This window comes from Kribbella sp. WER1 (assembly GCF_054189145.1).
Map to the genome: position 1 here is coordinate 6672044 of NZ_CM135186.1, position 52037 is coordinate 6724080.

General features: G+C 65.2%; 77 protein-coding genes and 2 tRNA genes (2 of these 79 running past the window's edge). 6 read left to right on the forward strand and 73 right to left on the reverse strand.

What is annotated here, in order from left to right:
- Both ACXJJ3_RS32595 and ACXJJ3_RS32600 read right to left on the reverse strand, forming a co-directional pair.
- Window positions 1-210: the 5' portion of a DUF222 domain-containing protein gene (locus ACXJJ3_RS32595; protein WP_458165698.1), read on the reverse strand. The gene continues 1623 nt to the left of window position 1, outside the view; only the first 210 of its 1833 coding nucleotides appear in the window; it begins with the start codon at window positions 208-210; its stop codon lies off the left edge, out of view.
- 95 nt (window positions 211-305) lie between these two features.
- Window positions 306-860 carry a CGNR zinc finger domain-containing protein gene (locus ACXJJ3_RS32600; RefSeq protein ID WP_458165699.1) on the reverse strand — a complete coding sequence of 185 codons (555 nt, stop codon included), beginning with the start codon at window positions 858-860 and terminating at the stop codon, window positions 306-308.
- A gap of 80 nt (window positions 861-940) precedes the next feature.
- On the opposite strand from ACXJJ3_RS32600, the gene ACXJJ3_RS32605 reads away from it, so the two are divergent.
- A complete protein-coding gene (locus ACXJJ3_RS32605; protein ID WP_458165700.1) occupies window positions 941-2095 on the forward strand; it encodes an epoxide hydrolase family protein in 1155 nt (384 codons plus the stop codon).
- Here ACXJJ3_RS32605 and ACXJJ3_RS32610 read toward each other — a convergent pair.
- A complete protein-coding gene (locus ACXJJ3_RS32610; protein WP_458165701.1) occupies window positions 2078-2731 on the reverse strand; it encodes a hypothetical protein in 654 nt (217 codons plus the stop codon). The two genes, ACXJJ3_RS32605 and ACXJJ3_RS32610, sit on opposite strands and share 18 nt — an antisense overlap.
- Entirely contained in the window at window positions 2728-3252 is a 525-nt protein-coding gene (locus ACXJJ3_RS32615; protein WP_458165702.1) for a hypothetical protein, read from the reverse strand. The genes ACXJJ3_RS32610 and ACXJJ3_RS32615 overlap by 4 nt, the downstream gene beginning before the upstream one ends.
- A gap of 123 nt (window positions 3253-3375) precedes the next feature.
- Between ACXJJ3_RS32615 and ACXJJ3_RS32620 the strand changes: the two genes are divergently transcribed.
- Window positions 3376-3888, forward strand: coding sequence for a hypothetical protein (locus tag ACXJJ3_RS32620; RefSeq protein ID WP_458165703.1), 513 nt, complete (start codon window positions 3376-3378; stop codon window positions 3886-3888).
- Between the two features lie 54 nt (window positions 3889-3942).
- Here ACXJJ3_RS32620 and ACXJJ3_RS32625 read toward each other — a convergent pair whose 3' ends face one another.
- From ACXJJ3_RS32625 to ACXJJ3_RS32945, 65 genes are all read right to left on the reverse strand, one after another.
- Window positions 3943-4068 (reverse strand): hypothetical protein, encoded by a 126-nt coding sequence (locus ACXJJ3_RS32625; RefSeq protein WP_458165704.1) that lies wholly within the window; start codon window positions 4066-4068, stop codon window positions 3943-3945.
- A 12-nt stretch (window positions 4069-4080) separates the two neighbouring features.
- On the reverse strand, window positions 4081-4332 hold the full coding sequence (locus tag ACXJJ3_RS32630) for a DUF7455 domain-containing protein (RefSeq protein ID WP_458165705.1): 252 nt from the start codon (window positions 4330-4332) through the stop codon (window positions 4081-4083).
- Window positions 4281-4673, reverse strand: a complete 393-nt coding sequence (locus tag ACXJJ3_RS32635; protein WP_458165706.1) for a hypothetical protein — start codon at window positions 4671-4673, stop codon at window positions 4281-4283. The genes ACXJJ3_RS32630 and ACXJJ3_RS32635 overlap by 52 nt, the downstream gene beginning before the upstream one ends.
- A gap of 3 nt (window positions 4674-4676) precedes the next feature.
- On the reverse strand, window positions 4677-4982 hold the full coding sequence (locus ACXJJ3_RS32640) for a hypothetical protein (protein ID WP_458165707.1): 306 nt from the start codon (window positions 4980-4982) through the stop codon (window positions 4677-4679).
- 111 nt (window positions 4983-5093) lie between these two features.
- Entirely contained in the window at window positions 5094-5906 is an 813-nt protein-coding gene (locus ACXJJ3_RS32645; protein ID WP_458165708.1) for a hypothetical protein, read from the reverse strand.
- Between the two features lie 184 nt (window positions 5907-6090).
- A complete protein-coding gene (locus ACXJJ3_RS32650) occupies window positions 6091-6444 on the reverse strand; it encodes a DUF4406 domain-containing protein (protein WP_458165709.1) in 354 nt (117 codons plus the stop codon).
- A complete protein-coding gene (locus ACXJJ3_RS32655; RefSeq protein ID WP_458165710.1) occupies window positions 6441-6809 on the reverse strand; it encodes a DUF7169 domain-containing protein in 369 nt (122 codons plus the stop codon). The genes ACXJJ3_RS32650 and ACXJJ3_RS32655 overlap by 4 nt, the downstream gene beginning before the upstream one ends.
- Window positions 6810-6891: 82 nt before the next feature.
- Entirely contained in the window at window positions 6892-8745 is a 1854-nt protein-coding gene (locus ACXJJ3_RS32660) for a DNA polymerase (protein ID WP_458165711.1), read from the reverse strand.
- A gap of 76 nt (window positions 8746-8821) precedes the next feature.
- Entirely contained in the window at window positions 8822-9001 is a 180-nt protein-coding gene (locus tag ACXJJ3_RS32665; RefSeq protein ID WP_458165712.1) for a hypothetical protein, read from the reverse strand.
- An 8-nt stretch (window positions 9002-9009) separates the two neighbouring features.
- Window positions 9010-11508, reverse strand: coding sequence for a phage/plasmid primase, P4 family (locus ACXJJ3_RS32670; RefSeq protein ID WP_458165713.1), 2499 nt, complete (start codon window positions 11506-11508; stop codon window positions 9010-9012).
- A gap of 63 nt (window positions 11509-11571) precedes the next feature.
- Window positions 11572-11916 (reverse strand): hypothetical protein, encoded by a 345-nt coding sequence (locus ACXJJ3_RS32675; RefSeq protein ID WP_458165714.1) that lies wholly within the window; start codon window positions 11914-11916, stop codon window positions 11572-11574.
- 210 nt (window positions 11917-12126) lie between these two features.
- Window positions 12127-12351 (reverse strand): hypothetical protein, encoded by a 225-nt coding sequence (locus tag ACXJJ3_RS32680; RefSeq protein ID WP_458165715.1) that lies wholly within the window; start codon window positions 12349-12351, stop codon window positions 12127-12129.
- Entirely contained in the window at window positions 12344-12550 is a 207-nt protein-coding gene (locus tag ACXJJ3_RS32685; RefSeq protein WP_458165716.1) for a hypothetical protein, read from the reverse strand. The genes ACXJJ3_RS32680 and ACXJJ3_RS32685 overlap by 8 nt, the downstream gene beginning before the upstream one ends.
- 205 nt (window positions 12551-12755) lie before the next feature.
- A complete protein-coding gene (locus tag ACXJJ3_RS32690) occupies window positions 12756-13466 on the reverse strand; it encodes a recombination directionality factor (protein WP_458165717.1) in 711 nt (236 codons plus the stop codon).
- A gap of 112 nt (window positions 13467-13578) precedes the next feature.
- Entirely contained in the window at window positions 13579-13971 is a 393-nt protein-coding gene (locus ACXJJ3_RS32695) for a hypothetical protein (RefSeq protein WP_458165718.1), read from the reverse strand.
- Between the two features lie 2 nt (window positions 13972-13973).
- Entirely contained in the window at window positions 13974-14270 is a 297-nt protein-coding gene (locus ACXJJ3_RS32700) for a DUF7574 domain-containing protein (protein WP_458165719.1), read from the reverse strand.
- Entirely contained in the window at window positions 14267-15085 is an 819-nt protein-coding gene (locus ACXJJ3_RS32705) for a hypothetical protein (RefSeq protein ID WP_458165720.1), read from the reverse strand. The genes ACXJJ3_RS32700 and ACXJJ3_RS32705 overlap by 4 nt, the downstream gene beginning before the upstream one ends.
- A 218-nt stretch (window positions 15086-15303) precedes the next feature.
- On the reverse strand, window positions 15304-15891 hold the full coding sequence (locus ACXJJ3_RS32710) for a hypothetical protein (protein WP_458165721.1): 588 nt from the start codon (window positions 15889-15891) through the stop codon (window positions 15304-15306).
- Window positions 15892-16004: 113 nt separating this feature from the next.
- Window positions 16005-16604 carry a deoxynucleotide monophosphate kinase family protein gene (locus ACXJJ3_RS32715; protein WP_458165722.1) on the reverse strand — a complete coding sequence of 200 codons (600 nt, stop codon included), beginning with the start codon at window positions 16602-16604 and terminating at the stop codon, window positions 16005-16007.
- Complete coding sequence (locus ACXJJ3_RS32720; protein WP_458165723.1) at window positions 16604-16978, reverse strand: hypothetical protein; 375 nt, start codon at window positions 16976-16978, stop codon at window positions 16604-16606. The genes ACXJJ3_RS32715 and ACXJJ3_RS32720 overlap by 1 nt, the downstream gene beginning before the upstream one ends.
- Complete coding sequence (locus tag ACXJJ3_RS32725; protein ID WP_458165724.1) at window positions 16975-17157, reverse strand: hypothetical protein; 183 nt, start codon at window positions 17155-17157, stop codon at window positions 16975-16977. Before ACXJJ3_RS32725 ends, ACXJJ3_RS32720 begins: the two co-directional genes overlap by 4 nt.
- Complete coding sequence (locus ACXJJ3_RS32730; RefSeq protein ID WP_458165725.1) at window positions 17154-17276, reverse strand: hypothetical protein; 123 nt, start codon at window positions 17274-17276, stop codon at window positions 17154-17156. Before ACXJJ3_RS32730 ends, ACXJJ3_RS32725 begins: the two co-directional genes overlap by 4 nt.
- Before the next feature lie 119 nt (window positions 17277-17395).
- Entirely contained in the window at window positions 17396-17728 is a 333-nt protein-coding gene (locus ACXJJ3_RS32735) for a hypothetical protein (RefSeq protein WP_458165726.1), read from the reverse strand.
- Window positions 17725-17970 carry a phage holin gene (locus tag ACXJJ3_RS32740; protein WP_458165727.1) on the reverse strand — a complete coding sequence of 82 codons (246 nt, stop codon included), beginning with the start codon at window positions 17968-17970 and terminating at the stop codon, window positions 17725-17727. Before ACXJJ3_RS32740 ends, ACXJJ3_RS32735 begins: the two co-directional genes overlap by 4 nt.
- A 22-nt stretch (window positions 17971-17992) precedes the next feature.
- Window positions 17993-18781 (reverse strand): hypothetical protein, encoded by a 789-nt coding sequence (locus ACXJJ3_RS32745; RefSeq protein WP_458165728.1) that lies wholly within the window; start codon window positions 18779-18781, stop codon window positions 17993-17995.
- 30 nt (window positions 18782-18811) lie between these two features.
- A complete protein-coding gene (locus ACXJJ3_RS32750; RefSeq protein ID WP_458165729.1) occupies window positions 18812-19597 on the reverse strand; it encodes a hypothetical protein in 786 nt (261 codons plus the stop codon).
- Window positions 19594-20742 carry a hypothetical protein gene (locus ACXJJ3_RS32755; RefSeq protein WP_458165730.1) on the reverse strand — a complete coding sequence of 383 codons (1149 nt, stop codon included), beginning with the start codon at window positions 20740-20742 and terminating at the stop codon, window positions 19594-19596. The genes ACXJJ3_RS32750 and ACXJJ3_RS32755 overlap by 4 nt, the downstream gene beginning before the upstream one ends.
- A 25-nt stretch (window positions 20743-20767) precedes the next feature.
- Window positions 20768-22048, reverse strand: coding sequence for a glycine-rich domain-containing protein (locus ACXJJ3_RS32760; protein WP_458165731.1), 1281 nt, complete (start codon window positions 22046-22048; stop codon window positions 20768-20770).
- Between the two features lie 4 nt (window positions 22049-22052).
- The gene (locus ACXJJ3_RS32765) at window positions 22053-22892 is read right to left on the reverse strand and encodes a phage distal tail protein (RefSeq protein WP_458165732.1); all 840 of its coding nucleotides are present in this window, start codon (window positions 22890-22892) and stop codon (window positions 22053-22055) included.
- On the reverse strand, window positions 22892-26353 hold the full coding sequence (locus tag ACXJJ3_RS32770; protein ID WP_458165733.1) for a phage tail protein: 3462 nt from the start codon (window positions 26351-26353) through the stop codon (window positions 22892-22894). The genes ACXJJ3_RS32765 and ACXJJ3_RS32770 overlap by 1 nt, the downstream gene beginning before the upstream one ends.
- 340 nt (window positions 26354-26693) lie before the next feature.
- Window positions 26694-26960, reverse strand: a complete 267-nt coding sequence (locus ACXJJ3_RS32775; protein ID WP_458165734.1) for a hypothetical protein — start codon at window positions 26958-26960, stop codon at window positions 26694-26696.
- A gap of 102 nt (window positions 26961-27062) precedes the next feature.
- Entirely contained in the window at window positions 27063-27617 is a 555-nt protein-coding gene (locus ACXJJ3_RS32780; protein ID WP_458165735.1) for a phage tail tube protein, read from the reverse strand.
- Between the two features lie 26 nt (window positions 27618-27643).
- Window positions 27644-28042 (reverse strand): hypothetical protein, encoded by a 399-nt coding sequence (locus ACXJJ3_RS32785; protein WP_458165736.1) that lies wholly within the window; start codon window positions 28040-28042, stop codon window positions 27644-27646.
- Window positions 28039-28311, reverse strand: a complete 273-nt coding sequence (locus ACXJJ3_RS32790; RefSeq protein ID WP_458165737.1) for a hypothetical protein — start codon at window positions 28309-28311, stop codon at window positions 28039-28041. Before ACXJJ3_RS32790 ends, ACXJJ3_RS32785 begins: the two co-directional genes overlap by 4 nt.
- Window positions 28311-28517 carry a hypothetical protein gene (locus ACXJJ3_RS32795; protein WP_458165738.1) on the reverse strand — a complete coding sequence of 69 codons (207 nt, stop codon included), beginning with the start codon at window positions 28515-28517 and terminating at the stop codon, window positions 28311-28313. The genes ACXJJ3_RS32790 and ACXJJ3_RS32795 overlap by 1 nt, the downstream gene beginning before the upstream one ends.
- Window positions 28518-28636: 119 nt before the next feature.
- The gene (locus tag ACXJJ3_RS32800) at window positions 28637-29125 is read right to left on the reverse strand and encodes a Gp19/Gp15/Gp42 family protein (protein WP_458165739.1); all 489 of its coding nucleotides are present in this window, start codon (window positions 29123-29125) and stop codon (window positions 28637-28639) included.
- A 54-nt stretch (window positions 29126-29179) separates the two neighbouring features.
- The gene (locus ACXJJ3_RS32805) at window positions 29180-30076 is read right to left on the reverse strand and encodes a phage major capsid protein (RefSeq protein ID WP_458165740.1); all 897 of its coding nucleotides are present in this window, start codon (window positions 30074-30076) and stop codon (window positions 29180-29182) included.
- A gap of 53 nt (window positions 30077-30129) precedes the next feature.
- On the reverse strand, window positions 30130-30642 hold the full coding sequence (locus ACXJJ3_RS32810; protein WP_458165741.1) for a hypothetical protein: 513 nt from the start codon (window positions 30640-30642) through the stop codon (window positions 30130-30132).
- 55 nt (window positions 30643-30697) lie between these two features.
- Window positions 30698-31465, reverse strand: a complete 768-nt coding sequence (locus tag ACXJJ3_RS32815) for a VG15 protein (RefSeq protein WP_458165742.1) — start codon at window positions 31463-31465, stop codon at window positions 30698-30700.
- On the reverse strand, window positions 31437-32792 hold the full coding sequence (locus ACXJJ3_RS32820) for a phage portal protein (protein WP_458165743.1): 1356 nt from the start codon (window positions 32790-32792) through the stop codon (window positions 31437-31439). The genes ACXJJ3_RS32815 and ACXJJ3_RS32820 overlap by 29 nt, the downstream gene beginning before the upstream one ends.
- Entirely contained in the window at window positions 32783-34258 is a 1476-nt protein-coding gene (locus ACXJJ3_RS32825) for a hypothetical protein (protein WP_458165744.1), read from the reverse strand. The genes ACXJJ3_RS32820 and ACXJJ3_RS32825 overlap by 10 nt, the downstream gene beginning before the upstream one ends.
- A 131-nt stretch (window positions 34259-34389) precedes the next feature.
- The gene (locus ACXJJ3_RS32830; RefSeq protein WP_458165745.1) at window positions 34390-34824 is read right to left on the reverse strand and encodes a phage terminase small subunit; all 435 of its coding nucleotides are present in this window, start codon (window positions 34822-34824) and stop codon (window positions 34390-34392) included.
- Window positions 34825-34987: 163 nt separating this feature from the next.
- The gene (locus ACXJJ3_RS32835) at window positions 34988-35296 is read right to left on the reverse strand and encodes an HNH endonuclease (RefSeq protein ID WP_458165746.1); all 309 of its coding nucleotides are present in this window, start codon (window positions 35294-35296) and stop codon (window positions 34988-34990) included.
- Window positions 35297-35789: 493 nt separating this feature from the next.
- Window positions 35790-35862 (reverse strand) — tRNA-Asn (locus ACXJJ3_RS32840).
- 37 nt (window positions 35863-35899) lie between these two features.
- Window positions 35900-35969, reverse strand: a tRNA-Leu gene (locus ACXJJ3_RS32845).
- Window positions 35970-36537: 568 nt separating this feature from the next.
- On the reverse strand, window positions 36538-36789 hold the full coding sequence (locus ACXJJ3_RS32850) for a hypothetical protein (protein ID WP_458165748.1): 252 nt from the start codon (window positions 36787-36789) through the stop codon (window positions 36538-36540).
- Window positions 36786-37127, reverse strand: a complete 342-nt coding sequence (locus ACXJJ3_RS32855) for a DUF7239 family protein (protein WP_458165749.1) — start codon at window positions 37125-37127, stop codon at window positions 36786-36788. Before ACXJJ3_RS32855 ends, ACXJJ3_RS32850 begins: the two co-directional genes overlap by 4 nt.
- Window positions 37124-37408: a hypothetical protein gene (locus ACXJJ3_RS32860; protein ID WP_458165750.1), complete on the reverse strand. Its 285-nt coding sequence runs from the start codon at window positions 37406-37408 to the stop codon at window positions 37124-37126. The genes ACXJJ3_RS32855 and ACXJJ3_RS32860 overlap by 4 nt, the downstream gene beginning before the upstream one ends.
- Window positions 37405-37710, reverse strand: a complete 306-nt coding sequence (locus ACXJJ3_RS32865) for a hypothetical protein (RefSeq protein ID WP_458165751.1) — start codon at window positions 37708-37710, stop codon at window positions 37405-37407. The genes ACXJJ3_RS32860 and ACXJJ3_RS32865 overlap by 4 nt, the downstream gene beginning before the upstream one ends.
- Window positions 37703-37996, reverse strand: a complete 294-nt coding sequence (locus ACXJJ3_RS32870) for a hypothetical protein (RefSeq protein ID WP_458165752.1) — start codon at window positions 37994-37996, stop codon at window positions 37703-37705. The genes ACXJJ3_RS32865 and ACXJJ3_RS32870 overlap by 8 nt, the downstream gene beginning before the upstream one ends.
- Window positions 37993-38331: a hypothetical protein gene (locus ACXJJ3_RS32875; protein WP_458165753.1), complete on the reverse strand. Its 339-nt coding sequence runs from the start codon at window positions 38329-38331 to the stop codon at window positions 37993-37995. Before ACXJJ3_RS32875 ends, ACXJJ3_RS32870 begins: the two co-directional genes overlap by 4 nt.
- Complete coding sequence (locus ACXJJ3_RS32880; RefSeq protein ID WP_458165754.1) at window positions 38328-38651, reverse strand: hypothetical protein; 324 nt, start codon at window positions 38649-38651, stop codon at window positions 38328-38330. The genes ACXJJ3_RS32875 and ACXJJ3_RS32880 overlap by 4 nt, the downstream gene beginning before the upstream one ends.
- Window positions 38648-38887: a hypothetical protein gene (locus tag ACXJJ3_RS32885; RefSeq protein WP_458165755.1), complete on the reverse strand. Its 240-nt coding sequence runs from the start codon at window positions 38885-38887 to the stop codon at window positions 38648-38650. The genes ACXJJ3_RS32880 and ACXJJ3_RS32885 overlap by 4 nt, the downstream gene beginning before the upstream one ends.
- The gene (locus ACXJJ3_RS32890; RefSeq protein ID WP_458165756.1) at window positions 38884-39255 is read right to left on the reverse strand and encodes a hypothetical protein; all 372 of its coding nucleotides are present in this window, start codon (window positions 39253-39255) and stop codon (window positions 38884-38886) included. The genes ACXJJ3_RS32885 and ACXJJ3_RS32890 overlap by 4 nt, the downstream gene beginning before the upstream one ends.
- Window positions 39252-39590, reverse strand: a complete 339-nt coding sequence (locus ACXJJ3_RS32895; protein ID WP_458165757.1) for a hypothetical protein — start codon at window positions 39588-39590, stop codon at window positions 39252-39254. The genes ACXJJ3_RS32890 and ACXJJ3_RS32895 overlap by 4 nt, the downstream gene beginning before the upstream one ends.
- A complete protein-coding gene (locus ACXJJ3_RS32900; protein WP_458165758.1) occupies window positions 39587-39898 on the reverse strand; it encodes a DUF7296 family protein in 312 nt (103 codons plus the stop codon). Before ACXJJ3_RS32900 ends, ACXJJ3_RS32895 begins: the two co-directional genes overlap by 4 nt.
- Window positions 39895-40302: a hypothetical protein gene (locus tag ACXJJ3_RS32905; protein ID WP_458165759.1), complete on the reverse strand. Its 408-nt coding sequence runs from the start codon at window positions 40300-40302 to the stop codon at window positions 39895-39897. The genes ACXJJ3_RS32900 and ACXJJ3_RS32905 overlap by 4 nt, the downstream gene beginning before the upstream one ends.
- A 132-nt stretch (window positions 40303-40434) precedes the next feature.
- Entirely contained in the window at window positions 40435-40662 is a 228-nt protein-coding gene (locus ACXJJ3_RS32910) for a hypothetical protein (protein WP_458165760.1), read from the reverse strand.
- A gap of 109 nt (window positions 40663-40771) precedes the next feature.
- Entirely contained in the window at window positions 40772-41014 is a 243-nt protein-coding gene (locus ACXJJ3_RS32915; RefSeq protein ID WP_458165761.1) for a hypothetical protein, read from the reverse strand.
- 99 nt (window positions 41015-41113) lie between these two features.
- Window positions 41114-41446 carry a hypothetical protein gene (locus ACXJJ3_RS32920; RefSeq protein WP_458165762.1) on the reverse strand — a complete coding sequence of 111 codons (333 nt, stop codon included), beginning with the start codon at window positions 41444-41446 and terminating at the stop codon, window positions 41114-41116.
- A 116-nt stretch (window positions 41447-41562) separates the two neighbouring features.
- On the reverse strand, window positions 41563-41781 hold the full coding sequence (locus tag ACXJJ3_RS32925) for a hypothetical protein (RefSeq protein ID WP_458165763.1): 219 nt from the start codon (window positions 41779-41781) through the stop codon (window positions 41563-41565).
- Window positions 41782-41843: 62 nt separating this feature from the next.
- Window positions 41844-42131, reverse strand: a complete 288-nt coding sequence (locus tag ACXJJ3_RS32930; protein WP_458165764.1) for a hypothetical protein — start codon at window positions 42129-42131, stop codon at window positions 41844-41846.
- Window positions 42132-42470: 339 nt separating this feature from the next.
- Window positions 42471-42722 carry a hypothetical protein gene (locus ACXJJ3_RS32935; RefSeq protein WP_458165765.1) on the reverse strand — a complete coding sequence of 84 codons (252 nt, stop codon included), beginning with the start codon at window positions 42720-42722 and terminating at the stop codon, window positions 42471-42473.
- A gap of 191 nt (window positions 42723-42913) precedes the next feature.
- A complete protein-coding gene (locus tag ACXJJ3_RS32940) occupies window positions 42914-44383 on the reverse strand; it encodes a recombinase family protein (RefSeq protein ID WP_458165766.1) in 1470 nt (489 codons plus the stop codon).
- 25 nt (window positions 44384-44408) lie between these two features.
- Window positions 44409-45098 (reverse strand): MFS transporter, encoded by a 690-nt coding sequence (locus ACXJJ3_RS32945; RefSeq protein WP_458165767.1) that lies wholly within the window; start codon window positions 45096-45098, stop codon window positions 44409-44411.
- Between the two features lie 136 nt (window positions 45099-45234).
- Here ACXJJ3_RS32945 and ACXJJ3_RS32950 point away from each other — a divergent pair, with 136 nt between their 5' ends.
- The 3 genes from ACXJJ3_RS32950 to ACXJJ3_RS32960 all read left to right on the forward strand — a co-directional run bounded on the left by ACXJJ3_RS32950 (window position 45235) and on the right by ACXJJ3_RS32960 (window position 47848).
- Window positions 45235-46527 carry a sensor histidine kinase gene (locus ACXJJ3_RS32950; RefSeq protein WP_458165768.1) on the forward strand — a complete coding sequence of 431 codons (1293 nt, stop codon included), beginning with the start codon at window positions 45235-45237 and terminating at the stop codon, window positions 46525-46527.
- A complete protein-coding gene (locus ACXJJ3_RS32955) occupies window positions 46524-47168 on the forward strand; it encodes a response regulator (protein WP_458165769.1) in 645 nt (214 codons plus the stop codon). Before ACXJJ3_RS32950 ends, ACXJJ3_RS32955 begins: the two co-directional genes overlap by 4 nt.
- A 254-nt stretch (window positions 47169-47422) precedes the next feature.
- Window positions 47423-47848 (forward strand): CBS domain-containing protein, encoded by a 426-nt coding sequence (locus tag ACXJJ3_RS32960; protein ID WP_458165770.1) that lies wholly within the window; start codon window positions 47423-47425, stop codon window positions 47846-47848.
- On the opposite strand, the gene ACXJJ3_RS32965 is transcribed toward ACXJJ3_RS32960, so the two are convergent.
- The 4 genes from ACXJJ3_RS32965 to hisN are packed head-to-tail and all read right to left on the reverse strand — an operon-like array spanning window position 47849 to window position 51646.
- Window positions 47849-48172, reverse strand: coding sequence for a DUF4190 domain-containing protein (locus tag ACXJJ3_RS32965; RefSeq protein ID WP_458165772.1), 324 nt, complete (start codon window positions 48170-48172; stop codon window positions 47849-47851).
- A gap of 41 nt (window positions 48173-48213) precedes the next feature.
- The gene (locus ACXJJ3_RS32970; RefSeq protein WP_458165773.1) at window positions 48214-49563 is read right to left on the reverse strand and encodes a M16 family metallopeptidase; all 1350 of its coding nucleotides are present in this window, start codon (window positions 49561-49563) and stop codon (window positions 48214-48216) included.
- Complete coding sequence (locus ACXJJ3_RS32975) at window positions 49560-50843, reverse strand: M16 family metallopeptidase (RefSeq protein WP_458165774.1); 1284 nt, start codon at window positions 50841-50843, stop codon at window positions 49560-49562. The genes ACXJJ3_RS32970 and ACXJJ3_RS32975 overlap by 4 nt, the downstream gene beginning before the upstream one ends.
- A 23-nt stretch (window positions 50844-50866) precedes the next feature.
- Complete coding sequence (gene hisN, locus ACXJJ3_RS32980; RefSeq protein WP_458165775.1) at window positions 50867-51646, reverse strand: histidinol-phosphatase; 780 nt, start codon at window positions 51644-51646, stop codon at window positions 50867-50869.
- A 134-nt stretch (window positions 51647-51780) separates the two neighbouring features.
- On the opposite strand from hisN, the gene ACXJJ3_RS32985 reads away from it, so the two are divergent.
- Window positions 51781-52037 carry the 5' portion of a DUF2231 domain-containing protein gene (locus ACXJJ3_RS32985; protein WP_458165776.1) on the forward strand. The gene runs 223 nt beyond the window's last position, so only the first 257 of its 480 coding nucleotides appear in the window; its start codon is at window positions 51781-51783; its stop codon lies off the right edge, out of view.

Below are 52037 nucleotides of genomic sequence, written 5' to 3' on the forward strand. Positions count from 1 at the left end.
TTCGGGGCGGTTGCGGTGGTGGCGGAAGGTGAGGAGCTCGACCGTGTCTCGGGCGCCCAACTCCTGGGGGAGGCCGGACTCTTCGATGCGGGCGATGACTTGGAGGCGGAGGGATTCCAGGCGGAGGATCTCGGTGTTGAGGGCGTCGAGGGCGGGCAGGAGGTCGTGGTTGCCTAGGGCAATCACCTGCCTACCCTCGAGGATGTTCATGGGGAGAAGCTTAGGCAAGGCCTCCGACAGTTTCCAAGCTGGGATCGCCTTGTTTTTAAGGGGAATAGTTATCCACAGATTTTAGCCGGGTGCCGTCAGGTGTGGGGGTGGTGGGTGGCGTTGAAGCGGGCCTTTTTCTGGCGGTTGCCGCAGGTGTTCATGTCGCACCAGCGGCGGGTTCGGCTTTGGCTGGTGTCGAAGAAGGCGGCTTGGCAGGTGGGGGAGGCGCAGAGGGCGAGCTTGCCGTCGCGGTCGCCGGAGAGGATATGGATGGCGTCGGCGGCTATCACGCTGAGGGCGTCTTCGATGGAGGAGGTTGCGAGGTGCCAGGTGCGGTTGCCTTGGGGGGGCAGGACGGCGGCGGCTTGGCCTTGGAGGCTGCAGGTGTTGATGACTTCGACGGCGGCGGCAGGAGGTGTGGCTGCCAGGGCGGTCGCGGTGGCGGCGGCGTGGATTGATTCTCGGAGTTCTACGGCGTGGGCGAGTTGGGCGGGGGTGCAGGAGGTGACCTGCAGGCCGCTCACGGAAAGCCAGTCGAGCAGGCGTTCGGGGGTGGGGATGCGCTCCACGGGATCGCCGCTGCGTTCGGTCAGCGTGGCCGTGAAGCTGGTTGCCAGCACGGTGCCGAGGCGGAAGTCGGGGAAGCGCATGGAACCACCTTAGCCGGTTGCCGACGGGCCGGAGCGCGTGCTAGAACCGTCTTAGACGGTTCACCAAGAGGAGGCCCGGGATGGAAGCGTTCGAAGCACGTGCGTCCGACGCCGAGCTCGACGAGTTGCGGGCGCGGTTGGCTGCGGCGCGGTTGCCGGAGGCCGAGACGGTGTATCGCGCGGGGCCGGATCCGCGGCGGTGGGATCAGGGCGTTCCGCGCGCGGATCTTGTCGAGCTCGTGGAGTACTGGCGGACGGCGTACGACTGGCGGGTGTTCGAGGATCGGCTGAACGCCATCGGGCAGTACCGGACGAGCATCGACGGGCTGGGGATCCACTTCCTGCATCGGCGGTCGCCGCGGTCCGATGCCACGCCGTTGGTGCTGACGCACGGGTGGCCGGGCAGTGTGGCCGAGTTCGTCGATGTGGTGGACGAGTTGGCGGATCCGGCCGATGACGGCATGCCGGCGTTCCATGTGGTGGTGCCGTCGCTGCCGGGGTTCGGGTACAGCGACAAGCCGGCCGCGACCGGGTGGGGGACCGAGAGGATCGCGGCGGCGTGGGTGGAGTTGATGGGGCAGCTCGGGTACGGCGAGTTCGTCGCGCACGGCGGTGACTGGGGCGGGAACATCACGACGGTGCTCGGCGGGAGGTTTCCGGAGCACGTGCTGGGGATCCACTCGACGTTCGCGGAGGGGCTGCCGGGGTTGCCGACGGACGGGCTGACGGCGGACGAGCGGCGGTGGACGGAGGAGACGTACGACTTCTGGCATCACCGCGCGGCGTACGCGAAACAGCAGGCGACGCGGCCGCAGACGATCGGGTACTCGCTCGTGGACTCGCCGATCGGGTTGCTGGCTTGGCTGCTGGACAAGTTCGCGGAGTGGTCGGACACCGTGGACAGTCCGTTCGAGACGCTCTCCAGGGACCGGGTGCTGGACGACGTCACGCTGTACTGGTTGACGCGCAGCGGGGCGTCGGCGGCGCGGATCTACTACGAGAGCCACAACTCGCTGGATCCCGAACTGCGGGTCGACGTGCCGGCGGCGCTCACGGTGTACCCGCGCGACATCGAGAAGTATCCGCGTCCGTGGGCGCAGGAGCGGTACCGGCGGATCGTGCGCTGGGGGTCGCCGGAGCGCGGTGGGCACTTCCCGTCGCTGGAGGTCCCGGAGTACTTCGTCCGAGATCTGCAGGAAGGACTCGCGGCGGTGCTGTCAGCCGGCAAGAACTAGGGCCTCTTTCCAGGCGTTCAGCTTTTCGGGGAAGGGCTGGGACCACTGGGGGTCGGGGATCGCCTGGGTGTAGCGGGCGAGGGCCTGCGGGATGAGGGCGGCCGCGGTGGGGGTGGCCTCCAGGGCCACGGCGAGGCGGATGGTGAGGGTGGAGATCCGGGTGAGGCGGTCGTGGTCGGGAGTGGCCTCGAGGTCCTTCAGCTGGCCGCGGAGTTGTTTGAGGGTGCGTACGGCGGTGCGGTGGTCGCCGCGGCCGGAAGAGGTCTCGTCGGCCGGGATGCCGAGCAGCTCGGCGGCTTCGGCGGAGGGCTCGGGGAGCGGGGCCGGTTTGCCGAACAGTCGGGGTTTGCCGAGCTGATCGGTGAGCTGGGCGAGCAAAGCGTCGAGGGATGCGACGACGGCGGGGACGGCCCGGTCGGCGGTCTTGCGGCGGTTGGTGTCGAGGGCGGCGAGGCGGGCGTGCTCTGCTTCGATCGCCGCGCGGACGGGGTCGGGGAAGACGTCCAGGCCGGTGAGTTGCTCCTGGCGGGGCGCGGACGGGCTGAGGGCGCTCGCGTCCAGCGGCTTGGCGCCGGAGCGGGCCGCGGTGATTTCTTCCTCGAGTTTCTTCTTCGGTCCCGGGACGATTGAGCTCACGTGTCCAGCCTACGCAGGTTCCAGACCGACGGGACCACAAGTGTGATGACGGTGATCAGGGTGAAGAGCGCGGCGCCGTACAGTTCGACGGCTTTGGCGCTGGTGGCGACGGCGACGTAGCCGACGGTGAGTTGGCCGGCGGGGCCGGCGATGAACGAGCCGAGCATGTCGTACGACGAGACGCGGGACAGCTTGTCGATCGGGATGTGCTGGCCGAGCGCGGTCTCCCAGCTGATCCCGAAGATGTCGAAGCCGACGCCGAGGACGAACGCCGCGATCGCCATCGCCCACAGCTGCGGCAGTAGCGCCAAGCAGAGCATCACCGGGACCGTGAGCAGCATGCCGAGCATCCCGGTGCGCAGCGGCCGGCCGGGTTTGAGGCGGAGCATGATGATGCCGCTGGCAACGAGCCCGGCGCCGAAGCAGGCGCTCACCACACCCCAGCCGGCCCGGCCGAAAGTACGGTCCGCGATCACCGGGCCGAGGACCTGGAAGCAGGCGGTGTAGATCAGGTTCAGCAACGCGAACGCGAGCGCCTAGAGCCCAGCAAACGCACTACTAATCTGGAGCGCGCTAACGCTGTGTATCATCTTCTCTCAGGTTCGATTCCGGACCGTGCCAGTACAAGAAGCCGGGGGGCTTTCATGAGCATCCGCAAGACCGTCCTGCCGTTCGCCATCGCCGCCGTCCTCACGCTGTCAGCGTGCAGCAGCAAGGCTGAGTCCGACGGCGCACCCGCCACCTCGCCGAGGTCAACCGCTCCGGCCGCCGTGGTGAAGACAGCAGCGCAGATCACCGAGGGCATGACCAAGCCGGATGGCGCGAAGGTCACCGTGTGGACTGCCGAGACGGACCCAAACAAGAAGCTCGGGCGCCCGGACGGGTACACGTCGGCGGCGACGATCTGTGACCCGCGCGTGAAGACGGCGGACAGCGAGCCGGGGGCGTCGTGCGGACTGACTGTGGAGGTGTGGTCTTCGGAGGCGGACGCGAAGCAGCGAGCGGAGTTCATCGCGACGGCCCAGAAGAACGGTAACGGCGTGCTCGGTACGGAGTACCACACGATCCACGGCGGGGCGCTGCTGCGGGTGACTGGCGAGCTGACGCCGGATCAGGCGAAGGTGTACGCCGAATCGTTCGGCAAGGTCGCCAGCTAGCCCCAGAAACGCAGAAAGCCCCCGCCTCGCGATGAGGTCGGGGGCTTTGCTGTGTCATCCACCGATGAGCTTCCGGAGCGCTCCGGCGCGCTTCTCAGGGCTGCTCTGCTTCGAGATGCGGTCAAGCTTGCGGGCGTCGCTGTCTCGGGTCGGCTTTGGCTTCTTCGGCTTGTCAGCCACGGGTGAGGCTCCTTACGCGTCAGCGGACGGTGACGGGGCGGTGTTGATGAGGTGGCGCTCGTCCAGGATCGTGGCGCCAGCCTCCAGGAGAGCGACCTCATGCGCGGCGTAGTGGTGGGCGCAGAACAGCAGGTATCCGACCTCCAAGGACGCGCGTACGAACGCTTGGGCGCCGCACCTGTCGCACCGGTCATGAAGGCGCTGAAGGGCCGTCACGAGATCCCGCCAGAGATGAGCGCTGCGGTTGGTCGCGTCCGGCGCCACACGCGGGTCACGCCTTCAGGGTCGTAGATGACCTGGTGGCCACCCTCGATCACGTCCGCCTCGTTGACGTAGATGATCTTCAGGTCGAAGCCGTACTTTTCCAGCAGGCGGAGACTTTCGGCGTCGAACCACGCGCGGAGCTTGTCGAGAGAGGCGAAGGCGCAACGATGGATACCACGCCGGAAGCCTCGAATGCCATCATCGAACGGGTTCGGGTGGCTCTCGCTCCACTGCGTCTTGTCAAGCGCGGCGGCTAGGTCGGCGTGTTTGTAGTAGAGCCCAGCGTTGTACGGTCCACTCTTCGTCGCGTGGTGCTCGATGCGGTAGAGGCGTCGGCTCATCGCTCAGCCCTCCGCGTTCGGTGCGCCGTCGATGAACGAGAGCGGAACCGTGCCGTCGATCTCGTCCGCGATGTTCAGGAGCTGCGCGGCGATCTGCCGGAGCTGCGGGGCGGCGAAGTAGCAGACAGCAGCGCGGGGACCGGCGTGCATCATGAGCCCGCCGCGAGCCGCGAGACCGGAACCGGCTTTACCTACGCGCTTGGCGTGGAAGTGGTCGCCCTCGGTGTAGTTGCATTCGATCTCGAACTCTTCGCCCATGTAGCCGTAGCGCGCTGCCTCACCTAGGGCCTCGAACTGCTCCTCGGTCATTCGGTAGTCCACGGTGTTCCCTCCGTTCGGTTGCTGTGGTGATGGACAGGGCCATGGGCCGGAAAGCTGCTCAAAACTCGTGGCAACCTTCCGACCCGAAGCCGCGTCGTACTACGCGTGAGTCACACCAAGCGCCTTACGCATCTTCGCCAAAGCCTTAGCCCGCTTGCGCTGCACGGTCGGGCGGGTGAGGTCCATGCGGTGAGCGATCTCAGCGTCAGGCTGCGGGTCGTACTCGGTGAAGCCGTACGAGAGACGGCAGATGCGTTCTTCGTCGTCGTCCACGGCGCGGAACGCAACGTCAACGAGAATGGCGTCTTCGGCGTCAGAGATGGGCGAGGAGCTGAAGACAGGGGAAGCCGCACGCTCCTCGCCATCCCGCGAGTCTTCATCCTCACGCGCCGACAGGGACTCAGCGCCGATAGCCTCCAGGATGGACAGGAACGTTTCCTGAGCCAACGAGAACTCAGGCGCGCGGCGGTATGCCTCCCTCACGTCACCTTCGCACGCGCGGATGATGCCGAAGTACCGCGTGAGCGTGCGCTTCGGGATCTGGAAGGCGCTCTTCCCGTGGCTCTCGCGGACCACAGCATCCGTGATGTAGTCGCGGACGCGGCCAGAGATGCGCGGGGATGTGGAAACGTCATGTACCCGGATCAGGCCCAGGACGGCTTCGACGGCAGCCTGTTGCAGGTCATCTGGCGACACAGCCGATGCGCCGTAGTCACTGAACCGGCCAATAGCCCCCTCTCGGAGCCCGCCATTGACCTCAGCGACCACAGCGCGGAGGACCGGGCCATATGCGCGGAGAAGCAATTCCATCGCTGACTGGTCCCCAGCCTGCGCAGCCAGGATCGCGGCGGCTTCGGCGTCCTCGGTGAGCGAGTGGTCGGTATCGGTGTACTTGAAGAGTTCGGTGATCACGGTGGGTGTCTCCTTCGATTAGTTGCGCAAGGCGCCTTACGTATCGTTGCGTGAGGCATCTTACGCACGTTTGAAGCGTCGATTCAAGTACGCGCTTGAGAGCTGAGTCACATGGATGTGATTTCAGGCAACGGCAAAGCCCCCGGACCAGAGCGGTAACCGGGGGCTTTGCGGGTGAGGTGTGTCAGACGGCCTTGGGAAGGAACTCCACGGACATCAGTACGTCTGCGAGGCGGAACACCGGGTGCCCGAGGGCTTCGGCGTAGATGACTTCTACGGCGGCCCCGGGGGAGTCCTCCCAGCCGGGGAGCAGGACAACTGCATCAGTGTCCGCGACGGCTTGTACGTCGCGCTCCAGCGCCGCCTGGAGGTCGAAGTTGTCCAGGTCCATTCCCGCGTCAAGCTCATGCGGGGAGACCACGAGGAACCCGATCTGGCGTAGTGCGTACGCGGCGGCGTCGAACACGGGGAAGTTGAACTCAGGTAGTCCGGTCATTGGCCCGCTCAAGTACACCGAGTGGACCTCGGACAGGCTCACGGCAGCCCCCCGCCGTCGTACCGAGCGACAGCACGCGCCATCGCGACGCGCGACGCGCGCAAGGTGATTAGCGCGTCTCGCAGTGCGATTTCGGCGCTAGCCACCGTGCGCCGAACCGCGAGACGGCGCGGGTCGGCAACGATGTCGAACGTAGGGTCAGACTTCCCCCCGGAAGCACGCTGTTGCGTATCCTCGCGAGGCTTCGGGACCGGGCTTGCTGACCACTGTCGGTCAAGCGCGGCTGGAAGCTCGTTCATCAGCGAATCCGTCTCCTCTTTGATCAGGTCCGCGAGGCGGTGCATACCGGTTCCGTTGTCCGGTCCCCCTTGGAGATTATGATCACTCATCGTAGCGGCCTCCCGCATGTTACTTGAACGTTCGATAGAAACGGCTGTATGGGAAGCGTCACAGCAACTTGCCTGTAACGCTCGGCATCTGTAGTGCGCTTCATGCCGCGTGGTCTAGTTCGGCAGGTACGCCGTACCCGCTGCCCCACGAGTTCCCGTAGACCTCAGCGTCACTCTTGATCGGCACGCCGAAGAAGTCCTCTGTCTCCATGAGCCGACCAATCTCCCGGATGACTTCCTCGGCCTCGCGCTGCGGTGCTTGTGCGATCAGCTCGTCATGGACAGGCAGTAGGAGGTAGTCGCCCATCCCGGCATCGAAGATGTCCACGATTGCCTGAGCCAACAAATCGCGCGCCGTGCTCTGAACCATGTAGTTAGTGCCCGAGTACAGGCGGTCACGGTCTAGCGGGAGGTGCCTGCCGGAGGGTGTGACAACCTCCTTCTTGCCGTACTGCGCCCGCGACTGGAGTTTCTTGCCGTATCTCTTGATCCCGGGGAAGCCCTGTTGGAACAGCGCCTTTGCCTCGCGTGCGACATCCACAGTCACACCAGCCTGCCGTGCGAGCGTCGGCGCCCCACCGCCGAAGACCTCACCAAAGCCCGTGTTCTTCGCGAGCTTCCGCTGTCGCGGCGTGAAGTCCGGACCGAACATGCCGGTAGCAACGGCGTCATGGATGTCCATGCCGTCGCGAATAGCCTTGATCATCGCTGCGTCTTCGGACAGCGCCGCGAGCACGCGCATCTCAACCTGTGCGTAGTCGGCGGCAACGATCGTCATGCCGGGGTCAGAGATGAACGCGCGACGGATCTTCCAGTCAGACGACGGGAGCTGCTGAAGCGGGGGCTTGCTGACGCTCATGCGGGCCGTGCGTGCCTGTAGCCCGCCGATCATCGGGTGGATACGGTCGTCCCCGTCACGTAGGTCTAGGAACGCCTGAGCGTACGACTCAGCCCATTTCCCGGCCCGCTTGGCGTGTAGTACCGCGTCGGCTAGCGGGTTCGGCTCGCGGGCGTTGTTGCGCTCCCACTGGAGATCCAGGTCCGCGAGGGGGAGAAGCACGTTCTTGTCCACCTTCAGCGCGCCGGAATCCGTTGTCTCCGTGAGGTCTTCGCCCATGGCAACGAGCGCTGCGGAGACCTGCGCCGTGCTGTTGACGTTGGCAACGCCGAACGTAGCGGCAGCGCGCTTGTTGCGGTCCGCCTCTTCGCGAAGCTCGTCCTTCAGCTTGTGCACGTAGTCCACGTCAAGGCGCATGCCCTTGCGCTGCATGATCGCTAGGAGCATTGCGAAGTGGTGCTCAAACTGCGAGAGGTGGTTCAGCCCGAGATCGCGGATGAGCGGGGCAAGCTCCACGAAGAGGAGCTTCGAGAGGACCGGGTCCAGTCCGGCGTACCGCTCGTAAACCGGGTGGTCGATATCGATCAGCGCCCAGCCGGTCTCTTTGGTTGCCTTGTACTCCTTGCGGAAGACCTCGTTCAGTCCGTCTTGCGTGTCCGGCGCCGTGGGATCGATGTAGATCTCTGAGAGTTCCTTCAGCCGGAGTCCGGCTCCGCCCTCGGTGCGTTGGCGTGGATCCAGGAGGTGAGCGAAGATCCGGGTGTCGAAGCAGCGAGGGCCTAGCTCCTCGATCTTGACGCCTAGGGTTCGGTCGATCACCTGAAGGTCGTACGGCGCGTTGTGGAGCGTGAAGTGCCGATCCTGCTTGAGGGTCCGAACGATCACGTCCCGGAACTGGTCGGCTCGCAGTACCCATGCCTCGCGGGCGTTCCCGAGCTGAACGAGCCGTACGCCGAAGCCACGGGAGTACACGTCAAGGCCGGTCGTTTCGGTGTCTAGCCCTAGAACCCTGTCGCCCTGTGCGAGGAAGGATTCGAAGCCGGGGAGGTCCGCTCGGGACTCCGGTACGTTGATCAGGATTTCGCGGCCAGCGAGTGTGTGTTCGTACGTGCGCAAGTGGTGTCACCTCCTTACGTGGAAGAGCCCCCGCCCGACCGTGCGCTCAGGTCAGGCAGGGGCTCGCTTGGGTGGGCTAGAGCAGGTCCAGCTCGGCGCAACAGTCACGGCAGATGACGCGCGCTGATACGGGGACGAAGTACGCGAGATTGCAGCTCGGGCAAATCGCTTCCTTCTCGTCCAGCCCGAGGGGAGGCTCTTCCTGACGGAGTCGCAGCGTCGCCGCGTCCGCGAGGAACACGTCCCGTGTGTTCATGGCTCTCCTCAGAGGACATCGTCCAGAGACGCGCCTCTCGTTGGTGTAGTGGTTTCAGGAGAGGACAGGGCCAGCGGTTCGGTTTCTGCTCGCTCGGTTTCGTCCGGGCGCATGTCCGCTTGTCGTGCGCGGCGGATACCTTCGAAGACGACGCCCTGGTTCCCCTTGCGCTTCACGCACCCGCGCTCTTCGAGAGCCGCGAAGAACGTCTGCCGCGTCCAGCGCTCGCGCTGCGGGAGGTTCTCCTCATCGGCCCACTGGAGGTACGCCTCAAACAGAACCTTGCCCGTGACGCGGCCCGAACCCGTGTCCTTCACGAAGACGCCCGGCAGGAAGCCCGCGAGGGCATCGCTCGTCTCGCGGTACTCCGTCGTCGCCTTCATGATGATGTCCGGGTCCTGAAGCCCGCCACGGAACCACTCGACGGCGCCACGAACGGCCCACGCGAGGATTCCAGCACGCTCCGCTAGCAGCTTCTCCGACAGTGCGTGGTCGCGCTCCTCCGGGCGGAAGTATCGCTCCCAGGGGATGAGCTTGACCCGTCGCCAGAGTCCTTCGTCCTGACCCCGGAACTTCGGCTTGAAGTTCGTTGCGAGGAGCAACAGGAAGGTCGGTCGGAACTCGAAGAACTCCTTCCGCATGAACCGAGCCGAGATGAGATCCTTACCCGTGACCCGCTTGAGGACAGCTTCCGCCATCGGGCGCCCCTGGTCACCCTCCGCAGCCATGACCAGCCGTGCGCCCTTCAGCGCCGCGAGATCGTTGGGGATGCCACCCGACGCGCGCTCTTCGAAGGTGCTGAACGGGGTGGTCACCGTGAGGTCCCGGAAGATCTCGGTAAGGGTGTCGGTGAAGACGCTCTTCCCGTTGGCGCCCGTGCCCCACAGCACAGCGAACGCCTGCTCGTCCGTACGGCCCGTGATGCCGTAGCCCACGAGACGGCGCATGAACGCCGGTAGATCCGGGTGGCGTGGGAACACCTCATCCAAGAACGCTTCCCAGCGAGGAGCCCGCGCATCGCGGTCATAGTCGATCTCGATACGGCGGGTCAGCAGGAGCGCCGGATCATGTGGAGACAGCTCTCCCGTGCGAAGGTTGACAACTCCGTTGCTTACCGCAACCAAGTCGGTGTGCTGGTCGAAGTCGTTCACGTCCGCCGCGACCTCCGGCAGCGCCTGAAGCTCCTTCATTGCCGCGCTGATGCCGATGGATGACTGTGAGTGTCGCGCCCACTTCTCCCAACGCCGTGCGGTCTTGGAGGACGCGGAGCCGACAACGCCGTCAGCCTCCGCGCTTAGCCGGTCAGCAATCTGTGCGATGCGGTCGGCGGACTCTTGGATGTAGGCGCGCGTGCGGTCGAGCTTGTCTGTCTTCCACACGCCCCCACGGAGCAGGAAGAAGCCCGCCTCAGGGGAGAACTTCACGCCGGAGCCCTGCGCTTCGATGAAGTCACGAGCGAAGCGCGCGTTCCCAAGATCCGTCAACGGGTAGCGGTCTTCGTCGCGGTCGCGGAGGACGGCAGCGGTGGAGGTCTCCTCTCGGGTGTCCGCGATGGCGCGGACAACGTTCGTCAGGAACCGGTCGCCGTCGCGCTCTCGCCAGTCGGTGAGATCGAGCTTGTCCGGTACCGGGAGGATCTTCGCACGGCGGCCACGGGCTAGCAGCGCCTGAGCAAGCCGTGACGCGAAGGTGCTCCCGGACGGGTCGCCGTCGCCAGCGATCACCGCGAGACGGTCGCCTACCCACTCCGCAACCTGGTTCAATACGGACTCATTCGCCGCGAGCCCAGCGCCGCGAATCAAGATCGTGTCGTAGCCGATGGCAACTGATGTCATACCGTCGCCCGGACCCTCAGTGATCATCACCTCATCCCAGCCGGACGCACCCTCAAACCATGCGAGCTTGGCCCACGATGCCTTCTCGGGGGACGCCGGACCATACCAGCGGACGCGGGCGTCCTTCTGGAATGAGCGAGCCTGGTAGCCACGCGGTACGCCGTCCTTGTCCCGGAACGGCACCACGAGGCGCGGCCCGCCCGGGAGACCACCGTTGGTGATCTCGCCATCCTCGTTGTACTCCGCTGCGGGGGCGTAGCCCAGACCGAGACGCCGGAAGTCGTCTTCGGTGATCCCGAACCGCTCTTCGGCGTACGTGCGCGCCCGGTCTCCGTGAGGGTGGCGCGCTTCCTGCGCCCAGCGGTACAGGTCAGCTCCCAGCGCGGCAACGTCCTCCGCCGACGCCGGTACGTCCTGCGAGGTCGCGGGGTCGAAGGACAGCGACTCCGGAACCTCCATCGATGCCAGGTCTCGCATGGTCAGCTTGAGCGCCCGCATTACGTACGGGGTCTCGCAGCCCGCGCGGCACTTGAGCAGCACCTTCCCCGCGTCGCTCACGGTGATGCGAAGCGACGGCTTGCTGTCGCTGTGCGCGGGGCAGTGGACTACGTACCCGTCTCGTTCCTCGATCTGTTCGCCGTCGAAGCGCGAGAGGAAGTCAGTCAGGTTCACTGTGCTTGTTCCTCCTAGTCTGTTGTCGTCGGGTACGGACAGGGCCACTGCCCGGAAACGTGCTCAGTCGTTGCTAGCGGCAAGCGCACGGATGAGTTCTGGCAAGTCGGCTAGACGCATCACGAGATACGACTCTTCGACCGGCTTACGGGCTCGCTTGACGACGGCAGCGGCGAAGGGCTCTCCAGAGTTGACCTTCTGGACCTGCGCCCCAGCTACGCCCTCGCGGAGTGCGGAGGTCACGTCTCGCCAGTCCTTCGCCTGGAGGGTGAACGGAGACGCGATGATGTCTCCCTTGTCCAGGAAGCCCGCTTGGCGCGGCTTGTACGCCTTGATGCCGTTGTCCAGGAGGAACCGCTCTACGGCGGTCTCCCAGCGCGTGCCCTTCTCCTTGTTCGGGTTGCTCATACGGCAGCTCCGCAGGCAGGACAGGGAATCGGCATCCCATCTACGGACAGAGACTCCTCATCATGGAGACCGGAGCACTCAACCTGACCGGGGATCGCGGCGAGCTGTTCAGCGCGGATGTACTCGTTCAACCCCTGCGGGTTGAGCGCAGCGGCGAAGCCCTCAGCCATAGCCCGCCCCCACTCGGTCATGGCCCTCGACCACTTCCGACTAACCACGCTGCACCTGCGCAGGCTTGCTGTTGCGCGCCCGGACGACTACCTCAATGGCAACGCGGGCAAGTAGCTTGAGCGCCGTTGCGGGGCTCTTGTCGCTCTCGATCCTGAGATCGATGTAGACCGCGTCTAGTCCGTACTTCGACCCGGCGCGGATCACGCGGACCTGTCCGGGTTCGTACGGCTCGTCAGAGTAGATCTGTACCGATGGATCAGTCATCGTTCCTCCAATCGATCGTTCCGCCCATCGCGGCGAACACGCCTAGAGGTGTGGCCCAGCGACCAACCCACTCCACCGAGGGCGTTCCTGTGATGTGCAATGCGTCGTACTCGCGTGGGTCGTAAACCTTGCCCGCGATGTCTCCCGGACCGCTGACCTCCCGGAACCCACCCGATGTGCTGTGGCGGATGATGCGCATAGTTCTCCTTGCTGCAAAGGGAAAGCCCCCGCACCGACCGGAGTAGGGATCGATGCGGGGGCAAGCGGTCAATCGGACTGCGGAGCTGCTAGAGCCACGACGCCGCCCCAGACCATAGCCAGCAGAAAACTGATTGGTGAGGGCAGCAGGAAGCCCAGAATGAGCCCGCCAGCAGTGGCCATGAGGAGCCAGGCCGCGAGCCGCATCAGGCGGCGCGCTTGATCTTCAGAACCGGCTTCGTGTAGCTCACGGTCTGGCCAGCACGCGGGCCGTTCTTCGCGATGAAGGAGACCTCTTCGAGCGACAGGTGCGCGTGGACCTTGCCGTCGTCGGCGTCCGCGCTGAGGTCGTCCAGCTCGTCAGCAACGCCGTTGTACGCCAGGTCAGACGCCAGCGACCACGAGCCCGACTGGAACTTGAAGACACCGAGGTCCTCGTTGCCCGCGAGGCGGAAATACACCTCGATCTGAGGCTCAGCGCCGGTGCCGTTCCGGGCCTCTTCCTTGCGCTGAGCAAGGGACTGTCCCGCCTGCGGGTCCGGCGTACCGTCCGTGCAGGTCTCGCCGTCAGACTCGCGAATGACCTTGCCGTTCCGGCCCCACAGGATCATCCGCTGACGGAGAGCCTTCGGGCCGTCCAGGACGACATCAACGCCCTTGGAAGTCGTGAAGACCTCCAGGTTGTCTTCACCGGTAGCGTCCCACTCCTGCGCCTCGTCGCCACCCATGGCCTCACGGACTGCTTCGGCAACAGCCGGGTCACCAGTCGTGACGCGCCACTCTTGGAGTGCAACCGGCGTCATCTTCCGGCCCTGCTCCACCTGGTAGCCGGAGCGGAACCGCCCGACAACATCGTCGGAGAACTTCGTCTTCTTCGGGGCCTCGCCGTTCTCCCCGCCGAAAATCTTCAGAGACATGTGTGTTTGTTGGTCCTTCCTTGAAGGTGTGCGCTGTAGCGCGGTACAGGGAGGTACAGGGCCAGCGACGCCCCGCCTGCTCATGTGAGAGTCACGCGGGGCGTCTTACGCATTAGCGCAATGCGGGCGGGCGGCAGATCTGCGGACCGGGAGCAGAGAGCACCTTCGGGCGGGCCGGAGCCGGGGAGTACCCGAGCTGAGCCGTGCCGAGAATGGTGGCGATCTTGCCGGATCGACGCGAGCCCATGAACGGGAGAATCGCGCGCATGACGGCAACAGCCTTCTCTCCGCTGACCTCCGCGTGCCAGGTCGCCTGCGCCGGAGCAGACTTCAGCGAGAGGCGGACGTTTGCCCCGAGCAACGTTGCGGCACGTCCTACGACATCGCGGTCAGTCATGCCGACGCGGACGCGCGGGTACTTGCCCCGGTGCAGGTCGAACGTTCCTTCACCTTCGAGCAGACCAGCGAGCCAGATTACGTCGTCTCGGTCGTTCAGTTCGGTCACAGTTATACGTCCTCTCCCTGCTTGTACGAGCGCCGCATGTCGGCGCGGTTCACTGCCTTACGGAATCCGCCCTCTACGGTGCGAAGGGGGATGAGGTCCGCCGTGGTCAGGTTGTCGCCGAACGAGCTGCACGAACATCCGGAGTCACTGACGTAGAAGAGCGCACCGTCTGAGGTGCGCCTGATGATGGCTTCTTCCGACCAGTCCCAACCGCCCTCGCAGACGCGCGCCAGCACATCAAACACAACGTCGCGTACGCCGTCGCTGATCGCGATGGAACCAAGCGCACCCGTGCTCATCGGCGCCCCCGTCGCTTCGGCTCTTCTACGATCTCGATGGGGATCCCCTGACCGAGGACGGTCTTCTTGGTCTCCTTCTCGTACTGGAAGATCTGCATGAGTGGGAGGAAGACCTCAGTGAACAGCTCGTCGCTGATCAGCGCCGGTACGACCTGCCCGCCCTCGGGGCGCGCGTGGACAACCAAGCCCACGTCGATCTGAGGAATGTCGATCTGAGCGCCATCAGCGCCCACGATGTAGTCCGCGTTCGCGTACGCGGTGAGCTGGAGGGAGACCTCCTCGTGTACGCCGGACCGCGTCGTCTTCCAGTCGCCCATAGCGGTCAGCCGTTCGCCCGTCTTCGGGTCGGTGACCTTGGCGCACCAGTCGAAGGAGCCCGCGTAGCCGTGCTTGACAGACCAGACGGTCTGCTCCAGGAACAGGAACTCCGGATCGTACTGCTTCTCGAAGCCTCGGAAGATGCCGACGTACGGCTCCAGGTCCGGGTGGATCCGGCCCAACGTCTCACCCTTGGCAAGGCGCTCGAACATGTCGTGAACGTCCGTGCCGTTCTGCGCTGCCTGAGCTACGTCGCGGTCAGGTGCACGCTTGAGCATGTCAATTGCGGCCTGTCGGTCGCGAAGCGCGATGCCGACGACCTCTCCTAGGAGGTCAACCGCCTGAGTGGCGACGGCCTTTGCTGCCCAGAACTTGAGGAAGTCCTTCGGGAGCATGTTCAGGATGGACGTAACCCCGGGGACCTTCTGTCCATCGTCGGGGTGCACGTAGAGGCGTGCGCCTCCGCGCTTGATCGTGTTGACCTTGGGAGTCGTCACGCTTTGCGGTCCTCTCTGTCGTGTGTTCGGACAGAGAGGAACAGGGCCAGTGGTGCGAAGCCTGCTCAGATGAGGTGCGAGGAGACAGAAAAAGTGACGAAGTGACGATAGTGATGGTGTTCTGGTTTCCCTATATAGAAACTGCAAAATATATATAAGGGAACGAGAGGACCCGTCACTTTCGTCACTTCGTCACTTTGGACGCCTGAAACAGGGGCTCAGCCCCGCGTCTCCAGGCGTCGGCGCCACCTCCGCGCAGCGCTCTCTAGCGACTGCACCGCCCCTAGCGCCACGGGAACAGCCTCCGGGCTGAGGTCGTCCAGCTCGGTTACGTCCACACGCCGTAGGAGATCGTTCGCGGCGGTGAGCGCCAGGAGTGCACCTCCCGCCATGTCCCGGGAGGTGATCGCGCTGAGCACCGCTTCACGCTGCACGCGTCGATCGTGTGAGCGCTCACGTGCCGTCGCCTTGATGAGCCCGAGTTCGTCTAGCTCGTCTTCCGTCAGCCTCTCGCGGAGCGCAGCGCTGACGTGGTACCGGACCGCTGCTTGGAGCGACTTCAGCTCGTCGCCCGTGACTATGTCGGCGTATACCTCCCCAGCCCAGACGCGATACTGGTACGTCTTCCCGCGCCAGTCCGGCGTACCGTCGTCGGTGAGAAAATGTGAGCGACCCTCAACTAATAGTCCTGCAAGCTGCTTGAGCAGCGGTGTGCGCGCATGTTCTTCGGCTCGCTCGTACTGCCGTAGCAGCTTCCGAGCGTCCGCGCGGATGGTCTCTAGTTTCCGCGCCCCTGTGGTGGCCATAACAGGAGCGTAACAGCCGTGAGGCTCCTTGCGCATCCGGAGCTGAGTGTTTGCTCAGATTCGGGCAAACGACAAAAGCCCCCGCCCGGTATGTACCGGAACGGGGGCTGCTGTCATGCGTGGTGGTGGGTGACGATCCTGCTAGCCCAGGTGTCGAGATCTTCTAGAGATGTGTTCGTGACGTGAAAGTCGGTGTTGTGGTTGTCGAGCGCCGTCTCTGACTCGTGCGTGTCGTCGCTCACGAGACCGGGGCGGGTGATGCGTACGAGGATGCCACCGGCCTCCTTGACCCATTCGGCTTCGTTCTCGAATCGCACGTCTGTGATTACCACGTCTTTGCCCTCAGCGAAGCGGGCTTGATAGACCTTCGTCGCCGTGATGTTGAGCCAGAAATCGGGGTCCAGCTCCCGAATGCCGACGCCGAAGTTCTGCATTGCGCGGCGGACCTCACGGAGGTTCTTGGCGCCATCCCAGCCCATCGCGGAAACGAGATGGGAGAGCCGGAGCGTGAACGGAGCGCCGTACGGAAGACACCAGTTCTCGTCAAGGAACCAGCCGTACTCGTCTTGGTTGATGACGATGTTCGGGTCAAACCCCAGCAGAGCCTCACGCAGCGGGTCAGCGAACGCGAAGCGGTGTACGTCGTACTTCGCGAGTGCACGTGCGAAGGTGTCTTTGCCGGACTGCTTCTTGCCGATAAGGCCGATGAGCATTAGGCGCCGTAGATCCTCTCCATGTCGAATGGCTGACCGCCTGCCTGAAGCAAGGGCGTCACCAGACCGAGACGCCATGAGCGGTCGATCTCGGCGTCAGTCAGGCTCTTGCGCTCCCCCGGCCAGCCGTAGAGTCCGCGAACGTAGGTGTAGGAGCTGCCGCCTCGTACAAACTGAAGGCTGAGAACGTCTCCCGCCCGCCACTTCGGCGCCTCCGGGGGAAGCTCCTCTACCCGTACCTTCGTGCGGTCACTGATGGGGCCGAAGCGGACCGTTGCACCGCCGACACGTAGCGAGTAGTCGTTCTCTCCGACGCCCTCCACGAGCACGCGGTAGCGCCGTCCACGCTGGAACTTCTGAAACGGGGTGATCACTGGTCCTCCTCGTGACGTGCGCGGAGCTGTGCAGCTTGCTTGACCTTGCGCGTGGCCTCAGCCCGGAGCGCGTCGGCGGTGTCGTCGTACTGACAGAAGCGGGCGCGGTCGTATAGCTCTTCCGCCTCCGCGTGAAGCTTGTCGATGCGCTCCGACACGGAGCCGTCAAGATCGCTCACCGCGCACCGCCGATGACAGTCACGCGCCCGTCCGGGTAGCGCAGGACGTGGCCGCCGCTCTCGGTCCGCGTGACGGTCACGAGTTCGCCCGTGAGCGCGCGGAATGTGCTGGTCTTCATATCGGGGTGCCTCCTGGTTGTGGTTGTGCTTGCGAGGAGGTACAGGGCCAGATCTGGGAAACCTGCTCACCCGAAACACGAAAAAGCCCCCGACTCGATGTGAGCCGGGGGCTTCGGTGTTACTGCCCGTAGAGGCGGGCGAGCAGCGGGGATAGTGCGGCGATGACGCCGACAGCGGATACGAAGGCGCCCCACAGGGCCTTGGGTGCCACGCTCGGCCGCTGCTCCAGCGCCGTGACGCGGGCGGCAAGCTTCTCGTCTTCGGCCTCGAGCTTGGTCACGGCTTCCTTCCGCAGCTCGCGGAGATCGCGTAGCTCGCGGTCGTGCTGGTCTAGCTTCGCGCTGTGCTGCGCGAGGGCAACGTCTAGCTTCGCCTCGAACCGGGCAAGCATGACGCGGATCTCCGCACCGTCGCTCCCGAGCCCGCTGTCTGACTCAGGAGCCGGGCTCATGCGTCAGTCTCGCTCAGGTCGGCGTGCTCGTCTTCCTGCGCCTTGTCGTTGATGGCAGGGGACACCTTCGACCGCGCGGCTTCGACACCGAGAACGGCGGCGACCAGGGACAGGATGAACTGGTAGTCCGTGGCGTCGACGTAGCCGCGCGCCAGGAGGTACCCCGCCACCAGGACGACGACGGCGTACAGTCGAACACGAACCGGCTCGTCGCGGAGCTTGTCAAGGATCTTCTTCAGCATGTGGGTCTCTATTCCGGTTGCCTCAGGCAACCACGTTGTAGTTGTCGTGCTGCATGATGGAAGCCGTCTGCGGTCCGAACACGCCGTCTACGTGCAGGCGGTACCGGCGCTGGAGGTTCTTGATAATCCCCGTGAGCTGGAGACCAGCCGACCGCCAGTCGTTTTGACGGATGAACGTCTCCCAGACACGCATGTCCCGCTCGGATGCGACGCCGAGACGCCCGCACCAACGGACGAACAGGCGGCACTCATCAAGCGCGGTCTTCTGGCCGGTGTGGAAGTAGCCTCCATACGCGCCATACTGAATGTAGAAACGGTGGACAGTCGCGCCGCGCGGAGCCTGAGCAGAGTTGCCACCCTGCTTGGCGATCGACGCCTTGTAGGACTCCCAGGTGTTCCCCGCGTAGAGGCGCGGGCCGTCGTCCTTGCCGTTGTTCGCAAGGCCGTTGCGGTCGTTCTTGTAGGCAGTTACCTGCTTCTTCGCGCCCGCCGACAGCGACGGACAGCCGACAGCAATCATGTGGATGTGCTCAACCCACTTGCCCTGCGCGGGCGTTCGGTGCCAGGCGGCGAAGCCAACCTGCCGCGCGCGGAGAACGACCTCTCGAATCTGCGTATCGGTGAGGTTGCGGGCGCGGATGTCCAGTGCGCCGCCGCCGTCATGCGTGCCAGCAGACGCGGCAACGCCACCCTTGTTGAACCCGCCCTGCGTGAGGACGACGGGAGCCGTAGTGATCCGGCGAAGCTCAATGAGCATGTCTCGTGTACGGGCGTCCATGCGGAAGCCCTCGAAGGTGATGTAGTTAGCCATTCTTTGCGCTGGTCTCCTTACGTATGTTGGTTAGACGATCTGCTCAGAGCCTCGGCCGAGAACCCAGTTGTAGTTAGCCTGAATGCTGCCTGCGCCCGCGTCCCGTTTTGCCTGTACGAGAAGCTGCACAACCGAGCCCGGCGCCATACCCGGAATCGTCGTGAAGTCGATGGTGAAGTTCTTTTCGTAGTAGCCGTCATCCGGCACAGTCAGAGTGCCCACTACCAATCCGCCCATGAGTAGTTGGATCGTGCCTGAGGTAACGGGGGTGGTCTTGGTGCAAGTCCCGACGATACCCACATCCAGCAACGGATTCCACACCTGAAGCTGTGCGAAGAGCATGTTCTGATAGGTGCCCAACGCCGTTCCAGGCCACAGGTTCGGCGTGAGTGGACTCATGGCGTGAGAGAACGTTGGGTTAGACAGCCCCCAGCCCTGGACGTAGTCCTCCTGGAAGATGATGTGCCCCTGCTGGTCATGCATCTTCAGTAGCTGTCTGTACCCGTAGGTGTTCGGGTCGGGGTCGTCCAGGGTGAAGGCGATAGTGCCGTCGTTGCGGCGGAGGATGAACCCCGGCTGTACGTCGCCGGACGGTGACGGAAGCAGGTCTTCCCGCGCGCCCATCCGAGCGATTTCATTGCCGTTGGCATCGCGGAGGATGATCGCGCCGCCTTGCACTGTGATACCGCCGCGTCCGATCGTGGACGCTTCCAGGCGCCGCGCTGCTCGCAGCTCCCGGACCTCAGCCTCCAGCGACTGAATGCGCCGAATGATCGCGTCATCGTTGGCGGGAAGGCGCGCTTCGTACTTGCTCATTCGTCTAGCTCCTGTTCCTCAAGCATTGGGGTCACGGTGCCGTCTAGCGTGTCCAGCTCCCAGCCGATTGCACGGGCCGTGAGCGAGTAGCCGTTCGGGTGGCGCGGGGACTCGGAAACCTCAAGCTTCACTGGCGACCCGAGCGACCATGCGACCTCAAGCCGGGGCGCTTCGGAGGCGCGACCAACGAGTGTCACGATGCGCGCACCCTGCTTCATCCACGTCAGCGCTTCGGCAGCGTGCTTCGTCAGGTCGTCGTCCTCGTCGGCGCCAGCGATGGTTCTCCGGAACTCGTAACGCGGCCAACCTGCCGCGAGCAGATCCGTAGCGCGCGCAGGGACGCCAGCCGGGCGAGTGTCACCCTCTCCATCACCGAAGTACTCAATGTGGTTCGCGCCCTTGTCGGACGTGAAGTCTTCGCTCAGCGTGTATTCCACAACGTTGCCGGGGAAGTCGAACACTGCCTCTGGGTTGTCCCAGCTCCCGCGCCCGATGGTCTGCTCTACGTGGAAGCGCTTGTCGAATGCCGTGTGGTTGGCGTTCTTCCAGAGAATGTCCACCGTCCATTCAGGCCCTCCCTGCAGCCCCATCAGCTCCGTTAGCTGCGAGTAGACGGTCTGATCGGACGTGTCGGTGTACTCGCGGTCTAGCGTGAGGTCACTGGTGTACGCGAGCCACGTCAATCCGATGCTCTCCGGGATGTCGAAGACCAGATTCAGAGCGATACCGGAGGCGTTGCGTTGCTCGTTGTCGCGCGCCTTGACAAACCGTCGGTCAAAGTAGCCCTCAATGCTGACCAGGGACAGCTCGATCGTGAAGTTGGTACCCCCGGACCTCCCGATGACGATCCCGCCCCACAGCGGCATCTCGTCCTCCGCGCGGACGCACACCAGCATCACGCGACCCGGCTCCGTAGCAGCCTCCCACCCTGCCGGAGAGTCCGGCAGAGCGAGAGTGCCTTGCAGGGAGGTGTAGGCGCCGATGACGCGGGAGATGGGGCCACCCGGGACGAACGGAAGCTCTTCGATGATGTTGCCCGTAACTAGGTCTGCTCCGTACCAGATGTAAGACGGGATCTCGCCGGTTTTCGGGGCTTCTGGCAACGGTCGCTGTGCGGATGCGAACATGCGACTTTTCGGCGGCATGCGCGAGCCTCCTTACGGATCGAGATCAGAAATAGGTGGTCACGAACACACGGCCTGGTCCGCCTGCACCACCAGCAACGGAGCCCTTGCCGTTGCTGGACTGCGCCCCGCCACCTCCAGCACCGTACGCGCCGCCGTCAGCACCAGCGACAGCCGCGCCGTTACCGCCACCGCCGACACCGCGACCGCCGCCACCAAAGAAGCTGTCGCCGCCAGCGCCTCCGATTGCGAACGCAGCCGCGCCGAAGCCACCAGCGCCGCCACCCCCAGAGATCGAGCGATCCCCACCGGACGCCGTACCGGACGCTCCGCCCGTGTTGCCGTAGGACGATGCCGACTGCGCCTCGTAGAGGCCGCCTCCACCGCCGTTGGCGACCACTGCCGTTGCTGAGGCGAACGAGGAGGCACCTCCACCGTTGCCGTTGGCACCGACGACGCCAGCGCCACCAGCGCCGACCGTGACGGGAACTGTGGACCCGAGGTCACTAGCGTTGAACCGCTTGAAGGAGTAGCCACCAGCGCCGCCCCCAGAACCCATGGAGTGCTGACCAGCAGTGGACGCGTTCGCGCCCCCACCGGCGCCACCCCCGCCAACGACCTCTACCTCTACGTACTGCGCACCGGACGGCTTAGTCCAGGTGCCGTTAGCGGCAAAGGTCTGCGTGACGGCGTTGCCGCGCGAAAGGGGGACCCACGTCGTACCGTTCCACGCCTCGACAATGCCAGACGTGGTGTTGTAGATCGTCGCACCGAGAGCAGGCGCAGCGGGGCGCGTCTTGCTCGGTAGGATGCCACCGGACGCCACGGTGTAGACACGCTCATCCACCATGGAGGTTGAGCCGGAGGTCGGCACGGTGAACGTTGCCAGGAGTAGCGACTTCGCGGGGGTGGCTGGGGCGGTTGGCGTAGCGTTCGGGCTGCCTGCCAGATACCGCGCGTAGACGCGGGACTGTGCGTCTCCGTTGTCCTTGTCCTGGAGCTGGAGGACAAGGATGTCCTTCCGGGGGTTGGTCGCATCAGGAGCCGGAATCGCGCCGGACTCCGTTGCCGTCACGGCGAACCGGTACTCACCGAACGCGCCAGACGAGACGGCAGTGATAGCAGCGATGCCGGGGGCAATCATCCACGTGGAACCAGTGAACGTGACCTGCATGCCCGTGCCGCCCGGGCGGACGCCGGTACGACCCCCAAGCACGGCGCCGTCGTAGAACGCATAGAGCGTGTCCATAGACCGCAGCGCGGCGGCGTCGTAGAGAAGGGTGTTGTCTCCGGGATCGTTGACCCACTGCGGGATAGAGATCGTCATATGCTCACTTCCATGCGTCACGCCAGATGACTTGCAGTTCGGCGTCTGGTGAGTAGGTGGGGGAGTTGAACGCGATGAGGTTGTCTCCGCGCTGGAGGGAGAACCACTGACCGGAGACGAACCCGCGACGGGACGCCGTACCGTTGAGGTACGCAGTGCGATTCCCTAGGTCGAGATCGATGTACTCGCCAGCACCGAGGGTCAGATTGATCACCAGCTCCGCGCCCGAATCGACGTGCGTCACGCGCGGGGTGGTGACCGGGCCGTAGATGATGACGCGGGGCGCGACGACGGCGTTACCGGCGTTGTACGCGCTCAGTACGCCGGACACCGTTACAGATGAGATCGCGAACGGGACCTTAAACGGGACCTTGAGGCCCCCGAACGTCATCGGGAGTTTCGTGCTCTCGATGTGCAGGACCGAGCTGTACTTGAGTGCGTCGGGGGCGACTAGCCCGATCTCGAACGTGGCCGCGTACGGCGACAGGATTTGCGGGGCGGGGGTGCCCTCCTGTCGCACGTACGCCACGCGGTCATCTCCGGTCACGCCGTAAACGGTCATCGGCGCCGGAACGTCCAGCGGAACCGAGTCGATGAGCTGGTCAATCAGGTCTCCGACGTTCGGCAGCGGGGAGACGACGGAGCCCTTGAGTGTCATCCCTCGCGCCGCGAGGTACGCACGGTTCCGCCATCCCCCGTTCCGCCCGGTCCGTTGGGTGACCTCACCGGTTGATCCGGTTGCGTGCCACCCCTCCAGGTCTTCGACAATCCAGGTCACCCCGGCGTCGTCCGTCTCTCCAAGACGAACGGTGCCAAGGGCAACCCGGTAGGCCGTAAGGATCATCAGACCGCCTTTCGTGCCAGGATTCGCCCGGTCTCGCGGGCCGTCGCTGCGGGGTCGCCAGCGCCATCAACGGACACGTAGACATCACCCCGCGCCCCGGAGCCTCCGGGGCGTGCGGGAAGTGCGCCGGACAGAGACGCCGAACGAACCGGCAGAGACGCGCCGCTAACGACCGCGTCACCGAGGCCAGCGCCCGCCTTGTTGACGTTGGCGATCTCGCCCTGAAGGCCGATGACGAAGCCCTGACCGGAGTACGCCCCGAGCTTCGCCAGCACCCTCGACGGCGAGTGGATGCCAAGCGCCTTCTTGACCGCAGCAACCAGCGCGTTAGCGAGCTTGGTAGCCGCCGCGTCGAGCTGCTTCGCCTGCGCCGTAAGGCCGTTGACCAGCCCCTGAGCAGCGTCTACGCCAGCCTGGTAGAGGTTGGTCGCAGCCGTGTTGCCCAGTCCGGCAGACGCGTTAGCGATCTGACGCTGAAGGTCGTTGGCTTGAGCAACAGCTTCAGCTCCGCCCTTAACGAGCGCCTTTGCGGTGTCGCCTCCAGCGTCCACGCCCGCGTCAGCGATCTGCTTGTACAGATCGTCACGCAGCCCGGACGCCTTCAGCTTCGCGAGATTCGCCGCGAAATCGAGCGTCTTCTGAAGCGTGGACTGCATCCCCTTGAGGATGTTCTTCGCCTTGAGCGTGCCGCCGTTGGCGCTAATGTTGGTGATGTTGTTGAACGCCAGCGCCGAATCAGTGACCGCCTTCCGGAAGTCGTCCCGGAGGGTGATGGCGTCGGTGAGCTGCTTCTTCGCCGCCTCCAGCTTGACCGCGACAGCCTCGCGCTGCTTCACGATCGAGAGGAGCTGGTTGTACTGCCCAGCGATCGAGCGCGAGAACGCCTGTCGGCCACTCGCTGTACCGATTTTGCCGATGAGGGCATTGAGCTTGTTCAGCTCCCCGCGAGACGCTGCGATCTTCTTCTGAAGGTCCGCTATGCTCGCAGCAGCAGCCGCGTTGCTCTTCTTGACCGCAGCAACCTGTGCCTTAGTCATGCCCTTGGTGATTGGCTTGATTTTCGCCTGCTGCTTGGCGATGGCCGCGTTGTACGAAGCGATCTGCTTCTGAATCGACGCCTTCGTGTCCGCGTACGTGAACCCGATGTCCCGGACCTTCGTCATCAGGGAGGTGACCGCCGCAGTGACTTGCGAAGAGGAGCCGTTCAAGCCCGCCTTGAAGCCCTGATTGATAAAGTCACCAATCTTTGCGAACTCACGGGACGGAGAGTGGATTCCAAGAACGCTCTTCGCTTTGTTCAGCACGCTCGACGCGACATCCCCAGCAGCACTGATCGCGGCGGATGCCCCGTTCCGGATTCCGTTGGCGAGACCCTGAACGATTTGCGAGCCCGCGTTGTACAGCAGGCTTCCGAGATTACCGACCGCGCTTGAGAGGCTGTGACCAATGCCGGACATGAAATGCAGCGCCGACGTGAGCCCATTCTTCGCGCCATTGAGCAGGCCGGTTACCAGCTCGGTACCCTTGCGGACCAGGAGCGCAGCCATGTTGCCCACGGCGGACAGCACCTTGCCGGGGAGAGCCAGGAAGAACCCAACGACAGCAGCGATCTTCGAGGCAACGGTGGCGGCGAACTTGCCGACTGACACAGCCGCGCTGACCAGCGTGGTACCGAATCGGATGATCGCGGCAACGATCTTCACGACAACGGTAATCGTGCCGATGATCGACTTCACGAGGTTGATCGCGAGCCACGCGGCGAATTTCAGGATCGGCGGACCGACCTTCGACAAAATGGCGACGGCTACTGACAGCACGCCCGCGTAGAACTTCCCGACTACGCCGATCACTTGCACAATCGCCGGTAGCACCTTTGCCTTAAAGACGGACCAGAGATTCTGCAGAGCCGGGAGTAGGCTCGTGGTAATGGCCTGAGTGAGCGACGCCCACGCAGGGCCGAACGTCGTCTTGATGAACGACCCGACCTGAGACGCGACGGACATCACGGTCTTAAGTGCGCCGTTGACGATGTTGCGAAATACGGTGGAATTTCGGTACGCGTAGATGAGTCCGGCGACAAGCGCGCCCAGGGCAACTACTACGATGCCAATTGGGTTGGCGGACAGTGCAATGCTCATGGCGCGAGCCGCGAGGGTGAATGCCTTTACGGCCCCAGTCACGTTGTTGACGACACCCTGAGCGATAGAGAACGCCTTGAACGCGAGAGCGCCACCGGCGACAGCCGCAGCTAGCGACTTGAATAGCGTCTCGTGTTGCTTCACGAATGCGGCAGTCTGGGTGAATCCGGCCTTCAGTGCTTCAAACATCGTGCGAGCTTGGAAGGCCGCCTTCTCCATGAAGCCCGGGAAGCCGGAACTTGTTACGTCCCCGTCGAAGATCTTCCACGATGCGATGAAGGCGCGGACGCCACCGACGATCTCGGTAAAGACCGTGCGGGAGATGAACGCTAGCTTTTCCATGAAGCCCGGGAAGCCGGACGACGTGATGTCTCCATCGAACGCCTTCCAGGCCGCGCCGAACGCGCGGAACCCGCCGACGATCTCGGTAAGCACGGGCTTGAGAAGCGAGCCCAGCTTGGAGAACGCGGTGCCGAGCACGGCGCCTAGCTGCTTCGCCTTGTCCTCCACCGGCCCGAGTAGGTTGGTGATGCCAACGAAGCCCTTCTGGAACAGCGGGAAGACGCCGGACAAGAAGTTCGCGCCGATACGCCCGATGGACGCCATCATGTTCTTGAATGCGCCTCGTGTGGTCTCACCGCTCTTCAGCGCCGCACCACCAAGGCCCTTCTCCATGGCGTTCTGGAAGGTGGCGAAATCGACCTTGCCCTGTGACGCCAGCTTGGCGACCTCAGCCGGGGTCTTGCCCAGTTCCTTACCCAGGAGCTGAAGAATCGGAATGCCCCGGTCTCCGAGCTGGGCGATAACGTCGCCCTGGATCTTGCCGGAGGCGGCTACCTTGTTGAAGATGGCGCCCATCTCGCCCATGGACGTGCCGCCGATGGTGGCCGCGTCGCCCACGAGTTTCAGCGTGCGCTCAAGATCCTTGCCAGGCTGCACGCCTGACGCGACGGCGCCCGCAGCCGTCTTCGCTGCTTCGTCAAGGCCGAACGCCGTACCCTTGACCGAGTTGAGCGCGTTCTTCATGATCGCGTCTACGGTCTTGGTGTCGTGCCCGAGCCCCTGAAGCTTGGCGCGGGCGTCCTCGATGTTGAGGAGGCGGTCAATGCCCTTCTTGGCAGCGATTCCGGCGAAGAGCGCGCCTCCGGCAACGGTCGCCTTCAGCGCGGTCTTGACACCAGCCATGACCGCGCCACCGACCGATACGCCGGACTTCTTTCCGGCGCTCGCAACGTCCCCGCCACCCATCTGGTTCTGAATCGACGCGGCGACGCCCTTCAGAGACGGGATGATCTGGAGGGTTGCGTATCCGATGTTGCTCACGGTGTGCCCCCTTGTAGGCGCTTGCGCTGCGCTTGCAGCCGTTTGCGCGCGTCAGCAGCACGCGCCTTGTCATCAGTTGCCTTTGGCAACGCGGGGTGTGGTTCGCCTGCCCACACGCCGTAGAGGTCCGCGAGTAGAACCGCCTCAGTCGTCCAGCTAGCGATCTCGCCGTACAGGGCTTCGGACGTTGCCGACGTACGCGGCAAGTGCCGGACCAGCACGGAGACGCGACGAAGTGACAGACCTCCGCGCCACAGGTCCACCAGATCGACCTGGTAGTAGCGCTGAAGGTCTGCCTCTATGGCGTCGGAATGGTCGCGAAGTAGGAGACTGAGGTGCGTCAGTTTCCCTCAGCGAAACCGGCAGCCTCGCTCAGCGCCTCCCACAGCTCAGTGAGCTGACGAACGGTCGCCTTCGCCTCGAACTTGTCGTACACCTCTGCGCCGAGGAGCGATCGCATCGCGGTCGCAACCTGACCCTCTTCGATGGCGCGGAGCGCTCGGACCGGCCACTCCGTAGCAGCCGGGATGATGTACTCAGTCCCTGCGTACTCGAAGACGATCGACTCGCCCTGAGCCTCAGCCTGCTTGGCGGTGTTGGTAGACATTTGCGCTGGTCTCCTTGGTATGTGTTGCGCTGGTCATGGGGTGGTGAGGGGTGGCCGGACCAGCGCAGTACGGCCACCCCGGAGGGTGTTGCGGGAGATGCCTTACGGCTCGACGGTCGCGGAACCTTCAAGCTCCGTGTACAGCGTGCCGTCAGCGTCCGGGTAGATCGTGATCGTGATGTCGAAGACGGACAGCTCCGTCTCAGACTCCTTGATCTCGGCAACCTCGGTCACCTCCGCGCGCTTCACGTGGCGACGCTTGATCTTGTCGCCCTCGCGGACCTCGAAGAGGAACGCGTGAATGTCGCCGGACACCGGGACCTTCACAGTCGAGCTGGTCAGCCCTGCGTTGGTGGTCCGGGTCGAGCCAGGGTTCACGAGAGCGAACGTGTTCTCGTTGTCCTCGAGCGCCACGAACCGGATGGTCCGCTTGTGCTTGCTCTTGGTCTGGCGAACGAGGATGCCGCCCCACGCGTAGTGCTCGTTGGTCTCGTCCTCGCGGGCTTCGGTAAAGCCCTCGTCGCCGTCCAGCAGGCCCACGAGCTTGTAGGCGACAGCCGGGGGCGTAGTGACATCGGTCGGCGCTGCGGTGCCGTCCGGTGCAAAGTACACGTCGGCGTTAGTCCACAGCGACGCGTTAGAGCTGTCTCCAGCCATGTTGATTTCTCCAGTCGTTGAGTGGGTTAGAGCGGACGCGTGTACGCGGACACGAGCACCGTTGACATCGGCTCTCCGGTGTCCGGGTCATCAGCCGGGAACGGTCCCGAGATGGGAGCCACGGAGCGCACCGCAGGGCCGTAGTGGTCCAGGAGATACGCCTTACAGACCGCCGACAGCGCGCGGGCTGTGAATGGGTCGCCGTGCCAGACCGTGAGCCGGATCGTGACGCGCTCTAGTGCATTTCGTTGGGGGGTGGTGGTGCCGTCGTCAGAGAGGACGACAAGAGGAGGCGGGTTCGCTGCGGGGTTGCGGTCCGCCGTGTAGCGCGCCTTGATGAGCGCGTTTGCGTAGGTGCCTCCGGCAAGCTTCGCGCGAAGGGTGGCAAGCATCTCCGGGCGCGGGTCGGGGAAGACTGGTGTCACTTCTCGTTCACCTCAAGCCCCACAGCAGACGCCGCCCGTGTGAGCGACCCGTACTTTGCCTGAATCGCCACGCCCGCCGGATGCCGGATCGTCACCGACGCGGCTTCACGGTCAGTCGTGTACTCATCCACGACGACTTCGGCGTACGACGGCACGTCAGCGTTTGCGGCGACGGCCTGAGCGAGTCGCGTGATCTCTGCTCCGACCGCGCCGGACAGCAGGATCTCTTGCGGGCCGATCTTGTCGAGCTTGAAGTCAGGTTTCGCCATCAGCCCGCCCTCTTCAGTGCAACCTCGGCGTGGTGGGCAGAGCTGATGTCAGTGGCAACCAGCGGGTCACCATCAACCTCGTACACCGTGCCGCCGTAGGTGATGCGGTGCGCGGCCTTGATCCCGAGCGTGTTCGTGAAGAGCACCCACGTGGTAACGACAACGTCTTTGCCAGAGTTGATCTCTCGCGTACGGCGCTGCGTCATACGACCGACTACGTCAGCCACGATGGGCGAGGACCAATCCTCCACGGTGTCTCCGTACGGATCGGTCCTCACGCCCGGTCGAGACCACTGCACCGTGTGGGGGAGCAGTCTCGTGGGGATCATGGCGCGGACCACCAATCGGGCCGACCGCCCCACGTGACGGCGCCGTACGGCTTGATGGTGAACGCGGCCCGCGTCAGGTTGTTGGGATCGATGCCTAGTGCAACGAGGTCGTCAGGATCGATGTACAGATACCCAGCAGCGGCCTTCGTGCTGCGGGTGTAGCCGTACCCCTCGATGTTCTCCGACTGGTACCCCTCTGGGTTGCGGAGAACGCGAAGGATCATCCCGCACACCACGGCGACCACAAGGTCAGCCGCGATGTGCCGGGGTGCATCGTCCGGAAGTGCGATCCTCGCGTCTAGATCAGGAACCCTCGCTCTGAGGAGTGCGCTTGCGTCCAGCAGCAGCGCGCTTACGCGGCTGGCTTCGTCCGCCGTCAGCGGCCGATCCATCCGCGCTTGCACGTCCTCCACGGTCGCTAGTGGTGTCGCCATCGGTGGCCTCCTTCCAGCCAGCCGCGAGCAAGGTAGCCGCGTCGTGGACATCCACCACCGTCTCTGGGTGGTGCGGGTGGGTCAGTCTCATTGCGGCTCCTTAGGTCAGCGCAGGACTGCGAACGCCTTCGGGTCGCCCACGACGAAGCCGAACTCGGCCTCCGCGCGGACTGCGACCATGTTGCGCTGCCACAGGTTGATCGTGTCGCCGTTGGCCAGCTCCAGAGTCGCCTGGTCGGAGACGCTGTAGTTGATGTCCACGGCAACGCCGTAGGCAGCCTGCGACCACTCGCCCGCAACGCCCTTGACCGGGACCGGGTTGGTACCGTCAGAGACGGTCGCGCCCGCGAGGTGGCGGGTGTAGTCGATCGGACGGCCCAGCAGCGCCGGAACCGAGCGGTCGTTCATGAGCGAGGTCTGAAGCAGCGGGCGGTCGTTGTTGTCCGTCGCGGCCAGAAGCCCCGGCTCCTGCGTCTTCGCCAGAACCCACGAGGTCAGGTCATAACCGTTGTCCACGATGGTCTGGAGAACGCCGGTCACACCTTCCACGGTCGGCGCGAAGGTCACAACCGGGGCGTTGTCGGCGGCGTTGGTGTTGCCGATCAGCTTGCCGAAACCGGCCGGAGCGTTGACGCCCAGCGCGGCCAGGTCGAAGGCCCGACCGAACGCGTCCGCCATCTTGTCGCGGACGGTGTTGTAGTACGCCGGAAGGTCGCGCACGAACTCCTGCGAGAACGGCACAATGACGGCGATCTTCTTCGGGTCCATGGTCTTGATGCCGGGGCCTACGGTCTTGACTGGCTTGACGCCGGTCTCATCCACCCATTCAGCGTCCAGGCTCCCAGTGAAGACAGGGATGCTCAGGCCGTTGGTCGGCAGGTTGATGCGCGGAGCGCTCCGCATGATGACGGACGACTCGCCCGCCTTGGCGAAGATGTCAGACGAGAGCTGACGCGGGAACAGGCCAGCCGGGCTGTTCGCCTTCGAAATGTCGAGAGCCATTTAAGGTTTCCTCTTGTGCTAGCGCGAGACGCCTTACGCGCCTGCGTGTGGGATCAGGTGAAGAGCCCGCCGAAGAGATCAGCGGGGTTGGTGCCCTGGTTGCCCTTGGCACCCTGCGACGGGTCCGGGGCGGGCTTGGACTGCTGCGGGGTCAGCCGCTGCATGAGCGCCTTAGCGTCAGCGCCCATCTCCTCCGCGTCGTTGCCGCGAAGCCGGTCGATCAGGTCAGCCGGTACGCCGTGCTCGATCGCGACCCGGAGCCGCATGTTCTCTGCGGTCAGGTCGGTGACGCTCTTCTCAGCCGTGTTCAGTCGCTCAGCGGCCTTCTCGGCGTCGGTCTTGCTCGCAGCCTCGATCTCAGCGAATCGGGTAGCCGCGTCGTCGCCAGCCTTGGCGCGAGCGCGGAGGTTCTTCGCCTCGTTGTTCGCGTCGCGGATCTCCTTGGCGACCCACGCGTACTCAGCGGGCAGGTTGTCGAGGGATCGTGCGTTGTCGTTGCCGTCGGCAACGTTGGTGTCGGCGGGAGTGTTTCCGGTGTTGCTGTCGGTCGCGGCGGACTCGGACATGTGGTTGCCTCCAGGGCATGTCACCCGACCCACCAGGGGCCGGAAGTGAAGGGGGTTAGCGATACTTCGCGTCGTACGCGCGGCGGAACGCGTTCTGCGCCGCGTTGGAGCTGAGTCCCTTGGTGGACTCCTTCCACAGCTCTAAGAACTCGCGAGCGTTCTCAGGCAGTGGCTCATCAGCCCTGTACAGGGGCTTCGGGAAACATGAGCAGTGATCGTGGTACGCGCGGCTTCCGCCTGCGGTCTCCTTGGACTTGTAGACGGCGCCACGTGAAGCGAGCATTGCGCAGAAAGAACAGGGTTTGCCGTCAGTGACTCGCATCCACCCGAGCGCGCGCGAGTCGTCGCGTACGCCGTTGTAGATGGTGTCGCGTGATCCGTTGATCATCTGACGGACTGAGGCGCCGACGCTCGTCACGAGCGCGCGAGCGCGGGCGTTGCGGCGGATGGCTGCCGTCTCAGCAGGGGGAGCGAAGCTGTAGTTAGCCACGCTGACTTGGTTGTCTGCGTCCGTGAGCACGCTTAGGGCTGTCGCTCGCATGGACGCGGCGAAGGCTTCTCGGTCTAGCAGCGCCTCTTGCACTGGTTCGAACTTCGAGCGGACGCCAGCAGAGCGCCGGACCGACAGGAGGTAATCCCGCGCCGCCTTGGCTGCGCCCTCGCGGTACCTGAGAGTCAGCTCGTATGCAGCCTCCTCCCAGTGCGGATACATCCGGGAGAAGGCCGCTAGGTCCACGTCAGGCCAGATACGCGACAGCTCGATAGTCAGCTCTTCGCGAAGGTCAGCGAGCGTCTTACGGTGCTGTTGGGTCAGCCTGTCCATCGGTTGCCCCCTTGTTCATGACGCGAGCTAGCGCGCCAACTGGGGACGCAGCGTCCATGAGTTCGCGGTAGCGCGCCTGGCGCTCTTGGCTGTAGCCCAGCTCATCCCAGACGCCCTCGATCGGAACGACGCCAGCGGAATAGAGCTTCGTGGCGCCATCAGCCTTGGCGCTGAAGGTCGGTGTACTGGCATCACGCCACACGGCGCTGACCTGCACCTGCTCACCAGTCATGAGACGGACGGCGTACGCCTGCGCCTTCTCCCACGAACCGCCGAACCGCCGCTGCATGCGTTCAGCGCGCTTGACTAGCCGGACCTCAGCGGAGCGGATGGCGTCGGCGGATGCCGGGTTGCCATCCGTGTACCCGAGGAAGTGCGGCGGGAGACCGGTCACGGAGCTAACGAGCTTGGCATAGAGGTTTACGACGGTGACAAAGTTGTTCAGGTCGGACGCGTTGAGCTGTCCAATCTTCGCCTCGTTGTCGCCAATCGCGATGTAGTGCCCGATGTACGACTGCCACGCGGTGAGTGGGTTGCCGTCTGCATCTTGGAAGTCACCGGGGACAACGCCAAGCGCGTACCGCTGCGGTACGGCGTGGAACTCCTTAGCCAGTTCAAGGTTCGTCAGCGTACGTCCGACAGAGTCAGTCAGCGGGATCACGTCGGACATGGCGGAACGACCGATCACATCGGAGATGCGGGCGCGGTTGGTGATCGGGAAGACGCCGACCTGCCCCATGTTGTGCTGGTCGCGGTTGGTGTCCTTCCACCCGCCGTCGCTCAGCTCCAGCCAGACGGTTTCGTCAGGCAGGTAAAGCGTTGCGAACTTGTCCTGCGAGATGCCGGTAGCCGTCTTCTCCGCGCCGTAGCGCCGGAACGCCGCGCGGACCTGCCGTGTGCGCGGGTCGCGGTCAACCGTGATCTCAGTTGGCGACTCTACACTGATCAGTGGGAGGTCGGAGCCCTCGTTCGTCCCTACGGTGATCACGGAACGCCCGTAGATAAGGGCATCCGTGTGTCCGAGGGACGATTCGGTGTCCAGCTCGTTAGCCTTCCACAGCGCCCACAGGTCGTCGCTGAGTCCGTCAGCGCCACCGACGCGGAAGCCGTCGATGTCCAGGCGTTCCTCTAGCGAGTCAACGGCCAAGCGCGGCCAGTTGACGACGACCTGAAGCGCGGACACCTCCGGAGGAATCGCGATACCAAGCGTCCGAAGGCGCTGCTCCAGGTCGTAGTACTTGCTGAGTGTGTCGAGCTGCGACTGTTCGCCGGAAAGGTTGCTGTCGAGCTTGGCAATGAGGTTGCGCTCGTCCTCGGTCAGCGCCATGCGATCACACCGCCCTTCCGTTTGCGTCGTCGTAGTACCTGCGGGTTGTTCTGTGCGTAGTCACGAGCGATGCGCGCGGCGATCGTTGACGCGGTGCCGTCGATCTTGCGCTGACTCTCGCGTGACTCCTTACCGAAGCTCACGCCGTACCGGTTGGGTCGGTTGCGAGTGTTCTTGTAGTGGCGAGCGAGTGTGCGGCCCGTGAAGCGGAAAGTACGATCCTCGATCGCGGCGGCGAGCCGTTCGGCTGCCTGCGTGATCTCAGCGACCTTGCCGCGCATGTCGTACGCGACAGCGTGCTTAGTGGTGGCCTTGACAATCAGCTCCGAACGGTAGCGGTCCGCCCACATGTCTACGTAGGATTCCCACTCCTTCACGTCCGCGAAGAACGCAACAACGTCGTACTTGCCGAACGCGTTCTCTACGGAGCCATCTACGATCTCGCGGGGAACTTCCCAGTCCTTGACGTTGCGTGGCTTCTCCCAGGAGCCAAGCTCGAACACGTGTCCGTCTTCGATGCGGATGGCAACGAGTACGGTGGAGTCTTCGGTCTTGGAGCCGTCGAAGCCCAGGGCAACCATCGTGCCGTCTTCGAGGACGCCGTCTAGATCGTGGCACTCATCCACTGCGTGGGCGGTGACCCATGAGTCAGGCGCGTCAACGATCAGGTTCAGGTAGAACCGGCAGGCTTCTGAGAACGGCGTACGTGGGTCGTAGATCTCGGCAACGAGCCGGTCATGATCGACCCACGTTGCGTCGCCGTACGCCTGGAGCAGTGCAGCGCGGAGCTTCGGCTCATCGGCGGCGTACGCGTCGGCGTCGGCGGGTGCTTCCGTCGCGTCGTAGAGGAGATTCGCCTTCTTGGTCTTGCCGTCCAGGATGTAGAGGCAGGCTTGCCAGGAGCGTTCTGCTACGGAGTCTTCGCCGGGACGGTGCGCGTTGGTGGCCTCGATCGATCGGCCTGAACCGTCACGGGACTTACCGAGGTTACGCCGGATCACTTCAGCGAGCTTGTGACCGCCGTTGCCCTCTACCCAGTGGTGCGTCTCGTCCATGACGACGAACGTCGGGCGTCCGCCCTCTAGCGTCCGCGACGCGGCGGTTACGGGCTCAAGGCGTCCGTAGATGCCGCCCGGGCCGACGAAGATGCGGGTGAGCCCTAGGTCGAGCTGGTATTCCTCAACAGCGGGTGATTCTGCCAGCATGGCGAGAACCATGCTCATCGTGTTCTTGGTCTGCGTCTCGCTCACGGCGGCGAGCTGAACCCAAGGCATCGGATGCGGGATGGCGTACGGCGTTCCGTCCTCGTTCCATCCGCCGAACCGGCACGGGCCGATTAGCTCGATGATCGCGAGTGCGGCGAGGAATGGGGACTTGCCCCAGCCCTTCGGACGCCGGAGTACGCCGGACGGGAACAGGAAGCGTCCCTGCTCGTCTACGGCGTACCACCACAGGATGAACCGCACCTGTTCGCGCGTGAACCTCCACGGCTCACCAGCGGTCGGCCCGTCAGGCTGTCGGATGTAGGCCGTAGCCCACGCCAGAACCTGCCAGCCTAGGGTTCGCTTTGGTACGCCGGACGGGACGGTGCCCCGATTCACAGCCCCTCGGCCATGCGGCGGTAGTCGTCCATGACGGCGACGTCGCCGGACGGACCAGCAGGGCCGGAGTCGCGTTCCACCTTGATCCGGCCCTTCAGCCGGTCAACGTGGGTAGCGCCTAGAAGCGCCTCGTTCTGACGGATCTCCGCGAGGATCTGCGTGACGGTGGTGGAGCGGATTGCGGGGTTGCTGGCAGCCTCGAAGTAGCGTTCTACGAGGACTGCGAGCATGATCAGGCGCTGCCAGTCGGTGACGGTGAAGAGGACGGCTTGCGGGGAGTTGGCCCAAACGTTGTACCAAGCAACGGTGCGTTCGTCGTAGTCGCCTACCAGCGTCGGCGCGGAAGCAGGCTCCGCGCGTACGACGGTGTCAGGCGTGAAGGTGTCCGCGTTCCTACGGCGCTTGTTGGCCTTCGGGGCAGGTCCAGGCATAGCGGGCACCTCCTAAGGGCGTGCTAGGGCCGTCTCTGGCCTTCTGAGGGCCATGTGTGGCGGGATCAGATCCCGTACGAAAGTTCCGGAACCCGTACAGATAGCGGATCGCATTGCCTACCGCCTCCGAGCGAGGGGCGGGGGAGGGAGGGGACCCCTGGTCTCAGGCGATCAGCCCAGGGTGCGGAGGCTGCTTCCGGAAGCGCTGTGCGGCGATCTGACGGAGTTTCGCAGCCGTTTCGGCCTTGGACTTGGGTGCATGGCATTCGCGGCACAGGAGGCGAAGATTGGCCATGTCGTCTGTGCCGTAGTGCGGAGGGTGCTTGGGCACGATGTGATCGACCTCTTCGCCAGGCTCACCACACACCACGCATAGTCCGTGGTCACGGCGTATCACCTGTGCGCGGATGCGTTGCCATCGTCCGCCGCCCGAGCTGTGCTCACTCACTTGCTCAGTCCATGGCGAACGCACAGTGCAACCTGCTCATCAGCAAGTGGCGTGCTGCCAACCATCCCAGCCGGAGCACCGCACGTCGGCGCAGTCTCGCGGTAGCGGAAGCGACAGCGGTAGCTATCACGCCGAAGGATGCGGATGCGCGTAAGCGCTGCCTGCTCTTCGGGCGTGGTGGTCATAGCTCTGCGCTCCGTGGTCATCAGGTCTCAGCACTGTTGCTCTCGGCAAACAGTGAGGGGAGGGGGTGCTTCGTGGATAGGGGGTGGGGTATCACATAGGGGGTGGGGTATGCGACATGGCCCCCGGCACATACGACAAAGCCCCCATGCGCTCACCTACCCGGGGTGTGGCCTCGCCTGCCGTAGCTACAGCGAGGGGGTAGGGAGCAGCACAGGGGCTGCGGTGCAGTGGTCGCAGGTCCGGGCATGCCCCGGGAGCACTGCGTTTCCCACTGCGGTGCAGAGCTTCGGTCTTACGCCGTGACAGGCGGCCCGTTCGGACTCTGCTTAAGCTGACCGAGCAGGGGTCGAACCTGCAACCTCCGGAGTAACAGTCCGGCGCTCTGCCAGTTGAGCTATCAGTCATGAGCCAAGCGGGAGAGTTACCAACCGCGAGGCGGAGCGGATCAGGTGGGAGTCGAACCCACTGCCTACACCGTTTGGGGAGTCGCTCTTCCGTTGAGCTACTGATCATGCCGTGCAATCTGGGGTTGCCAGTCACGGTGTCGCACAGCACCGAATGCCCTGCCCGCTCCGCCGCGATTTCAGGTCACGACAGGAGTAGGCAGGGAGCAAGAAGCCCCCGAACGATGATCTCCCCGTCTCTAGGGTTGGGGCTCAGACTCGATCGTTCGGGGGCAAAACCCTGCTCACGAAGGAGCAGGGTGGGTTATGCGAGGGGTGCCGTTAGCGCTATGCCGCCGTTCCCCCTCTAACTGTGTACAGGGCCAGTGGTACGACAAGCACGGCAGATGCGGTTGAGTCCGTCGCTCTCGCGGGCGTCCATGCCGAACTCAGCGGGCTTCTTCGGGCGCTCGCAGCGTGGGCAGTACTTGTAACCGCGCCGCATCCGCTCAATGAGGCGCTGGAAGGCTGAGGCAGCAATCTCAGCGTAGTTTCCGAGGTCGGAGTACTTCGCAGCGGACTCGGTCAGTCGGGCGCTCAGATCGTCACCTGTGGCCTTGTTGTGGTTCGCCGTGTGCTTGCAGCCATCCGGGGCGGGCGCGTAGCGGTTCTGCCCACAGGACATGCAGGGCAGGTTCATACCGGGCTCTGCTCTCCCTGCACACGGACCAGCGTCCACTGTCCGAAGTTGAGCGGGTCCATCTCCCACAGCTCGCCGTACAGGAACGGTCGCGTGCCGTCCACGTAGCGGTAGCTGCGCTTGATCGCGAGTGCGTTGCTGGCAGCTCCCTTTGAGGTGTGGAACTTCCACTCCGGCGACCGCGACGGGATGCGCGTTGCGAACGGCAACGGTCCGGGCGGGGGAGTTTTCAGGGGCTGGTCGCTCATCGGTCGAACCTCCGCACGTGCTCGATCCGAACGACGTTGCCAGACTGCGGTTTGACGTACAGCCCTTCGGACCCCATCAACGTAATGGAGTTGTCGTCGTTCAGCCGAACGTCGAACCAGTCCCGCCCGTCGAGCTTCGCCGTGTAGAACCGTACGTTGTCGTTGTAGCCCCCAACAGGCTTCGGCCCGTAGCTGCTATAGGGCTCCGTGACGATCCTGGTTCCGGGGCTGATCGTCGCGGCGGCAAGGTGCTCGGTCACCTCTCGATTGATGCGCCGGAGGGTGGCAAGCTCCTGCCGTGCCCACTTCGGCAAGCGGGCTTCTCTGTCGTCTGTCACGCTCGATAACCTCCCTTGAAGACCTCGACCACCTCACGCCAGCCGAACGCACGCCAGACGCGCCATAGGCCACGGAAGAAGCCGACCTCTTCCCATTCGTCTTCGTCGTACGAGTACACGAGTTCGTGATCCTCACAGACCATCTCCGTGAGGATGTCGCCGTCCTCGGTCACGCCGACGATGCGGTCCGTGGTGGCAGGCCAGATGCAACCCTCTTCCACGCCGTACTCCTCAGCGGCGTACTCCGCTTCGGGCTCGTCCCACGTTGGGTCAGTGCTCACTGTGTCACCGCCGTGATGTTCTCCACGTTGTGGATGGTGGTTGCCTTGTGCTCCGTCCAGGATCGATCGAACCGCGAGGAACGCGTAGGCATGAGTCGAACGGCGCGAACAGTGCGGGTATGCAACACCCGCTGCCCTGCGTCCCGATCAAAGACGTAATAGCCCTCCTCCTTGTCCGTGATCTGGAGGACTGTTGCCTCTCTCATCTCGACGCAGCGCCCAGACTGGCGTGGGTAGAGGACCGTGGAGCCTTCGGTGTATGTGTTGCCGCGCCAGTCGGTCGCGATGACAGGTTCAGTCATCCCGCCTCCAACTCTTCCGCCGACGCTTGCCCCGCCACGGGCTGAGCAGTTCCACTACCTGCTCAAGGCGGGCGGTCATCTCGTCTTTGTCTTCGTCCTCGAAGCGGATGTAGGCGCGGTCTAGGTACTCCTCCCACGTCTCGTTGTCGCGGTCATACCCCGGCTGGTCCGGGTCGCGCTCGCTCTCGGTTGAGCGACGTACGTCGTAGAGCGCCGTCTCCGCGCGGGAGAGGACCGTGCGCACGTCCGTGAGTGTGTTGCTGGTCTCGTTGCTGCGGTCTCTCACTGGCGCACCTCCCGAACCGGACCCCACTTGCGCTCGATGGCGTCACGCGAATAGGGATCGAAGTGCAACGCCCCTGACCGCGACCGCATGAAGAACACACCACTCGGCTGCTCCTCCCACCGGTCGTCGTCGCGGTCGATCAGAACGAGCGGGCCGGGGCGGTTGGTCGGGGCAACGGTCTGCGTCGGCACGCGGGACTCCAGGAGCGCCCGCGCTTCGGCGTACGCCTGGTTTAGGGCGGTCAGCGCATGGGCCGGGTCGGTGTACTCAACACGGACGGTGGCCTCCTGAGTGCCCCGCTCCGTCCGCGTCTCGATGAGGTTGTACGTGCTCATGCGGCTACCTCGATCCGTTGTACCCCGTGATCCATGGCGATCTCCATGAGCGTCTTGTAGCACTCGTTGTAGGCGTAGGTCGCCTCGGGCTCGGCGCTGTACAGCGTCCAGCGGTCGCCGTCGCCGTCGATGACGACGTGTCCGGGAGCGGTCGCCGCGTCCTTCTCGCCTTCCTGCTGAAGGAACTCAGCGACGCGAAGGATCTCCGCAACGCGGACGTTGAGCGGCGTGGTGCCTTCGAGATAGCCCCGGTTATTCGTCGCGGGGGCGAGGCGGGTTACCAGCTCTTCGGCCGCCTTGAGTGCGTCCTGTCGGTTCACCGCTTGTCTCCCATCTCCAGCAGCTTTGCGGCGAGCAACAAAAGCCCACCGATGACGAACAGCGGAACGCAGATCACGAGCGGAACCGCAATCGGAATCCAGAACGGCGCGAGCACCCACAGCCATGACCACGAGATGACGCCAACGAGCTTCAGCACCACGAACGCGATACCGAGGATGGCCGCGACCGGGAACGACTGGCCGGTGTGGTGGGTGACTTGCTGACGGGTGCTCACTGAACGGTCACCTTCTTTACGTCGGCGGGGCGTGGGTGGCGGATGCCGTCAACGCTGCGGACCGCTACGTGATCGGAGTACGCGTACGCGGTGCTCAGAACCAGCGCGTTCTGTCCCCAGCAGGTCACGAAGTCACCCGCCTGGAACAGCGGCTGCTCCGCATCGTGCTTCTCGATCAGCTCCGTCAGCTTGTCGCGGAGGGCTACGGCGTCCTCGCGGTCGATGTTCGCGCCGTAGCCAGTTCCGACGCCCTTGTAAGCGCCTACGACGGCCACCACGCCTTCCTCGCTCTGGTAGCGAATCGGGACGTTGACGAAAGCGCGTTCGTTGTCGGCGTCCGGCTTGCTGGTCACGATCCTGTTCGTCACTTGGCAGCCTCCTCGTTGGCGGTCTCGATGGCGCGAGCGAGCTTCAGCAGCTCGGGAAAGTTGGCGTTGAAGTTCTGGACCAGTAGCGCGGCGTGGATCGCGGAGACGGTGACCTGTTCTCCGAGCTGGAAGGCAGGCTCCTGCGGGTCGTACTCTTTGAGGCATCCCGCGTGGATGTAGTAGGCGCGGTCCGTGTCGTTAGCGAGGGTCACGTACACATTCCCGTCTTCGTCCGGCTCGAAGTCCTGGACCAGTACGAGATCACCGACGCTGACGGAAGTGATGGCGCGTCCGTTGCCGTACGTCGGCGTGCTGGCAATGCGGTAGGTCTTCACTGCGTGATCTCCTTCGGCCCGGTCTTGCGGATGATGAGCTGAACCGGGACGCGGTCGTCGTCCGCAAACAGGCGGTCGAACTCGTACGGCTCCGGTGCGGTCTCTTTGGCGTTGTACGCGGCGGTTGGGAACCAGCGGTCCCCGCAGCAGTCGCAGTCCATACCGGACTCGCAGCCGTCGAAGTAGACGCCGTGTTCCTGAGCGATCCGGTTGGCCTCGTAGGGAGTGTCCGCCTCAACCGTGACGTTGATAGCGGGCACCAGGAACCGTCCGCCGCTGTTGTTCTGACGGAAGTTGTAGAAGCTCATCGGTTGACCGCCTCCGTCTTGATGCCCCAAGACGCCTTGACGTCGTCGTACGTGCGGTGCGTGTAATAGGGGGAGCCGTTCATGTCCCTGCACGTGTAGGTCTCGCCGTTCTCGTCCAGGTCCCAGGTGTCGCCGTCGTCATCGATCAGCAGAGCGGGGAAGGCTGGACGGGGATTGTTCAGGAGCGCCGACAGCCCCTCGTTCTCCGGCTTGCCCTCGGCAACGTTCGCGGCCTTGAGGATGGCGCGGGCGATCTTGCGGGCCTTGACTGGCCTGACGTAGAGGTCCATCTGCGTGTTCTCGCCAGCGTCGTACACCTCGACGCGAACCTCTTCGAGGATCTCCTTCGGATCGATGGCGATAACGTCGCCGTGCTCGATCTCGTACTGCTTCGGGAACTGCACTGTGGTTCCTCCCTCGTTCGGTTGCTTGCAGGGGAGGACAGGGCCACGGTGTGCGGGGCTGCTCACGGGAGTTTTGGGCATGAGAAACCCCCGGTCTCCGTGGTGGAGAGCCGGGGGTTTGTGGGTGGTGGGTCAGGCGTGGAACTCAAGGTGGCCGATCACTTCGCCTAGGAAGTGCTGTACCTCAACGCGGGCCGTGGCGGGCATCCCCACGGCCTTGAAGAACTCGGCGCGGGCAGTGATCGCAGCGCGCTCGGCTGCGGTCGGGACCCAACCCTGTGCATAGAGCATGTTGTCGGCGTAGACGATGGGCAGCTCGGGAAGTGCGGCGATTGCGGCGCGGATCTCGGTGGCGTTCATGGGTTCAGGTTACACGCGCGAGACGCCTTACGCAACTGGAGAATCCGAGCGGCGTTCCAGACGTGCGAGCCGACAAGCATCACGCCGACGTAGATCAGCATCCCGACGATCATCGGTCCTCCTCCTGGTGCATCTGCGTAGCGCTGCGACCGGAGATGAGCGAGCCGGAGAGCCGGAGGTACATCAGGTCGCGGTTGCGCTCCTGCGCCGCGCGGTGGTGGATGTCAGCGACGACCTCAGCGCGGGCGGCGCGGAGACCGAGGGAGTCACGGGTGGTCAGATGGCGGGCGTCGGCGGCGATCAGTACGGCGACGATGGCGAGGAGTGCGGCGGTGGCGAGGAAGAGGCTCACGGGTGGGTCCTTTCGGTGGTGTTTCGCGGGTGATGCCTTACGCACCTTCACTCGGGCTCCCGGCCCCCAGTCGAGCCGGGGAGCCCTGGTCAGGGTGCGTCAGGCGGCGACGATGTCAGCGACGCGGACGTTGACGGAGCCGCGACAGGTGAAGATCTCCGCGTTGGTGTGGTCGGCGTCCAGGTAGCGGCGGAAGCTCGCTTCCTGGCCGTGGTTGTTGAAGCACCCGCAGCGCTCCGGGCCGGTGGTCCAGGTGACGGACTGGCCGGGGCGGTAGATGAAGCCGGTTCCGGCGCAGGCTCCGCACTTGGTGATCTGCGGGGCGAGCTGTTCGCGCTCCAGCGGGTTGCGGGGGTTCGTGTTGCGTGACTGAGGCCAGCTCCGGGTTCCGGTGCCGTGGCAGTTGAGGCACTTGTTCGCTACGGCGTTCATGGTGGCTCCTTCGGTCGGTTCGTGCTGTTGTGTCTACGACTATACTCGCGCGAGGCGCCTTACGCAAGTCAGCGCCGGAAGTGCCCCGTGACACTCCGGCGCTGACGGGTGGGTGGTCAGCTCCCGACGCCGAAGGTCAGCGGGACCTGTGCGCCGTAGCTGAAGGTGTTGCGCGTCGTCTCGCCCGTATCGAAGCGAATGTAGACGTATACGGCGGTTTCGTCCTCGCTAGCCTGCGCGTCCGTGATGGCGGTCCAGCTCTGCTCGGGGACGATCTTCCCCATGTCGTCGTGCTCCTCGTAGCGGTCGCCTGCCTTGATGGCCTCAGCCTGCATGGTCTCTCCCTGGTGTGGTGGCGGGGAGGGAGCCGGGTGTCCGGCCCCCTCCGGGGATTGTGTCAGCCCTGCTGAGCGATGATCTCGTTCGCGGCCTTGGTGCAGGTCTTGCAGAGCTTCCGACCGGTGGCGCGGGCGCTGGTCTCAGCCTGCTTCAGGACCAGGGTCATGTCCTCGGTCGGGGTCTCCAGGTTGCGGTAGTCGAACCAGCCCCGACTCAGCGCGCCGCATGCGGTCTCGGCGTAGTAGGCGACGTGACCGGAGCCGGTGTCCTCGCCAGTGCTCTTGGTGCGGGCGGCGATTCCGTCGATGTGGACGCTGCTCTTGTTGACTGCGAGGCGGTAGGTCATCGTCTTGTCCTTTGCTCGTTCCCTGCTGACAAGAAGAACAATACACGCGCAAGGCGTCTTACGCAAGCCTGAAGAAGCTAGGCGCCTGTTCGAGACAGCCGCTGCAAGTGACCTCCCCCTCCGCGAGGAAGGTCGAGCCGACGCCAGGGGATGAGCTGCGACCGCAGAAGACGTACGGGAACTGCAGAACGAAGAACGCGTAGTGGATGACCTTGCTCTTACCGATGCGCGCGGTGGCGTATACTGACGTGGCGGACGCAGGTAAATCCTCGGATCGAGCCGATTGCATCGCACGTGCATCCTCGCGCTGTGCTCCGCAGGCTGAGCCCCTGGCACTCGTCATGCCGGGGGCTCCGTCAGTTCGTCAGGCTCTGCGGACGCGTAGACAAGCGGGGTGCGGTGGATGGCTGCGCCTTCGTCTAGCCACTGGAACTGACCGTCCGGGCTGACGTGGTATCCGCTGTGTCCGTCGTCTAGGGGGCACGTGATGTTGCCGTGCGTGCCATCGCAGCGGCTCGGGTCGGCTGCTACCGGCTCGATTGCGTCGGCTATGCGGGTCAGTTGCTTGAGGATGTCGGAGAGTTCACTCATGGTCACATGGTAGCCACAGGACAGGCGAAAGTGACGAAGTGACGAAAGTGATGGTCTTCTGGTTTCTGTATATAGAAACTGCAAAATATATATGTGGGAACGAGAGTACCCGTCACTTTCGTCACTTCGTCACTCTTCAGGGCTTCGCCCCGCGTATCCCGGCGCAGAGCGTGACCGCCGACCACGCTGCGTCAGTCTGTCTGCCCTGCTAGGTAGTCCTCGCCCCACTCCGGGTCGCCTCGCCAGAAGACGCGGATGCGTGCATCGAAGTCGATCGGGGAGCGTCCGGGGCTTCGCTCAGACTTGACCACCTCTACGGGCGCGGACATTGCGTCAGCGAGGAGATCAGCGCGGGTGGGTGTGTCGGCGGCGGCCCAGAACTGCGCCACGGTCATCCCGGACGGCACAAGCACAGTCTCCCTAGACACTGGCATAGCGCGCGCCGCCTCTAGTCGCTCCTGTGCGCTCTGGTAACGCGACAACGCTTCAGTGGACGGTGCAGCTAGTAGCGCCTTCTGCGAGGCTTCGTGCTCCTGCTCTGCTGCCTCTACGTCCTCAGCTCCCGTGACGATGACCATTGGCTGTACGTGCTCGTGTGCGCCGTACCGACGTAGGAACTCTTGCTCCAACCAGGCGTCGAGCGCTGTCGCAGAGATTGAGACCGGGGCGTCGCAACCGCCCGAACTCATGAGCGCGCAGCGGTAGCGCGGATAGCTGTGGCCCTTGACCACGCTGACTGAGGTGGCCAGCGCGCGACGACAACCAGCGCAGACGCCGCGACGCTTTGCCAGCAACCAGCGCTGCGGTTTCCCGGGGCGCTTGGCAGGGTCCGGCTCGGGCTCCAGCGCAGATTCAAGCGCTCGCGCCTCTGCGGCCGTGAGAGCAAATCGGCGGGTGAACGGAGACAGGAGCATGTAGGTAAGGTTCTTTGGAGCCCAGGGCTTACCCATCGTCGTACGCCAGCCCTGCACATTCATGTACCTGCAAACTGATGTGACCGCGTCGCCACGGATGATCCGGCGTGCGGCTTCGCGGGCACGTTCTGCGTGCTCCTCGTTCGGACCAAGCACCTTACCCTTGCCGTTAGGGGCTGGGATCACCTCAGCACAGTACGGCACGCGACCCCCTGGCCAACGGTCAGCCTGCCGCAACCGCTTGCGAGTCCGGGCGTTGCGGTCCCGGATGCGCTGTAGCTCTGCACGGCCTACTTCGGCGGCAATGACGAACGAGAACCGAAACGCGGTCTGATCGCCCTCGCTGTCCGTGCCGTGAAGGTCCCGCAAGCGGGCGGGAGTGGCTACGACTTTGCCCGTAGTCGGGTCCTTGCCTTCGACAACGTCTAGAACCATCGCGGCTGCGTTCACACCCTCGCGGGTGATCCGGTCGGCGTGCGGAGTGAGGAGCACAGAGCACGGGCCCTGCCGGACATCGTCCAGCCAAGACAGGAACTCGGGCCGATCTCGCACGGCGCCGGAGATTCCGTCATCAAAGTGCTCTGCGTAGACTCGATATCCCTCCCGGTCTGCGAAGTCTCGAAGCTCCTGCATGTAACCGGGACCGGACAGGTTTGTATCTCCGGATGCCTTGGACAGACGCACGTAGAGCGTTGCCCAGGGACGCTGAGACGACAGGGGCTGAGTAGCTTCTGAGCTGAGCGACATGCTGTCAGGATAGCAGTGTGTTTGGTCACCTGTAAGCGAGCACGATCACCCACACCCACTGCCGGGACACGAACTCGTGCCAGCCCTCCCGCAGATCGGTCAGCACCGAACTCGCTGCCCGTTCGATCCGCGGGATCGTCAACCGGGACAGCAGCAACGCACCGGCCAGGAACGTGACGCCGTCGACCGCGAGCCCGATGCCGGGTCCGGTGAGTCCGACGATCACGCCGGCGACCGCGCCGCCGCCGATCATCGCGGCCGAGCGGGCGAACCCGGCGATCGCGTTCGCCTGCGGGAGTTCGGCGCGGTCGACGATCGACGGCAGGATCCCGGTCATCGCCGGCATCACGAACGCGGACGCGACCCCGTTCACCGCCTCGATGCTCGCGAGTTGCCAGATCGTCGCGTGTCCGCTGATGACCAGGGCCGCGGCGAGCCCCTGGGTGAGGCCGCTGACGGTGTTCGCGGTGACCAGGACGAGGTGCCGCGGCAACCGGTCCGCGATCACGCCGCCGAGCAGCAGGAACACGATGTTCGGGATGCTCCGCGCCGCGAGGACCGTACCGACCGCGCTCGCCGAGTCGGAGACGTCGAGTACGGCGAACACCAGCGCCACCGGGGCGATCGACGACCCGAGGATCGAGACGAAGCGCGCCGACACGAACACCCGCACGTCACGATGCCGCAGTACGGCCAGATCCTGCCGGAACCCCACCGGTGCCTCCCTCTCCCCAAAACCTGCTGAGCGTACCGGACTCCCGCGGACCAGCGATCCGCCGGAAGGAGGCGTACGGTCGGTGATTGTGGGGAGGCAGCGGGTGGTGGGGAGAGTGTGGGCAGCCCGGGGAAGCGTGGCGCTCGCGCTGGTCGTCGTGTGCCTGGCCGCGATCGCGTTGGTCGAGGGAAAGCTCGGCTACCAGAGCCCTGCGGTGCATCTGGTCCTGGAGACCGTCAACGCGTGCGTTGCGATGCTGCTGGCGTTCCTGGTCTACGGACGCTTCCGGCGGACCAACACGTGGCAGGACCTGCTGCTGCTTCAAGGACTGGTCATTCTCGGTACGGCGAACGCCCTGCTCACTGTCACGCTCGTCAAGGGACAGGTCGGCGCGTTCGGCAGTTGGCTCCCGCCGAGCCTGCGGATCGTGGGCACACTGCTGATCGCGACGTCGGCGTTGGTACCGCCCCGGCAGACCCGTCATCGCCGTGGCTGGCGGCATTGGGCGCTTGCACCGGCTGTTGCCGGCATGCTGCTCCTCAGCGCGCTCCTGTACGCACGGAGAGCCTCACTGCCCCCGGCTGCCACCTCTAACGGCCTACTGGTCCCACAGTTCCTGACGCTCGGGTTCTTCGCAGTAGCCGCCGTTGCGTTCACCTTGCAGGCTCGCAGTCGCGACGACGTGCTCCTGCGCTGGCTGGGACCTGCTTGCGCAGTTGGCGCGTTTGCCCGCCTCAACTACCTCCTGTTCCCACCGGACCGCCCTGACTGGCTGTACTCCGGTGACGTGCTCAGAACCGTGTCCTACCTCCTCCTGCTCATCGCCGCAGGCCGTGAGATCAGCCGCCACTGGGCCTTGCAGGCGGAGATCGCGGTCATCGAGGACCGGCGACGGCTGGCCCGTGAGATGCACGACGGCGTACTGCAGGAGCTCGGCTACATCCGCTCCGAGATCGCCACGTTCGACGGACCGCGCGGCGACCGGATCCTGGCCGCCAGCGACCGTGCGCTGGACGAGGCGCGGCAGATGCTCGAGGCACTCGGCCGGTCGAACGACGAGCCGCTCGGGACCGTACTGCGCCGCGCCGTCGAGCAGCTGGCCCAGCGGTACGCCGTGACGCTCGACGTCGAGGTGGACGAGTCGATCGTGGTCGGCACCGCCCAGCGGCACGCGCTGGTCCGGATCGCGCGGGAGGCGATGCTGAACGCCGTGCGGCACGGCAAGGCGGACCGGATCCGGGTCCGGCTGGACCGCGACGGCGACGGGTGCCGGCTGCGGATCACCGACGACGGGCCCGGGTTCGACCCGGAGCAGCGGCACAACGGGTTCGGGCTGATCAGCATGCGCGAGCGCGCGGAGGCGCTGCCCGGTACCTTCGTACTGACGACGCGGCCGGCCGAGGGGACGACGGTGGTGGTCAGGTGGTGACAGCGCACGCGCGCCGGGTGGTGATGGCCGACGACCATCCGCAGCTCAGGGCCCACATCCGGGATGCCCTGGAGGCGGGTGGTTTCGACGTCTGCGCCGAGGCGGCGACCGGCCCGCAGGCGGTCCGGCTCGCCGAGGAGCACCGGCCGGACGTCGTACTGCTCGACATCCACATGCCCGGCGGCGGGATCCGGGCCGCCGCGGAGATCTCCCGGTTGCTGCCGGACGTCGCGATCGTGATGCTGACCGTGTCCCGCGACGACAACGACCTGTTCGACTCGCTGCGCGCCGGGGCGTCGGGGTACCTGCTCAAGGACACCGATCCCGGCCGGCTGCCGGAGGCCCTGCGCGGGGTGCTGTCCGGCGAGGCGGCGATCCCGCGAGCGCTGGTCGCGCGGATCCTGGACGAGTTCCGCGAGCCGGGCCGACGGCGCTCGGCCCGGCGGACGAAGGCGGCGCTGCTGACTTCCCGCGAGTGGGAGGTGATGGGCCTGCTCGGCGACGGCCTGACCACCGACGAGGTCGCCCAGCGGCTGTTCCTGTCGCCGACCACGATCCGGGTGCACATCTCCTCCGTACTGCGCAAGCTCCGGGTGAAGGACCGCCAGGCGGCCATCGACCTGCTCCGCGACGAGAGCTGAACCGATCGTGCGGAGGGTCCCCCCTCCCCACCGCCCGCACGATCGGTCCTGCCCGGTGATGCCGCCGTGTGCGATCCCCCCTCGCCCACGACCTGTAGTCACCCTAAGTAGTGATCGACGGGGAGACCAGACCCTTGAGCGTTCAAACGCCTAAACGCGCCGCGTGAATCCGGTTGTCCGTCGTTGTCACTGGGGGTGACGGCGGGATTGCCGTTACCTTGGGGTATTGGTCCTTCGATCCTGCAGGAGGCTCCGTGAAGATCAACGACGTACTGCGCGGCAAGGGCAACCAGGTCGTCACCATCTCCCCAGAAGCCACTGTCACCGAGCTGCTCGCCCTGCTGGCCGAACACAACATCGGCGCGGTGGTGGTGAGTGCGGACGGATCGACGGTGTCCGGCATCGTGTCCGAGCGCGACATCGTCCGGCTCTGGAACGGTACGCCGGACGCCGGCGACGTCCGGGTCAGCGCGATCATGACGTCCGAGGTGCACACCTGTACTCCGGACGACCTGATCGACAACCTGATGCGGATGATGACCGACCGCCGGATCCGGCACGTCCCGGTCGTTGTCGACGGCAACCTGGCCGGCCTGGTCAGCATCGGCGACGTGGTGAAGTCCCGGATCGGCGAACTCGAGTTCGAGAAGGAACAGCTCTCCAACTACATCACCAGCTGATCAGCCCGGGATGAACAGCACCGCGAGCGCGATCAGCACCAGCACTCCGGCGCCGAGCAGAACTGTGCCGATCACGCCGCAGATCTGCCCGGCCACGGCCATGCCCCGGTTGTTGTAGACGCCCGGCGCGGCGTCGATCTCGGCGAGCGCCTTGCCGCCGAACCACCACGCCACCGGCGACAGGAACAGCAGCCCGGTGCAGAGCGCGATCGCGCCGATCGCCAGCGCGGCCGTCGCGTTCGAGTTGTCCCGCAACGGCCCGTACGCGGGCATGTTCGGGTAGCCGGGCTGCAGCTGGTACTTCGTCGGCTCGGGAGAGGTCACGGTTCCTCCGCTCACGGATGAGCGGAGGAACCAGGATTCCGTCAGCTCAGGTCGATCAGGTCGCCGAGGTCGAGGCCCTCGAGTTGCGGGCGGACGTCCTTGGCTTCCCCTACGACGACCACGAGCAGCCCATCGGTTCCGACGTACCGCCGGTAGGCCTCGGTCGCCTCGGCCGCGGTGGTGGCGGCGATGTTGGTCAGGTACGTGTCGGCGAAGTCGATCGGTACGCCGTTCGCGATGTTGCTGCCGACCTGTTGTGCGACCGAGTCGGCCTGCTCGTAGCGTAGTGGCGCGGTCCGGATCAGGCTGTCCTTCGCCTCCTGGACCTCCTGCTCGGTCAGCCCGTCGCGGGCCTCCCGCAGGATCCGCAACGCGTCGGTGACGGCGGCGCCGGTGACCTCGGTCCGGACAGCGCCGCCGAGGCTGAACGTGCCGCCCTTGCGCGGTGCCGAGAAGCTGGTCCGGGTGCCGTACGTGTAGCCCTTCTCCTCGCGCAGCACGGTGTCCACGCGGGAGGTGATGGTCCCGCCGACCACGTGGTTCGCGACCGCGGCCGCGCCCCACGCCGGGTCCCGCCGGTCCGGTCCGGCGCAACCGATCAGCAGCTGGCTCTGCACGGATCCCGGCCGGTCCACCAGGACGATCCGGTTGCCGGTCAGGTAGATCGGCTCGGGCGTTTCCAGCGCCGTACCGGCCGTCGAGGTCCAGTTGCCGAACGCCGCGTCGATGATCCCGGCGACGTCAACGCCGGTCGCGTCGCCGGCGAACAGGATCTGCGCCCGCTCCGGACCGATGTTGTTCCGGTAGAACTCCGCGACCTCGACGTTCGTCAGCGGCCGGATCGTGTCCGGCGTACCGGCGGTCGGCCGGGAGCGCCGGGTCGAGCCGTCGAACAGGTGCGCGCCGAACGCCTCACGCGCCCGGTACCCGGCGTTCGCCCGCTCCTGGTTGATCTCGCCGAGCCGGATCGTCACGTGCCGGCCGACGTCGGCCTGGTTGAACGCGGGCCGGGTGATCGCCTCGGCCAGCAGTTCGACCGCCGGCGCGAGATGCGACACCGGGACCGAGATCTCCACGTGCAGCGCGTCCGAGCTGACGTCGACGCCGTACGCCGCGCCGTGCCGCTCCAGGGCGGCCGCGAACTCGTTCGCCGAGTGCAGCTCGGTGCCCTCGTCGAGGGTCCGGGACATGATCGTCGCGACGCCCTCGAGCTCGCGCGGCTCGGCGATCAACGGCATCGCGATCGTCACCCGGACGGTGGCGACGTACTGCCCCGGACGGTCGAAGACGTGCACCGGCGTACCGGCGCCGATCCGGGTCGTGACGGCGTCGGGGAACTTCCACGGCCGCGGCGCACCGACGGCCGGCGGGGTGGTCAGAACCTGGTTCATGCCTGCTCTCCCGAGGTGTTGCGGCGGTAGGTGACCTGGACGCGGCCCGCGGCGCGGATCCACTGCTGCGCCGCGGCCTGCACCTGCTCGACCGTGACCGCCTGGACCTGGTCGATCCGGGTGTTGATCCGGTTCGGGTCGCCGAACAGCAACGCGTGGTGCGAGATCTCGTCCGCACGGCCCGCGCAGGTCGCCAGCTGCTCCAGCCAGTCACGCTCGGCCTGGGCCTGCACGGTCGCGAGCTCGTCCGCCGTGACGCCGTCGACCGCGAGCTTCTCGATCTCCTCGAGCAGCGCGTCCTCGACCTGCTGCAGGTCCACGCCGTCCGACGCGATCCCGGTCAGCGTCCCGAACGAGACCCCGCCGATCAGCGGCAGCGCGCCGCCGGACACCGACTGCGCGATCTGCTCGTCTCGGACCAGCCGCCGGTTCAGCCGGCCGCTCTGCCCGGCCGCGAGGATGTCCAGCGCCAGCCCGGCCGCGTCCAGCTCCGGCGTCCCGTCCACCGGCAGCCGGAACATCATCGTGACCAGATCGGACGGTACGTCGGACGTCACGTCGTCGCGCCGGACATCGGTCATCGGGCCGATCGTGCCGTCCGGCGCGGGCGGCGGTGCCGGGATCGCCGGCAGGTGACCGAAGTACCGCTTGGCGGCGTCGAACGCGTCCGCCTCGGAGACGTCGCCGACGATCGTCAGGACCGCGTTGTTCGGCCCGTAGTACTTGCGGAAGAACGCGTGCACGTCCTCCACCGACGCGGCGTCCAGGTCGGCCATCGAGCCGATCGTCATGTGCGCGTACGGATGGCCCTCGGGGAAGGCGAGCTTCACGAGCCGCTCGTACGAGTCGCCGTACGGGCGGTTGTCGTAGCTCTGCCGCTTCTCCTCCTTGACCACGTCGCGCTGGTTGTCCAGGTTCTCCTGGTTGACCGCGTCGAGCAGGTAGCCCATCCGGTCCGCCTCGAGCCAGAGCGCGAGGTCCAGTCCGCCGCTGGGCAGCGACTCGAAGTAGTTCGTCCGGTCGAAGAAGGTCGAGGCGTTCAGGCTCGCACCGGCCGTCTCCAGGAGGCTGAAGTGCTGACCGGAGGCGACGTTGCGGGAGCCCTGGAACATCAGGTGCTCGAAGAGGTGCGCGAACCCGGTCAGGCCCGGCGGTTCGTGGCGCGAACCCACGTCGTACCAGAGGTTGACGGCGACGATCGGGACGGCGCGGTCCGAGCTGACGACGACCCGCAGGCCGTTGTCCAGCGTCTGCTCCGCGAGGGGGTAGTCCAAGGGCATACCGGCCACCATACGTGGTCGGTTCACGCCAAGCGCTTGAGTACTTCGTCGTGCAGCCGTCCGTTGGTGGCGACCGCGTTGGGGCCGGTCGGGCCCGGCGTACCGTCGACGGACGTGAACGTGCCGCCGGCCTCCTCGACGACGATCGCCAGCGCGGCCATGTCGTAGAGGTTCAGCTCCGGCTCGGCCGCGATGTCGACGGCGCCCTCGGCGACCAGCATGTACGACCAGAAGTCGCCGTACGCCCGGGTCCGCCAGCAGGAGTCCATCAGGTCGGCCCACTTGTTCTTCTTGCCGATCTTCTCCCAGCCCTTGAGTGACGCGTACGACAGCGACGCGTCCTCGATCTTGTTCACGTCGCTGACCCGGCACGGCTGCGACGAGTGCAGCGCGCGGCCGGTCCAGGCGCCGTCGCCGTACGACGCCCACCAGCGCTTGCCGAGCGCGGGGGCGGACACCACGCCGACGACGACCTGGTCCTCGATCATCAGGCTGATCAGCGTCGCCCAGACCGGGACGCCGCGGATGTAGTTCTTGGTGCCGTCGATCGGGTCCACGACCCAGCGCCGCACGCCCCAGCCCGACGTCCCGTCCTCTTCGCCCACGAACGCGTCCCGCGGCCGGGCCCGGGCGAGCGTCTTGCGCATCACGTCCTCGACCTTCTTGTCCGACTCGCTCACCGGAGTCAGATCGGGCTTGGTGGCCACGTGCAGGTCGAGCGCCTTGTAGCGGTCCATCGTGGTCGAGTCCGCGTCGTCGGCCAGGATGTGGGCGAGCCGCAGGTCATCCGTGTGCGAAGGCATGCCGGAAGGCTAGCCTGAACTGGCTCCGAGCGCTCCGGGGGTCCGCGACGAGTTGTGGCCGGATTGAACCAAATCGGGCCGCCGACCGTGCCATTGGTGTCTGACCACGACCTCAAGACTGCCGGGAGGCGTCAATGTTCGAGCGCTTCGGGAGCCTGCCGCTCCACGTGCTGGTGATCCATCTCGCCGTGGTGCTGCTGCCGGTGAGTGCGCTGACCGCGATCGCCTTCGCGGCGGTGCCGAAATGGCGCTCGCTGCTGCGCTGGCCGGCGCTGGTGCTCGGCATCGGCGCGCTGGTGTGCGCGTTCGTGGCGAAGAAGAGTGGTGACGCGTTCGTGGCGGCGCTGCCGCAGTTGCGCCAGTTGGTCGCGGTGCACCGGTCGCGCGGGAA

Bases quoted from the DNA above. Each gene is read 5' to 3' on its own strand.
- ACXJJ3_RS32665 (WP_458165712.1), bottom strand. From the start codon at position 9,001: ATGAACACACGGGACGTGTTCCTCGCGGACGCGGCGACGCTGCGACTC.
- ACXJJ3_RS32700 (WP_458165719.1), bottom strand. From the start codon at position 14,270: ATGAGCACGGGTGCGCTTGGTTCCATCGCGATCAGCGACGGCGTACGC.
- ACXJJ3_RS32690 (WP_458165717.1), bottom strand. From the start codon at position 13,466: ATGTCTCTGAAGATTTTCGGCGGGGAGAACGGCGAGGCCCCGAAGAAG.
- ACXJJ3_RS32605 (WP_458165700.1), top strand. From the start codon at position 941: ATGGAAGCGTTCGAAGCACGTGCGTCCGACGCCGAGCTCGACGAGTTG.
- ACXJJ3_RS32740 (WP_458165727.1), bottom strand. From the start codon at position 17,970: ATGCTGAAGAAGATCCTTGACAAGCTCCGCGACGAGCCGGTTCGTGTT.
- ACXJJ3_RS32815 (WP_458165742.1), bottom strand. From the start codon at position 31,465: ATGGACAGGCTGACCCAACAGCACCGTAAGACGCTCGCTGACCTTCGC.
- ACXJJ3_RS32910 (WP_458165760.1), bottom strand. From the start codon at position 40,662: ATGAACGCCACCGAGATCCGCGCCGCAATCGCCGCACTTCCCGAGCTG.
- ACXJJ3_RS32620 (WP_458165703.1), top strand. From the start codon at position 3,376: ATGAGCATCCGCAAGACCGTCCTGCCGTTCGCCATCGCCGCCGTCCTC.
- ACXJJ3_RS32635 (WP_458165706.1), bottom strand. From the start codon at position 4,673: ATGAGCCGACGCCTCTACCGCATCGAGCACCACGCGACGAAGAGTGGA.
- ACXJJ3_RS32975 (WP_458165774.1), bottom strand. From the start codon at position 50,843: ATGCCCTTGGACTACCCCCTCGCGGAGCAGACGCTGGACAACGGCCTG.
- ACXJJ3_RS32820 (WP_458165743.1), bottom strand. From the start codon at position 32,792: ATGGCGCTGACCGAGGACGAGCGCAACCTCATTGCCAAGCTCGACAGC.
- ACXJJ3_RS32780 (WP_458165735.1), bottom strand. From the start codon at position 27,617: ATGGCTGGAGACAGCTCTAACGCGTCGCTGTGGACTAACGCCGACGTG.
- ACXJJ3_RS32760 (WP_458165731.1), bottom strand. From the start codon at position 22,048: ATGACGATCTCTATCCCGCAGTGGGTCAACGATCCCGGAGACAACACC.
- ACXJJ3_RS32795 (WP_458165738.1), bottom strand. From the start codon at position 28,517: ATGACGCAGCGCCGTACGCGAGAGATCAACTCTGGCAAAGACGTTGTC.
- ACXJJ3_RS32920 (WP_458165762.1), bottom strand. From the start codon at position 41,446: ATGAACGCCGTAGCGAACAAGTGCCTCAACTGCCACGGCACCGGAACC.
- ACXJJ3_RS32715 (WP_458165722.1), bottom strand. From the start codon at position 16,604: ATGCTCATCGGCCTTATCGGCAAGAAGCAGTCCGGCAAAGACACCTTC.
- ACXJJ3_RS32745 (WP_458165728.1), bottom strand. From the start codon at position 18,781: ATGGCTAACTACATCACCTTCGAGGGCTTCCGCATGGACGCCCGTACA.
- ACXJJ3_RS32755 (WP_458165730.1), bottom strand. From the start codon at position 20,742: ATGCCGCCGAAAAGTCGCATGTTCGCATCCGCACAGCGACCGTTGCCA.
- ACXJJ3_RS32685 (WP_458165716.1), bottom strand. From the start codon at position 12,550: ATGCGCATCATCCGCCACAGCACATCGGGTGGGTTCCGGGAGGTCAGC.
- ACXJJ3_RS32710 (WP_458165721.1), bottom strand. From the start codon at position 15,891: ATGGCCACCACAGGGGCGCGGAAACTAGAGACCATCCGCGCGGACGCT.
- ACXJJ3_RS32970 (WP_458165773.1), bottom strand. From the start codon at position 49,563: ATGAACCAGGTTCTGACCACCCCGCCGGCCGTCGGTGCGCCGCGGCCG.
- ACXJJ3_RS32865 (WP_458165751.1), bottom strand. From the start codon at position 37,710: ATGACTGAACCTGTCATCGCGACCGACTGGCGCGGCAACACATACACC.
- ACXJJ3_RS32940 (WP_458165766.1), bottom strand. From the start codon at position 44,383: ATGTCGCTCAGCTCAGAAGCTACTCAGCCCCTGTCGTCTCAGCGTCCC.
- ACXJJ3_RS32930 (WP_458165764.1), bottom strand. From the start codon at position 42,131: ATGACCTACCGCCTCGCAGTCAACAAGAGCAGCGTCCACATCGACGGA.
- ACXJJ3_RS32675 (WP_458165714.1), bottom strand. From the start codon at position 11,916: ATGAGCAACCCGAACAAGGAGAAGGGCACGCGCTGGGAGACCGCCGTA.
- ACXJJ3_RS32655 (WP_458165710.1), bottom strand. From the start codon at position 6,809: ATGCGGGAGGCCGCTACGATGAGTGATCATAATCTCCAAGGGGGACCG.
- ACXJJ3_RS32805 (WP_458165740.1), bottom strand. From the start codon at position 30,076: ATGGCTCTCGACATTTCGAAGGCGAACAGCCCGGCTGGCCTGTTCCCG.
- ACXJJ3_RS32800 (WP_458165739.1), bottom strand. From the start codon at position 29,125: ATGTCCACGACGCGGCTACCTTGCTCGCGGCTGGCTGGAAGGAGGCCA.
- ACXJJ3_RS32900 (WP_458165758.1), bottom strand. From the start codon at position 39,898: ATGAGCTTCTACAACTTCCGTCAGAACAACAGCGGCGGACGGTTCCTG.
- ACXJJ3_RS32735 (WP_458165726.1), bottom strand. From the start codon at position 17,728: ATGAGCCCGGCTCCTGAGTCAGACAGCGGGCTCGGGAGCGACGGTGCG.
- ACXJJ3_RS32730 (WP_458165725.1), bottom strand. From the start codon at position 17,276: ATGAAGACCAGCACATTCCGCGCGCTCACGGGCGAACTCGTGACCGTC.
- ACXJJ3_RS32830 (WP_458165745.1), bottom strand. From the start codon at position 34,824: ATGCCTGGACCTGCCCCGAAGGCCAACAAGCGCCGTAGGAACGCGGAC.
- hisN (WP_458165775.1), bottom strand. From the start codon at position 51,646: ATGCCTTCGCACACGGATGACCTGCGGCTCGCCCACATCCTGGCCGAC.
- ACXJJ3_RS32935 (WP_458165765.1), bottom strand. From the start codon at position 42,722: ATGAGTGAACTCTCCGACATCCTCAAGCAACTGACCCGCATAGCCGAC.
- ACXJJ3_RS32875 (WP_458165753.1), bottom strand. From the start codon at position 38,331: ATGAGCACGTACAACCTCATCGAGACGCGGACGGAGCGGGGCACTCAG.
- ACXJJ3_RS32925 (WP_458165763.1), bottom strand. From the start codon at position 41,781: ATGCAGGCTGAGGCCATCAAGGCAGGCGACCGCTACGAGGAGCACGAC.
- ACXJJ3_RS32600 (WP_458165699.1), bottom strand. From the start codon at position 860: ATGCGCTTCCCCGACTTCCGCCTCGGCACCGTGCTGGCAACCAGCTTC.
- ACXJJ3_RS32765 (WP_458165732.1), bottom strand. From the start codon at position 22,892: ATGATCCTTACGGCCTACCGGGTTGCCCTTGGCACCGTTCGTCTTGGA.
- ACXJJ3_RS32750 (WP_458165729.1), bottom strand. From the start codon at position 19,597: ATGAGCAAGTACGAAGCGCGCCTTCCCGCCAACGATGACGCGATCATT.
- ACXJJ3_RS32775 (WP_458165734.1), bottom strand. From the start codon at position 26,960: ATGTCTACCAACACCGCCAAGCAGGCTGAGGCTCAGGGCGAGTCGATC.
- ACXJJ3_RS32810 (WP_458165741.1), bottom strand. From the start codon at position 30,642: ATGTCCGAGTCCGCCGCGACCGACAGCAACACCGGAAACACTCCCGCC.
- ACXJJ3_RS32790 (WP_458165737.1), bottom strand. From the start codon at position 28,311: ATGGCGAAACCTGACTTCAAGCTCGACAAGATCGGCCCGCAAGAGATC.
- ACXJJ3_RS32640 (WP_458165707.1), bottom strand. From the start codon at position 4,982: ATGACCGAGGAGCAGTTCGAGGCCCTAGGTGAGGCAGCGCGCTACGGC.
- ACXJJ3_RS32850 (WP_458165748.1), bottom strand. From the start codon at position 36,789: ATGAGCGACCAGCCCCTGAAAACTCCCCCGCCCGGACCGTTGCCGTTC.
- ACXJJ3_RS32680 (WP_458165715.1), bottom strand. From the start codon at position 12,351: ATGACTGATCCATCGGTACAGATCTACTCTGACGAGCCGTACGAACCC.